The organism is Phenylobacterium sp. VNQ135, from assembly GCF_049445735.1.
GTDB lineage: Bacteria > Pseudomonadota > Alphaproteobacteria > Caulobacterales > Caulobacteraceae > Phenylobacterium.
The window spans coordinates 814,780-869,916 of record NZ_JBMSDS010000001.1; the positions used below are offsets into that span (position 1 = coordinate 814,780).

Annotated in this window: 52 protein-coding genes (1 of these 52 only partly in view); 29 read left to right on the top strand and 23 right to left on the bottom strand. The window is 69.5% G+C overall.

Features of this window, described 5'->3' with window-relative positions; genetic code table 11:
- Nucleotides 1-139 precede the first annotated feature (139 nt).
- From ACO2Q0_RS04185 to ACO2Q0_RS04245, 13 genes are all read left to right on the top strand, one after another.
- On the top strand, nt 140-628 hold the full coding sequence (locus tag ACO2Q0_RS04185; RefSeq protein ID WP_423350216.1) for a nuclear transport factor 2 family protein: 489 nt from the start codon (nt 140-142) through the stop codon (nt 626-628).
- A gap of 188 nt (nt 629-816) precedes the next feature.
- Nucleotides 817-3,039, top strand: a complete 2,223-nt coding sequence (locus tag ACO2Q0_RS04190; protein ID WP_423350217.1) for a TonB-dependent receptor — start codon at nt 817-819, stop codon at nt 3,037-3,039.
- Between the two features lie 66 nt (nt 3,040-3,105).
- Entirely contained in the window at nt 3,106-3,828 is a 723-nt protein-coding gene (locus ACO2Q0_RS04195; protein ID WP_423350218.1) for a glutathione S-transferase family protein, read from the top strand.
- Between the two features lie 54 nt (nt 3,829-3,882).
- Nucleotides 3,883-4,776, top strand: coding sequence for an SDR family NAD(P)-dependent oxidoreductase (locus ACO2Q0_RS04200; RefSeq protein ID WP_423350219.1), 894 nt, complete (start codon nt 3,883-3,885; stop codon nt 4,774-4,776).
- Nucleotides 4,777-4,804: 28 nt separating this feature from the next.
- Nucleotides 4,805-5,446 (top strand): carboxymuconolactone decarboxylase family protein, encoded by a 642-nt coding sequence (locus tag ACO2Q0_RS04205; protein WP_423350220.1) that lies wholly within the window; start codon nt 4,805-4,807, stop codon nt 5,444-5,446.
- A gap of 173 nt (nt 5,447-5,619) precedes the next feature.
- The gene (locus ACO2Q0_RS04210; protein WP_423350221.1) at nt 5,620-6,231 is read left to right on the top strand and encodes a VOC family protein; all 612 of its coding nucleotides are present in this window, start codon (nt 5,620-5,622) and stop codon (nt 6,229-6,231) included.
- A gap of 32 nt (nt 6,232-6,263) precedes the next feature.
- A complete protein-coding gene (locus ACO2Q0_RS04215) occupies nt 6,264-6,647 on the top strand; it encodes a nuclear transport factor 2 family protein (protein ID WP_423350222.1) in 384 nt (127 codons plus the stop codon).
- 9 nt (nt 6,648-6,656) lie between these two features.
- Nucleotides 6,657-7,661 carry a phosphotransferase gene (locus ACO2Q0_RS04220; RefSeq protein ID WP_423350223.1) on the top strand — a complete coding sequence of 335 codons (1,005 nt, stop codon included), beginning with the start codon at nt 6,657-6,659 and terminating at the stop codon, nt 7,659-7,661.
- Nucleotides 7,658-8,956 carry a phosphopyruvate hydratase gene (gene eno / locus ACO2Q0_RS04225; RefSeq protein WP_423350224.1) on the top strand — a complete coding sequence of 433 codons (1,299 nt, stop codon included), beginning with the start codon at nt 7,658-7,660 and terminating at the stop codon, nt 8,954-8,956. Before ACO2Q0_RS04220 ends, eno begins: the two co-directional genes overlap by 4 nt.
- Nucleotides 8,953-9,900, top strand: coding sequence for a 2-hydroxyacid dehydrogenase (locus ACO2Q0_RS04230; protein WP_423350225.1), 948 nt, complete (start codon nt 8,953-8,955; stop codon nt 9,898-9,900). Before eno ends, ACO2Q0_RS04230 begins: the two co-directional genes overlap by 4 nt.
- The gene (locus tag ACO2Q0_RS04235; RefSeq protein ID WP_423350226.1) at nt 9,900-10,592 is read left to right on the top strand and encodes an alpha/beta fold hydrolase; all 693 of its coding nucleotides are present in this window, start codon (nt 9,900-9,902) and stop codon (nt 10,590-10,592) included. The genes ACO2Q0_RS04230 and ACO2Q0_RS04235 overlap by 1 nt, the downstream gene beginning before the upstream one ends.
- Nucleotides 10,593-10,640: 48 nt before the next feature.
- Complete coding sequence (locus ACO2Q0_RS04240; RefSeq protein WP_423350227.1) at nt 10,641-11,126, top strand: MarR family winged helix-turn-helix transcriptional regulator; 486 nt, start codon at nt 10,641-10,643, stop codon at nt 11,124-11,126.
- A 61-nt stretch (nt 11,127-11,187) separates the two neighbouring features.
- Nucleotides 11,188-11,760, top strand: a complete 573-nt coding sequence (locus ACO2Q0_RS04245; protein WP_423350228.1) for an NADPH-dependent FMN reductase — start codon at nt 11,188-11,190, stop codon at nt 11,758-11,760.
- Here ACO2Q0_RS04245 and ACO2Q0_RS04250 read toward each other — a convergent pair.
- Nucleotides 11,757-13,358, bottom strand: coding sequence for a long-chain-fatty-acid--CoA ligase (locus tag ACO2Q0_RS04250; RefSeq protein ID WP_423350229.1), 1,602 nt, complete (start codon nt 13,356-13,358; stop codon nt 11,757-11,759). The genes ACO2Q0_RS04245 and ACO2Q0_RS04250 overlap by 4 nt on opposite strands.
- A gap of 57 nt (nt 13,359-13,415) precedes the next feature.
- Here ACO2Q0_RS04250 and ACO2Q0_RS04255 point away from each other — a divergent pair, with 57 nt between their 5' ends.
- Nucleotides 13,416-14,549, top strand: coding sequence for a hypothetical protein (locus ACO2Q0_RS04255; protein ID WP_423350230.1), 1,134 nt, complete (start codon nt 13,416-13,418; stop codon nt 14,547-14,549).
- A gap of 6 nt (nt 14,550-14,555) precedes the next feature.
- Here ACO2Q0_RS04255 and ACO2Q0_RS04260 read toward each other — a convergent pair whose 3' ends face one another.
- Genes ACO2Q0_RS04260 through pcaH form a run of 6 tightly spaced genes read right to left on the bottom strand, consistent with a single transcriptional unit; the run spans nt 14,556 to nt 18,673 of the window.
- Nucleotides 14,556-15,041, bottom strand: a complete 486-nt coding sequence (locus ACO2Q0_RS04260; protein ID WP_423350231.1) for a DUF3237 domain-containing protein — start codon at nt 15,039-15,041, stop codon at nt 14,556-14,558.
- 10 nt (nt 15,042-15,051) lie between these two features.
- Complete coding sequence (gene pcaC, locus ACO2Q0_RS04265) at nt 15,052-15,429, bottom strand: 4-carboxymuconolactone decarboxylase (protein WP_423350232.1); 378 nt, start codon at nt 15,427-15,429, stop codon at nt 15,052-15,054.
- Nucleotides 15,422-16,210 (bottom strand): 3-oxoadipate enol-lactonase, encoded by a 789-nt coding sequence (gene pcaD / locus ACO2Q0_RS04270; RefSeq protein ID WP_423350233.1) that lies wholly within the window; start codon nt 16,208-16,210, stop codon nt 15,422-15,424. The genes pcaC and pcaD overlap by 8 nt, the downstream gene beginning before the upstream one ends.
- On the bottom strand, nt 16,207-17,337 hold the full coding sequence (pcaB, locus tag ACO2Q0_RS04275; RefSeq protein ID WP_423350234.1) for a 3-carboxy-cis,cis-muconate cycloisomerase: 1,131 nt from the start codon (nt 17,335-17,337) through the stop codon (nt 16,207-16,209). Before pcaB ends, pcaD begins: the two co-directional genes overlap by 4 nt.
- Nucleotides 17,338-17,342: 5 nt before the next feature.
- Complete coding sequence (gene pcaG, locus ACO2Q0_RS04280; protein ID WP_423350235.1) at nt 17,343-17,951, bottom strand: protocatechuate 3,4-dioxygenase subunit alpha; 609 nt, start codon at nt 17,949-17,951, stop codon at nt 17,343-17,345.
- Nucleotides 17,948-18,673, bottom strand: a complete 726-nt coding sequence (gene pcaH, locus ACO2Q0_RS04285; RefSeq protein ID WP_423350236.1) for a protocatechuate 3,4-dioxygenase subunit beta — start codon at nt 18,671-18,673, stop codon at nt 17,948-17,950. The genes pcaG and pcaH overlap by 4 nt, the downstream gene beginning before the upstream one ends.
- 113 nt (nt 18,674-18,786) lie before the next feature.
- Here pcaH and ACO2Q0_RS04290 point away from each other — a divergent pair, with 113 nt between their 5' ends.
- Complete coding sequence (locus tag ACO2Q0_RS04290; protein WP_423350237.1) at nt 18,787-19,998, top strand: CaiB/BaiF CoA transferase family protein; 1,212 nt, start codon at nt 18,787-18,789, stop codon at nt 19,996-19,998.
- Here the strand turns inward: ACO2Q0_RS04290 and ACO2Q0_RS04295 are convergent.
- Nucleotides 19,995-20,333 (bottom strand): c-type cytochrome, encoded by a 339-nt coding sequence (locus ACO2Q0_RS04295; protein WP_423350238.1) that lies wholly within the window; start codon nt 20,331-20,333, stop codon nt 19,995-19,997. The two genes, ACO2Q0_RS04290 and ACO2Q0_RS04295, sit on opposite strands and share 4 nt — an antisense overlap.
- A gap of 407 nt (nt 20,334-20,740) precedes the next feature.
- Here ACO2Q0_RS04295 and ACO2Q0_RS04300 point away from each other — a divergent pair, with 407 nt between their 5' ends.
- The 4 genes from ACO2Q0_RS04300 (at nt 20,741) to ACO2Q0_RS04315 (ending at nt 25,543) form a co-directional block, all read left to right on the top strand.
- On the top strand, nt 20,741-22,579 hold the full coding sequence (locus tag ACO2Q0_RS04300) for an acyltransferase family protein (protein WP_423350239.1): 1,839 nt from the start codon (nt 20,741-20,743) through the stop codon (nt 22,577-22,579).
- A 150-nt stretch (nt 22,580-22,729) separates the two neighbouring features.
- On the top strand, nt 22,730-24,622 hold the full coding sequence (mdoH, locus tag ACO2Q0_RS04305) for a glucans biosynthesis glucosyltransferase MdoH (protein WP_423350240.1): 1,893 nt from the start codon (nt 22,730-22,732) through the stop codon (nt 24,620-24,622).
- Between the two features lie 117 nt (nt 24,623-24,739).
- Nucleotides 24,740-25,072: a response regulator gene (locus ACO2Q0_RS04310; RefSeq protein ID WP_423350241.1), complete on the top strand. Its 333-nt coding sequence runs from the start codon at nt 24,740-24,742 to the stop codon at nt 25,070-25,072.
- 81 nt (nt 25,073-25,153) lie between these two features.
- Nucleotides 25,154-25,543, top strand: a complete 390-nt coding sequence (locus ACO2Q0_RS04315; protein ID WP_423350242.1) for a YbaN family protein — start codon at nt 25,154-25,156, stop codon at nt 25,541-25,543.
- Between the two features lie 114 nt (nt 25,544-25,657).
- On the opposite strand, the gene ACO2Q0_RS04320 is transcribed toward ACO2Q0_RS04315, so the two are convergent.
- Complete coding sequence (locus tag ACO2Q0_RS04320) at nt 25,658-26,740, bottom strand: substrate-binding domain-containing protein (protein WP_423350243.1); 1,083 nt, start codon at nt 26,738-26,740, stop codon at nt 25,658-25,660.
- A gap of 67 nt (nt 26,741-26,807) precedes the next feature.
- Entirely contained in the window at nt 26,808-27,611 is an 804-nt protein-coding gene (locus ACO2Q0_RS04325; RefSeq protein ID WP_423350244.1) for a potassium channel family protein, read from the bottom strand.
- A 96-nt stretch (nt 27,612-27,707) separates the two neighbouring features.
- Between ACO2Q0_RS04325 and ACO2Q0_RS04330 the strand changes: the two genes are divergently transcribed.
- The gene (locus ACO2Q0_RS04330; RefSeq protein ID WP_423350245.1) at nt 27,708-27,896 is read left to right on the top strand and encodes a DUF3008 family protein; all 189 of its coding nucleotides are present in this window, start codon (nt 27,708-27,710) and stop codon (nt 27,894-27,896) included.
- Nucleotides 27,897-27,967: 71 nt separating this feature from the next.
- Nucleotides 27,968-29,452, top strand: a complete 1,485-nt coding sequence (locus ACO2Q0_RS04335) for an amidase (RefSeq protein ID WP_423350246.1) — start codon at nt 27,968-27,970, stop codon at nt 29,450-29,452.
- Here the strand turns inward: ACO2Q0_RS04335 and ACO2Q0_RS04340 are convergent.
- Nucleotides 29,449-30,522 carry an acyl-CoA dehydrogenase family protein gene (locus ACO2Q0_RS04340; RefSeq protein ID WP_423350247.1) on the bottom strand — a complete coding sequence of 358 codons (1,074 nt, stop codon included), beginning with the start codon at nt 30,520-30,522 and terminating at the stop codon, nt 29,449-29,451. The genes ACO2Q0_RS04335 and ACO2Q0_RS04340 overlap by 4 nt on opposite strands.
- A gap of 4 nt (nt 30,523-30,526) precedes the next feature.
- Nucleotides 30,527-31,693, bottom strand: coding sequence for an acyl-CoA dehydrogenase family protein (locus ACO2Q0_RS04345; protein ID WP_423350248.1), 1,167 nt, complete (start codon nt 31,691-31,693; stop codon nt 30,527-30,529).
- Nucleotides 31,694-31,786: 93 nt separating this feature from the next.
- On the opposite strand from ACO2Q0_RS04345, the gene ACO2Q0_RS04350 reads away from it, so the two are divergent.
- Nucleotides 31,787-33,133, top strand: a complete 1,347-nt coding sequence (locus ACO2Q0_RS04350; protein ID WP_423350249.1) for a PQQ-dependent sugar dehydrogenase — start codon at nt 31,787-31,789, stop codon at nt 33,131-33,133.
- 99 nt (nt 33,134-33,232) lie between these two features.
- On the opposite strand, the gene ACO2Q0_RS04355 is transcribed toward ACO2Q0_RS04350, so the two are convergent.
- The 4 genes from ACO2Q0_RS04355 to ACO2Q0_RS04370 form a co-directional block, all read right to left on the bottom strand.
- Nucleotides 33,233-35,782, bottom strand: coding sequence for a TonB-dependent receptor (locus tag ACO2Q0_RS04355; protein ID WP_423350250.1), 2,550 nt, complete (start codon nt 35,780-35,782; stop codon nt 33,233-33,235).
- A gap of 84 nt (nt 35,783-35,866) precedes the next feature.
- The gene (locus tag ACO2Q0_RS04360) at nt 35,867-36,547 is read right to left on the bottom strand and encodes an SDR family NAD(P)-dependent oxidoreductase (protein ID WP_423350251.1); all 681 of its coding nucleotides are present in this window, start codon (nt 36,545-36,547) and stop codon (nt 35,867-35,869) included.
- Nucleotides 36,548-36,568: 21 nt separating this feature from the next.
- Nucleotides 36,569-37,741 (bottom strand): acetyl-CoA C-acetyltransferase, encoded by a 1,173-nt coding sequence (locus ACO2Q0_RS04365; protein WP_423350252.1) that lies wholly within the window; start codon nt 37,739-37,741, stop codon nt 36,569-36,571.
- A gap of 83 nt (nt 37,742-37,824) precedes the next feature.
- Nucleotides 37,825-38,325 carry a GAF domain-containing protein gene (locus tag ACO2Q0_RS04370; RefSeq protein ID WP_423350253.1) on the bottom strand — a complete coding sequence of 167 codons (501 nt, stop codon included), beginning with the start codon at nt 38,323-38,325 and terminating at the stop codon, nt 37,825-37,827.
- Nucleotides 38,326-38,424: 99 nt separating this feature from the next.
- On the opposite strand from ACO2Q0_RS04370, the gene ACO2Q0_RS04375 reads away from it, so the two are divergent.
- A complete protein-coding gene (locus ACO2Q0_RS04375; protein WP_423350254.1) occupies nt 38,425-40,461 on the top strand; it encodes a prolyl oligopeptidase family serine peptidase in 2,037 nt (678 codons plus the stop codon).
- A 358-nt stretch (nt 40,462-40,819) separates the two neighbouring features.
- Nucleotides 40,820-41,236, top strand: a complete 417-nt coding sequence (locus ACO2Q0_RS04380; RefSeq protein WP_423350524.1) for a helix-turn-helix domain-containing protein — start codon at nt 40,820-40,822, stop codon at nt 41,234-41,236.
- A gap of 35 nt (nt 41,237-41,271) precedes the next feature.
- On the opposite strand, the gene ACO2Q0_RS04385 is transcribed toward ACO2Q0_RS04380, so the two are convergent.
- The 3 genes from ACO2Q0_RS04385 to ACO2Q0_RS04395 all read right to left on the bottom strand — a co-directional run bounded on the left by ACO2Q0_RS04385 (nt 41,272) and on the right by ACO2Q0_RS04395 (nt 45,613).
- Entirely contained in the window at nt 41,272-42,819 is a 1,548-nt protein-coding gene (locus tag ACO2Q0_RS04385) for a class I adenylate-forming enzyme family protein (RefSeq protein ID WP_423350255.1), read from the bottom strand.
- A 10-nt stretch (nt 42,820-42,829) separates the two neighbouring features.
- Nucleotides 42,830-44,290: an MFS transporter gene (locus ACO2Q0_RS04390; RefSeq protein ID WP_423350256.1), complete on the bottom strand. Its 1,461-nt coding sequence runs from the start codon at nt 44,288-44,290 to the stop codon at nt 42,830-42,832.
- Nucleotides 44,291-44,365: 75 nt separating this feature from the next.
- A complete protein-coding gene (locus tag ACO2Q0_RS04395; protein WP_423350257.1) occupies nt 44,366-45,613 on the bottom strand; it encodes a TetR/AcrR family transcriptional regulator in 1,248 nt (415 codons plus the stop codon).
- Nucleotides 45,614-45,856: 243 nt separating this feature from the next.
- On the opposite strand from ACO2Q0_RS04395, the gene ACO2Q0_RS04400 reads away from it, so the two are divergent.
- Nucleotides 45,857-46,807 (top strand): bifunctional enoyl-CoA hydratase/phosphate acetyltransferase, encoded by a 951-nt coding sequence (locus tag ACO2Q0_RS04400; RefSeq protein ID WP_423350258.1) that lies wholly within the window; start codon nt 45,857-45,859, stop codon nt 46,805-46,807.
- Nucleotides 46,804-47,979 (top strand): acetate/propionate family kinase, encoded by a 1,176-nt coding sequence (locus ACO2Q0_RS04405; protein WP_423350259.1) that lies wholly within the window; start codon nt 46,804-46,806, stop codon nt 47,977-47,979. Before ACO2Q0_RS04400 ends, ACO2Q0_RS04405 begins: the two co-directional genes overlap by 4 nt.
- Before the next feature lie 28 nt (nt 47,980-48,007).
- Here ACO2Q0_RS04405 and ACO2Q0_RS04410 read toward each other — a convergent pair whose 3' ends face one another.
- A complete protein-coding gene (locus ACO2Q0_RS04410; RefSeq protein WP_423350260.1) occupies nt 48,008-48,661 on the bottom strand; it encodes a class I SAM-dependent methyltransferase in 654 nt (217 codons plus the stop codon).
- Nucleotides 48,662-48,763: 102 nt separating this feature from the next.
- Here ACO2Q0_RS04410 and ACO2Q0_RS04415 point away from each other — a divergent pair, with 102 nt between their 5' ends.
- Nucleotides 48,764-49,276 carry a hypothetical protein gene (locus tag ACO2Q0_RS04415; RefSeq protein WP_423350261.1) on the top strand — a complete coding sequence of 171 codons (513 nt, stop codon included), beginning with the start codon at nt 48,764-48,766 and terminating at the stop codon, nt 49,274-49,276.
- 10 nt (nt 49,277-49,286) lie between these two features.
- Here ACO2Q0_RS04415 and ACO2Q0_RS04420 read toward each other — a convergent pair whose 3' ends face one another.
- Nucleotides 49,287-51,398 carry a GumC family protein gene (locus tag ACO2Q0_RS04420; RefSeq protein WP_423350262.1) on the bottom strand — a complete coding sequence of 704 codons (2,112 nt, stop codon included), beginning with the start codon at nt 51,396-51,398 and terminating at the stop codon, nt 49,287-49,289.
- A 168-nt stretch (nt 51,399-51,566) separates the two neighbouring features.
- On the opposite strand from ACO2Q0_RS04420, the gene ACO2Q0_RS04425 reads away from it, so the two are divergent.
- Both ACO2Q0_RS04425 and ACO2Q0_RS04430 read left to right on the top strand, forming a co-directional pair.
- Nucleotides 51,567-52,289, top strand: a complete 723-nt coding sequence (locus tag ACO2Q0_RS04425; RefSeq protein WP_423350263.1) for a polysaccharide biosynthesis/export family protein — start codon at nt 51,567-51,569, stop codon at nt 52,287-52,289.
- Between the two features lie 21 nt (nt 52,290-52,310).
- Nucleotides 52,311-53,543: a hypothetical protein gene (locus tag ACO2Q0_RS04430; protein ID WP_423350264.1), complete on the top strand. Its 1,233-nt coding sequence runs from the start codon at nt 52,311-52,313 to the stop codon at nt 53,541-53,543.
- Here the strand turns inward: ACO2Q0_RS04430 and ACO2Q0_RS04435 are convergent.
- Together ACO2Q0_RS04435 and ACO2Q0_RS04440 are read right to left on the bottom strand one after the other, a co-directional pair.
- Nucleotides 53,517-54,875 carry an O-antigen ligase family protein gene (locus tag ACO2Q0_RS04435; RefSeq protein ID WP_423350265.1) on the bottom strand — a complete coding sequence of 453 codons (1,359 nt, stop codon included), beginning with the start codon at nt 54,873-54,875 and terminating at the stop codon, nt 53,517-53,519. The two genes, ACO2Q0_RS04430 and ACO2Q0_RS04435, sit on opposite strands and share 27 nt — an antisense overlap.
- Nucleotides 54,876-54,906: 31 nt before the next feature.
- Nucleotides 54,907-55,137, bottom strand: partial view of a WecB/TagA/CpsF family glycosyltransferase gene (locus tag ACO2Q0_RS04440; RefSeq protein WP_423350266.1) — the 3' end only. The gene runs 567 nt beyond the window's last position; 231 of the gene's 798 nt are visible here — the last part of the coding sequence; its start codon lies off the right edge, out of view; its stop codon occupies nt 54,907-54,909.

Below are 55,137 nucleotides of genomic sequence, written 5' to 3' on the forward strand. Positions count from 1 at the left end.
ATCGTCCAGACGTTTGGCTCCCGCCTTCGCGCGCCCTCCCACGGCGAGCGATGCGCCTTACCGAAGGACCTCAACCGGTGGGCGCGGGCTCATCGTCAATCAAATTGACGAAACCGCACGTCCGGGCGAGGCTTGCCGCATGCCGAGCCCCGCCGCGGATTCCGTCACTCGAACCACTCTGACGGACATGGTGATCGCCTACGCGACCGCGCTCGACAGCCGTGACTGGCCACTGATGCGCAGCCTGCTGACCGATCCGGTGGAGATCGACTACAGCTCCATGGGTTCGATCCGCGAGACCCTCGCCGTCGAGGACTGGCTGCGCCGGCTGAACACGCTGAGTGGGTTCGACGCCACGCAGCACGTCGTGACCAACTTCCGCGTCGAGGTCGATGGCGAGCGGGCGACGTGCACGTCCTACGTCGACGCCCTGCACTTCCTCACGGACGGGGGCCGCAATCACGTGGCGCACGCCTGCGGCGTGTATGTCCATGAGTTCGTGCTGACGGCCGGCGGCTGGCGGATCCGGAAGGCGACGTTCCATCTGCGCGGCCATCAGAACGGCGCCCAGGCGTTCCAGGAGGCCTTCGCGCGAGCGCGGGAGATCGCCGGCGCCGGCCGCTCCTGAGCGAAGGCGGCCTCAGTTTTGCGACCTCGGGTTGTCATCCCGACGGCGCAGCCACGGCCCCTCACCCAAGGGCACAGTTCTTCGAGATCTAAGCGTCAAGTGAATTGACAGTTTAAGGCGTGCGGCGCCACTCTCCCCGCCAAAGCCCGGCCAACGGGCGAATGACCAGTTGATAGGGGGAGACGGCCATGGCCGCTCGGGTACTGCTCTGCACCACAATGCTCGTCAGCCTGGCCGCAGGCGCGGCCGCCGCCCAGACAGCGGACGCTGGAGGCTCCACGCTCGGCGAGGTCGTCGTCACCGCCCAGAAGCGTGAGCAGAACCTCCAGGACGTCCCGATCTCGATGGAGGTGGTGTCCGGCGAGAAGATCGAGGATTTCAACACCAACGACTTCAAGCAGCTGGTCTCGTTCGCGCCGAACGTCGCGGTGCAGACCACCGCCGGCAATGACACCATCTACATACGCGGCTTCGGCTCGCCGCCCGCCAACTTCTCCTTCGACCAGGCCGTCAGCCTCTACATGGACGGCGTCTATGCCGGCCGGAACCGGCAGGCCCAGTCGCCCTTCTTCGACCTCGCGCGCGTGGAAGTGCTGCGCGGTCCGCAGGGCGCGCTCTTCGGCAAGAACACCCCGGCCGGCGCCGTCAGCATCGTCTCCGCCGGACCGACCTCGGAGTTCGAGGGCGAGGTCAACGGCCTCTATAACTTCAGCCTCCGCGGCTACGACGTCTGGGGTCACGTCTCGGGCCCGATCAGCGACACCCTCGGCGCGCGCCTGGCGGTGAAGGTCACCGACAACAAGGGCTTCCTGCGCAACCTGGCGCTCGACCGGCGCGAGCCGCAGAACGAACAGGCGCTCGCGCGCCTGACCCTGCAGTGGCGGCCCACCGACACGATCGACTATACGCTGAAGGTCGAGTACGCGAACCGCGACGTGGCCGGCGGCGTCAACGTGTCGAGCCCGGTCAACACGGCCCAGAGCCCGAAGCGGACCCGCTACAGCACCCAGAACCCCATCGGCCCGGAAGGCACGAAGGCCACCTCCTGGCTGATCTCGGGCACCGGCAACTTCGAGCTCGGCGACTTCACCCTGACCTCGGTCACTGGCTACTCGTTCTTCCGGTCGAACATCGTCAACAACTTCGACCAGGAGCTGCCGACGGGCGGCTTCACGGCCAACAGCGTCTACAACAGCTATCCCGAGCACTTCCGCCAGTGGTCGCAGGAGGTCCGGCTGCTGTCCCCGACCGGGCGGCGCTTCGAGTACATCGTCGGCGCCTACTACGACACCTCGCTGTACCAGCTCACCCAGCTCGGCGGCTTCAACATCGCGTCGCTGAACTACTTCGGCCTGCTCAACACCGAGTTCCGCCAGCGCGCGGAGAGCTTCTCGGTGTTCGGCCAGGGCACGTTCAACGTGAATGACGACCTGCGCCTGATCGGCAGCCTGCGCTACACGACCATCGACAAGCGCGGCGCGTTTTGGGGCCGCCTGCGGTATGGGCCATTCGCCCTGCGGCCGGTCAACACCACGGCCAACGGCGAGATCAAGGGCGAGGACAACATCGATCCCTCGATCACCGCCCAGTATGACATCACGGACCAGATCATGGTCTACGCGACCTACGGGCGCGGCTCGAAGTCGGGCGGCTTCGTGTCGAACACGTACGGCACCACCGACGCGACCTTCGTCTATGCGCCGGAGAAGTCCGAAAACTACGAGATCGGCCTGAAGTCGACCCTGCTCGACGGACGAATGGTGCTGAACCTCGCGGCCTACGACACCAGCTTCAAGGACCTGCAGGTGTCGGTCTATAACCCGACGATCTCCACCTACCAGACGTCGAATGCGGCCAGCGCCAGCTCGAAGGGCGTGGAGGGTTCGATCTCCTTGTTCCCCGTCCGGAACTTCGACATCACGCTCGCGGCCGCCTACCAGAACGCCGAGTACGACGACTATCCGGGCGCGGCCTGCCTCGCCAGCCAGCCGATCACCGTGTGCAACCCGGCGGTCCCGGCGAGCATCGCGGCGAACAACATCGCCGGCGCCCCGCTCCAGCACGCCTCGAAGTGGAGCGGCACCCTCCAGGTCCACCAGAAGATCGAACTCGACAACGACATGATGATCGACTGGCGCGCCGCCGCGTCGGGCCGCTCCAAGTTCTTCAACGCCGACAATCAGGCGCCCACCTTCGGCGTCCAGAAGGGCTACACCAAGATCGACTTCCGGGTTCAATACGGCCCCGAGGACGAGCGTTGGCACGTCGCCTTCGTCGGCAAGAACCTGACCAACGAACTGACAAGCGGCTCCAGCTTCAACCTGCCGGCGCCGATCACGGCCGTGCCGCGCGCCATCCTGTACCTCGAGGAAGGCCGCACGGTGTCTCTCGAGGCGGGCCTGAAGTTCTAGCGACGCGTTGCGGACGGCGCGCGCCCCCGGCGGGGAGCGCGCCGCCTGCGTTTCCCGGAGGCGGGCATGATCGACGTCCACTTCGTTCCCACGCCGAACGGGAACAAGGTCAGCATCATGCTGGAGGAGATCGGCCTCCCCTATAGGCTGATCCCCTACGACATGCTGGCGGGCGACCACCTCAAGCCCGGGTTCCGGCGCATCAATCCGAACGGCCGGCTTCCGGGCATCGAGGACCACGATCCGATCGGAGGCGGCGAGCCGTTCTGCGTCTTCGAGTCGGGCGCGATCCTGCTCTACCTGTCGGACAAGGCCGACGGCGCGCTGATGCCGAAGGACCCTCGCGGTCGCTCGCGCGCGATCCAGTGGCTGATGTGGCAGATGGCCGGCTTCGGTCCGATGCAGGGCCAGGCGCACCACTTCGTCCGCTACGCGCCCGAGGGCCAGGACTATCCCGTCCAGCGGTACATGAACGAGACGCGCCGCATGCTGGCCGTTCTGGACCGCCGGCTGGGCGAGGCCGAGTACCTGGCGGGCGAGGCGTACTCCGTCGCCGACGTCTCCACCTGGCCCTGGACGCGGGCGATCCGCGCCATCGGCCTGGAGGTCGCCGAGTGGCCGAACGTGCACCGCTGGTTCGAAGCCATCGCCGAGCGGCCCGCCGTCCAGCGCGGCACCGAGGTGAAGAACGCGGCCAACCTCTCCAGCGCCCGGCCCGTGCTGACCCCGGAGCAGTGGTCCAACCTGTTCGGCGAGAACATGCTCAAGAGCGCCGGCGTCGAGGTCTAGCCCGTCCGAGGCGGCGGACACGGACACCCGTAACGTCCTGGAGGAGACCGGACGATGAAAGAGATCACCGGCGAGACCGCCTTCATCACGGGCGGCGCCAGCGGCATCGGCCTCGCCACCGCTCGCGCGCTCGCCCGCCGGGGCGCTCGGCTGATCCTGGCCGACCTCGACGCCGAGCGGGTCGAAGCCGCCGCCAAGGACCTTCGAGCCGAGGGCGCCGACGCCATCGCGGTTCGCCTGAATGTCGCCGAGGAGGCCGAATGGGCCGACGCCGGCGAGGCCGCGGCGAAGTTCGGCGACGTCCGCATCCTGTTCAGCAACGCCGGCGTCGGCGGTGGGTCAGGCGCCTTCGAGACCTACGACACCGACGTTTGGCGCTGGGCCTACGCCGTCAACGCCCATGCGCACCTCTACGCCTGCCGCACCTTCCTCGGCGCGATGAAGACCAGCGGCAAGCCCGCGCATGTGGCCATCACCTCGTCCATGGTGGGCATCGTCCCGCCGCCGATCTCCGTCGCCTACATCTCCTCGAAGTTCGCGACGCTGGGCATCGCGCTCGGCCTCCGCAACGAGCTCGCCGACACCAATGTGGGCCTTTCCGTCCTCTGCCCCGGGATGTCGGCCACCCGGATCGTCGAGACGACGCAGAAGCTGCGTCCCGGCGCCTCGGAGCAAGGTCAGGCAGCGCAGACCGCGCAGAACATGGGCTCCGTGCTGGCCTCGGGCATGTCTCCGGACAAGATCGGCGAGCGGGTGGTCCGCGCCATCGAGGCCGACGAGTTCTACATCTTCACTCACCCCGAGTGGAAACCCCTGGCCGAGGCGCAGTTCGCCGACCTGCTTTCCGCCTTCGGCGAGTCCGCCGACCCCAGCTACGCCGGCGACGACCTGGACGGCCTGGTGGCCGCGAACGGCGCCAAGCGGCTTACCGCCGGCGTCGCCTCCTGATCATCCGAACTCCAAGGAACCCAAACCCATGCCCGTCGTCCGCCAGGTCCCGCGCTCGGAAGTCACCGCCGAGGTGGTCCACGCCTACTACGACCGCCTGTTCGGACCCGGCCGCGACCCCGTCGCCGAGCCCGGCACCGCCACCGGGACGCCCGGCGACTGGTGGACGGTCTATGCGCTGGCGCCCGACATCTTCCAGCACGCAGTCGATGGTTTCGCCGTCTATCGGCATCCCAGCAGGAAGATCGACCCGATCCTGCGCGAGCTCGGCCAGACGCGCGCTGGCTGGGTGAAGGGCAGCCAGTTCGTCTTCTCCCAGCATTGCAAGGCCATGCGGGCCTTGGGCGCGCCCGAGGAGAAGATCGCCGCCATCCCGCACTGGACGGTCTCGGACGTGTACGACGAGAAGGAGCGCGCCGTCCTCGCCTACGCCGACTGCCTCACGCTGGGCGATGGCCGCACGCCCCTGGAAGTCTTCGAGAAGCTGCGCACCTTCTGGGGCGACGAGGAGATCTTCGAGTTCACCTACATCACCACGCTCTATTCCATGCACGCGGTGATCACCCGCGCCCTGCGGATGGAGTTCGACAACCGTGAGGACCCGATCGTCGAGGTCGCCGCGCCCGAAGGCTTCGCCGCCACCGACTTCCTGAGCGGCGCGAGGCGGTGATGTCGCGGAACTGTGATCGGCATTAACATCAACTAGATTGACGTTTCGGCTCTAATCCTTAGATTTCTTATCGATCAGAACCCATTTGCCGCTGCGCGGCGGGCGAGAGGCCGGTATTGTTCCTTCAGGGACCCCAGCCACGTCGCGCAGACGACGAGATCCGGAGGAAAACCATGGCTAAGGCGCAGAACACCGAGTTCGAAATCCGGGGCGTCAACCACCTCGCCCTCGTCTGCAAGGACATGGCCGAGACGGTGAAGTTCTACCGGGACATCCTGGGCATGCCGCTGACGAAGACCATCGACCTGCCGCGCGACCTGGGGCAGCACTTCTTCTTCGACATCGGCAACGGCGACAGCCTGGCCTTCTTCTGGTTCAAGGACGCCCCGCCGGCGCAGCCCGGCCATGCCTCGCCGAGCGCCCTGCCGACCCAGGGTTCGTTCGTCAGCGCCCACGGCTCGATGAACCACATCGCCTTCGACGTCCCGGAAGAGAAATTCGACGAGTACGTCCAGAAGCTGAAGGACAAGGGGATCGCGGTCTCCCAGATCCTCAATCACGACAACTCGCCGACGGGCTCCACCCCGGACCTGACCGACGACGTTTTCGTGCGCTCGGTCTATTTCTTCGATCCGGACGGTGTTTGCCTCGAGTTCGCCTCGTGGGTCGGCAAGCCGTTCACCGAAGACGACGTGGCCCATGCGCCCATGCGCGCCGACGGCGTGCGCGACGAAAGCGTGATCACGCCCCTGGCCAAGCGCCGCAAGCTGCAGCCCGCCGAATAGAGCGGACGACCAACGACATCGGGAGACCAGGGATGGATGAGGCCGCGATCCGCGCCTTCGCCAAGCGCTTCTTCGACGCCATCGAACAGGGCGACGTCGAGACCGTGAAGAGCAGCTACACGCCGGACGTCGAGATCTGGCACAACTTCGACGACCTCATCCAGACGCGCGAGCAGAACGTCGAGACCCTGAAGGGCATGGTCGGCCGCATCAGCGACCGCCTGTACGACAACCGTCGCCTGGAGGTGTTCGCCGACGGCTTCGTGCAGCAGCACGTGCTCCGCGGCACCCGCAAGGACGGCAAGCGGGTCAGCCTGCCGGCCGCCATCATCGTGAAGCTTCGCGACGGCAAGATCGCGCGGCTCGACGAGTACATCGACAGCGCTCACGTGGCGGTCTTCCGGCAGACCTTCTGACGCCCCGGGATGGGGGCGACGGCTGAAATCCTCGGCTGGCTGAAGGCCAGCGGCCTGGCGGCGCGCGACGAGGCGCCCGCGATCACGTCGCTGACCGGCGGCGTGTCCAGCGACGTGTTCCGCGTCGACCTGCGGACCGGGCCGATCTGCGTGAAGGCGGCGCTCGACAAGCTGCGCGTCGCCGCCGACTGGCGGGCGCCGGTCGAGCGCTCCGCCAACGAAGCCAACTACCTGCGCGCCGCCGCCGACCTCGGCGGCCTGATCGTGCCTTCGGTGCTGGCCGAAGATGCGGCGCGGCACATCTTCGCGATGAGCTGGTTCGAGCCGGCGCATCACCCGGTATGGAAGGCGGAGCTCGCCGCGGGCCGGGTGGATCCGACGGTCGCGCAGGCGGTCGGCGGAGGGCTCGCGCGGATCCACGGCGCGACCGCCGGACGCGACGAGATCGCCGCGCGGTTCGACACGACAGACATGTTCGAGGCGCTGCGGCTGGAGCCCTACCTCGCCCATACGGCCAAGGCGCACCCGTTGCTTGCGGGACGCATCGAGGCCATCGCCGAGACCACGCGGACCGCCCGCCTCGCCCTGGTCCATGGCGACGTCAGCCCCAAGAACATCCTCGTCGGGCCCGCGGGCCCGGTGCTGCTCGACGCCGAGTGCGCCTGGTATGGCGACCCGGCCTTCGACATCGCGTTCTGCGCCAATCACCTGCTTCTGAAGGCTGTCTGGAAACCCGCGCACGCGAAGGCATGCGGCGACGCCTTCGACGCCCTGGTCCAGGCCTACCTCTCCGGAACGACATGGGAGCCGGCCGAGGCGCTGGAAAGGCGCGCCGCCCCGTTGCTCGCCGCGCTGCTGCTGGCGCGGATCGACGGCAAGTCGCCTGTCGAATACCTGACGGCCGACGCCGACAAGACGCTGGTCCGGGACGTCGCGACCGGCGTCCTAACCAGAGACGTTGCGCGGTTCGCCGACGTGCGGCGCGCGCTGTTCGAGAGGCTGGGAGCCCGATGAAGTACGAGATCACCACCGTCCGCGGCCGCCAGCTTTGGGACAGCCGCGGCCGTCCGACGGTCGAGGCCGAGATCGAGCTCGCGGGCGGCGCGGTCGGTCGCGCCATGGCGCCGGCCGGGGCGTCACGCGGCGCGCACGAGGCGATCGATCTGCGTGACGGCGGCGAAGCCTTCGGCGGCTTCGGCGTCGGCAAGGCGACCGCAGCGGTGAACGGCCCGATCGCCTCGGCGTTGAGGGGCCGGGACGTGCGGGACCAGACCGGCCTCGACGCGGTGCTGGAGGAACTCGACGGCACGCCGGCCTTCTCGAAGCTCGGGGCCAACGCCGCCGTCGCCGTCTCGCTCGCCGCGATCCACGCCGCCGCCGCCGCCGAGGGCCTGCCGCTGTGGCGCTACCTTGCGGGCGGCCGGAAGGTCCGCGTGCCTTTGCCCGAGGTGCAGATCTTCGGCGGCGGCGCCCATGCCGGCCGTCGGACCGACGTGCAGGACTTCATGGTCATGTGCCCGCGCGCGCCCACCGTTCGTCGCGCCTTCGAGATCACCGCCGACGTCTATCGCGCGGCAGGAGCGATCATGGAGGAGACCGGGCGCCTGGCCGGCGTGGCCGACGAGGGCGGCTGGTGGCCGCTGTTCGCGTCCAACGAGGAAGCGCTCGAGACGCTGGCGCAGGCCATCGATCGTAGCGGCCACAAGGCTGGCGAAGAGGTCTTCATCTCGCTGGACGTCGCGGCCAACGAGCTCTCCCATGGCGACGGGTATCGCCTGCCGCTGGACGGCGCAGAACTCACCTCGGAGCAGATCGTTGAGCGCGTCGCCGGGTGGACGGCGCGGTATCCGATCCTGTCCATCGAGGATCCCGTCAGCCAGGACGACATGGCCGGCATGGCGCTCGCCACCGAACGGTTCGGCAGGACCGTGCAGCTCATCGGCGACGATTTCCTCGTGACCAACGCCGCGCGGGTGCGCCGCGCCGCCGCCGAGGGCGCCTGCAACGCCGTCCTGGTGAAGGTGAACCAGGCGGGAACCGTCACAAGCGCGAAGGCCGCCCTGGAGGCCGCGCGCGAGCTCGGCTGGAGCGCCATCGTCTCGGCCCGCTCGGGCGAGACCGAGGACGTCAGCATCTCGCACCTGTCCGTCGGCTGGGACGCCGGCCAGCTCAAGGTGGGCTCGTTCACCCGTTCCGAGCGGATGGCCAAGTGGAACGAGCTGCTGCGGATCGAGGAGCAGATGGGCGCCGAGGCGGTCTTCGCGGGCCTTGACGCCCTGCCCGCCTCCGTGGCCGCTTCCCATCGATGAAGGCGGTCCTGCAGTACCGGGCGAGCCCCGGGTTCATCGCCGAGCTGGAGCGCCGCGCCGCTGCGGACGGCTTCGACTGGGCGTCGGTCGACGAAACGGACGAGGCCGGCTTCGCGCGCGAGATCGCCGACGCTCAGGTGCTGCTCCACGTGCTGAAGCCCGTGACCGCGGCGATGATGGACCAGGCGCCCGGCCTCAAGCTGATCCAGAAGCTGGGCGTCGGCGTGAACACCATCGACCTGGAGGCCGCCCGCGCCCGGGGGATCGCGGTCTCCAACATGCCCGGGACCAACAGCCAGGCCGTCGCGGAAATGACGCTGGCGCTGCTGTTCGCCGTCCTGCGACGGATCAACTACTTCGACGCGCTCACGCGGGCCGGCGAAGGCTGGCGACCGGACCTCGCCGTCATCGACGCAACCGGCGAGATCGCCGGCCGCACGGTGGGCTTCCTCGGCTACGGCGGCGTTCCCGCGCGGCTGGCCCCGGTGTTCAAGGCGCTTGGCGCCGAGGTGATCTACACGGCACGCGCCCCGAAGCCCGACGCGCAGGGCCGCGCGGTGTCCCTCGACGAGCTGATCACGACGTCCGACATCCTCTCGCTGCATGCGCCGCTGACCGACGTGACCCGCGGGATCATCGGCGCTGAGGCGCTCGGGCGGATGAAGCCCGGCGCGATCCTCATCAACACCGCGCGCGGCGAGCTGGTCGACCAGGCCGCGTTGCATCGCGCGCTGGCGTCCGGCCGCCTCGGCGGCGCGGGCCTCGACGTCTTCGCCCGGGAACCCGTCGATCCGGCCGACCCGCTCTTCGCCCTGCCGAACGTGGTGGTCGCGCCGCACATGGCCTGGCTCACACCGGAAACGCTCTCACGCAGTCTGGACGCCGCGTTCGAGAACTGCCGGCGGCTGCGCGACGGCCGGCCGCTGAAGAACCAGGTGGTTTGATGACCGTCGTCCTCGTCACCGGCCAGCTCCTGACGCACGACGCCTGGGGCGACAGCCTGCCCGCCCTGCGCCAGCGCCATGACGTGGTGCTTGCCGACCACGCCCACGACGACACGATCGGCGGCATGGCCGAACGCCTGCTCGCCGCGGCGCCGGCCGAGTTCGACCTCGTCGGGCAGGCCATGGGCGGCTTCGTGGCGTTCGAAGTGCTGCGCCGCGCGCCGGAGCGGGTGCGCCGGCTTGCGCTGCTGTCCACCCTCGCGCCCAACGACGGCCCGGCCCAAACCGAGCGACGCATGGGCTACATCCGGCTCGTCGAGAGCGGCCGTTACGCCGATGTCGTCGAAGAGCGGATCCCCATCCTCGTCCATCCGGCCCGCCGGGAGGACCGGCCACTGCTGGGCGTGGTTCGTCGCATGGCCGAGGCTACGGGCGCCGAGACCTTCCTGACGCAGCAGCGGGCGATCATGGCCCGCGCCGACAGCCGCCCCGGCCTGACCGCGATCCGCTGCCCGACTCTCGTCCTGTGGGGGCGGCAGGACGGGATCACCACCGAACAGCACGCGACCGAGATCGCCGGCGGCATCCCCGGCGCGCGGCTGGAGGTCGTCGAGGACTGCGGCCACCTCACGACGCTCGAGAAGCCCGCGACCACCGCCCGCCTGCTCGCCGACTGGTTCAGCGATGCCTAAGCGCCACCTCCCGTTGCGAGAAGTCGGTTTGGATGCGAAGGAACGGGCATGAGCAAAGGCCGTCCGACGGACTTCTACGCCGATCCGAACAACAGCATCGGCTACCTCACCCGCATCGCTTTCCGCAGCTTTTCGCGCGCCTTGGAGAAGCGGACCCTGCCGCACGGCGTCACCGCCGGGCAGTGGCGCTTCCTGCGCGTGCTCTGGCGAGAGGACGGCCTGACCCAGCGCGAGCTGTCGCGCCGCGTCGGCATGCGCGAGCCCACGACCGTCACCGCGCTCAAGAGCCTCGAGCGAAGCGGCTTCGTCGTCCGCCGCCAGAGCGTCGAGGATCGTCGCAAGACGCACGTCTACCTCACGTCCGAGGCCAGGGCGTTGCAGTCCACCCTGGCGCCATGCGTGGCCGAGGTGAACGAGATCGCCCTGCAGGGCCTGAACGACGATGAGGTCGCCACCCTGCGCCGCCTGCTGCAGCACGTCGGCCGGAACCTCGCGCCGGAAGGCGATGATACGCCCCTCGATGCGCCCGTCTGAGCTTGGCTGCCCCAACGGGATTGCATAGATAGCTAAGCGATAGCGGTCCCTGGAGCGACACATGCCGAAACTGCTGGCCCTGGCCGGAAGCACCCGCAGCGGATCGTTCAACCAGCGCCTGCTCGACGTCGCCGTGGAGATCGCCCGCGGCGAGGGGGCCGAGGTCACCAGCATCAGCCTCCGCGACCTGCATCTGCCGCTGTACGACGGCGACCTGGAGGCGCAGGCCTTCCCAGAGGTCGCCGACCGTCTGCGCCAGCACTTCATCGACGCCGACGGCCTCCTGATCGCCTCTCCTGAGTACAACGGCTCGGTGTCGGGCGTGCTGAAGAACGCCATCGACTGGGCGTCACGGCCACGGGAGGGCGAGAGTCTCGTCGCCCTGCCCGCCTTCCGCGGCAAGGTCGCCGGCCTGATGTCGGCCTCGATCAGTCCGTTCGGCGGCCTTCGCGGACTGCTGGCCCTCCGTCAGATCCTGGCTACGGTCCAGACCATCGTCGCCACCGAGCAGGTGCTGGTGCCGTTCGCCGACAAGGCCTTCGACGGACCGGAGCTGACCGAGGCTATGCCCAAGCAGCTCCTGCCCATCATGGTGAAGCGGGTGATCTTCCTCGCCGAACGGCTGAAGGCCTAGCGGACCGGCTCGCCGAACGGCAGCTTGTAGTCGGTTAAGCGCTGGCGGATCAGCTTCTTGTCGATCTTGCCCGTCGCGCCGAGCGGGATGTCGTCGACGAACAGCACGTCGTCGGGCATCCACCACTTGGCGATCTTGCCGTCGAGGAACCGCAGCACGTCGTCCTTGGTGCAGGTCGCCCCCGGCTTCAGCTTGACCAGCAGGATCGGCCGCTCGTCCCACTTCGGATGCGAGACGCCGATGACCGCGCAGAGCTCGGCCTGGGGATGCCCCACGGCGACGTTCTCGACGTCGATGGAGCTGATCCATTCGCCGCCGGACTTGATGACGTCCTTCGCGCGGTCGGTGATCTGCATGTAGCCGTCGGGATCGATGGTCGAGACGTCGCCGGTGTCGAAGAAGCCTTCTTCGTCCAGCACCTGCCCGCCCTCGCCCTTGAAGTAGCCGGACGCGATGGTCGGCCCCTTGATCATCAACCGGCCGAAGGTCTTGCCGTCGTGCGGCAGGGTGCGGCCAGCGTCATCGGCGAGCTTGAGGTCCAGGCCGCAGAGCAGGCGGCCCTGCTTCAGCTTGTAGGGCACCTGGTCCTCGAAGCTCAGCTCGCCCACCTTCGCATCGGCCACGGAGATGGTCGCCAGGGGCGAGGTCTCGGTCATGCCCCAGCCCTGGATCACCTCGACGCCATAGTGGTCATGGAAGGTCCGGATCAGGCTCTCCGGCACGGCCGACCCGCCGATGGTGACCCGCTGCAGCGTGGTGAGCTTGCCGCCCGTCTCCTTCAGGTGGGTGAGCAGCATCTGCCAGACGGTGGGCACGGCCGCGGAATAGGTCACGCCCTCGGTCTCGATCAGCTCGTGGATGGAGGCGCCGTCCATCCGCTGCCCCGGCATCACCAGCTTCGCGCCGACCGCTGGCGCCGAGTAGATCACGCCCCAGGCGTTGGCGTGGTACATCGGGACCACCAGCAGCACGGTGTCGCGCGCCGACAGCGCCAGCGCATCCGTCTGCAGCGTCATCAAGGCATGCAGGTAGTTCGACCGGTGGCCGTAGAGCACGCCCTTCGGATTGCCCGTCGTGCCCGAGGTGTAGCAGAGGCCCGCCGCTGTCCGCTCGTCGAAGCCGCCCCAGCGGCACTCGGTGGAGTGCGGCGCGATCCAGGCGTCGAACTCCTCGTCCAGATAGATGACGCGCTCGATGCTCGGGCACTGCGGGAGCAGTTGCTCCACAAGCGGACGGCAGGCCGGATCGGCCAGCAGCAGGCGATCCTCGGCGTGATTGGCGACATAGGCGATCTGCTCGGGGAACAGCCGCGGGTTCAGCGTGTGCAGCACCGCCCCGATGCCGATCGTCCCGTACCAGGCCTCGAAATGGCGGTAGCCGTTCCAGCCGAGCGTGCCGACGCGGTCGCCAGGCGCGATGCCGGCCGCCTTCAAGGCGTTCGAGACCCGCTTGGCGCGAGCGTGGACTTGCGCGTAGGTGGTGCGGGAAATCCGGCCCTGTCCGTCGCGGCTGACGATCTCGCGGTCGCCATGCCAGCGGGCGGCATGGTCGATGAGCCGATCGAGCGTGAGCGGAATGTCCTGCATCAGGCCTTGCATCAGGGCCTCCCACCATTATTGCTTAGATACCGAACTATAAGATGAGGGGATGCGTCGATGGAAGGCTTGAGCGAACTGCTGGCGAAGGTGGACACCCAGTTCCTGGGGTTCCCATCTCCGACCGCGCCCCGGATCCAGGCCGGCGGCCATCCCTGCCAGGGCATCTACTGGACTCCCAAGGGCCAGAAGCCGAAGGCGGCCTTCATCGCCACCCACTATAACGTCGACTTTTCCGAGCACTACATCGCGCCCTACCTCGCCACCCGCGGCTTCGGCTTCCTGGGCTGGAACACCCGCTATCGCGGCTTCGAGGACCAGTTCCTGCTGGAGCACGCCATCCTCGACATCAGCGTCGGCATGCGCTGGCTGCGCGAGCAGGCCGGCGTCGAGACCATCATCATCCTGGGCAATTCCGGCGGCGGCTCACTGATGGGCGCCTACCAGGGCGAGGCGATCGCGCCGACCATGGCCAATCTGCTCACCGGAGCGGCGCAGGAGCAGTACCAGAACTTGCCAAAGGCCGATCTCTACGTCTCGTTGAACGCCCACCAGGGCCGCCCCGAAGTGCTTACCGACTGGATGGACGCCTCGGTCGTCGACGAATTCGATCCCATCGCCACCGACCCCGAACTGGATCCGTTCAGCGAGGCCAACAAGCCGCCCTACTCCCAGGAATTCATCGCCAAGTACCGGGCGGCGCAGCGTGCACGGAACCAGCGGATCACCGACTGGGCCAAGGCCGAGCTGAAGCGGCTCAACGAGGCCGGCATCCCCGACCGCCTGTTCCCCATGTTCCGCTGCTGGGGCGACCTGCGGATGATGGACGGCACCATCGACCCGTCCGATCGGGCGACCCCCATGTGCTACCGCGGCCACCCCGCAGTGGCGAACAAGACGCCCTCGATCGGCCGGGCCAACAACATCAAGACCTGGCTGTCGATGTGGAGCCTCGAGACGTCCAAGTGCCAGGGTCGTCCGCACCTGGAGAAGTTCACCCAGCCGGCGCTGGTGGTGCAGGGCACGGCCGACACCGGCGTCTTCCCGCAAGACGCCCGCGACATCCACAGCTTCCTGGGCTCGAAGGACAAGACCCTCGAGCTCATCCCCGGCGCCCACTACTTCGAGGACAGCCCGGAGGTGCGGAACGCTGCGGCCTCGCTGGTGGCCGACTGGGCCCGGGCAAGGCTCTAGGCGGTCCTAGCGCAGGCCGTAGATCCGGTAGCGCACGCCCGCTCCCGTGCGGTGGCCGAGCCCAACGGCCACCGTCCGGTTGAGCCAGCCGTAACGGGCGTCAGCGGTCTCGAAGAGCGGCTGAATGCGGAAGTAGTACCGGTCGGTCGAGAGCGCCTCGACCCGGGCCGGATCGCGGAAATCCTCAATCACGGCGGCGGGGATCACGAGCCGCCCCTGGTAGGTCACGTGGATCAGCGCCCCGTCTTCAGTTCGCCACGCCGAGCGCACGTCAACCAGCGTCAGCGCGTCCCCGTTCTCGTCAGCCCCGCCCTCCGACCAGTCGCCGCCGCCCGGAAGCACCTCGCCGGAGAGCCGTGGGCCTGACACGACGCCGCCCGAGATCACGCTGAGCCGGCGGTTCCGCCAGGGCGAACGGCCGAAGACCAGCGGGTGGCCCTCCTCCAGGCGGATGTCGACGTCGCACAGATGTTCGACGGGCAGGCTGTCCATGGGCTCTCCCTCAGGCGCGCTTGGCCAGGATGTCGGCGGCGGCGTGGAACGCGGCGTTGGCCGCCGGCACGCCGCAATAGACGGCGCTCTGCAGCAGCACTTCCTTGATCGTGTCGGGCGTCACGCCGCCGTCGAGGGCGGCCTCGATGTGCAGGCGCAGCTCCTGCTCGCGCCCCAGCGCCACCATCATGCCGATGGTGATCAGGCGCCGCGTCTGGTGATCGAGTCCGGGCCGGGTCCAGATCTCGCCCCAGGCGTAACGCGTGATCAGGTCCTGAAAATCCGCGGTGAACGGCGTGGCGCCGGCTTGCGCACGATCCACGTAGGCGTCGCCCAGCACCTTGCGGCGGGCTTCCATTCCGAGGCGGTGGCGTTCAGCCTCATCCATCGTGCGCCTCCAAGTGCGCGAGGAGCGCGGCGTTGAAGGCGCCCGGCTGCTCGAGGTTCGAAAGGTGGCCGGCGTCCAGCTCCACGAAGCGGGCGTTCGGCAGGGTCAGGGCGAACGCCCCCATGGCCTCGGCGGTGGTCGAGACGTCCCGGGCGCCCGCGACGACCAGTGTGGGCGCCGTGGGCCTAGCGTCGGTGAGGTCGGCATCGCGCAGGGCCGCACAGCAGCCGGCGTAGCCCTCCGGGTCGGCGGCGACGAGCGTCGCATGCGCCGCCGCGACCACACCGGGCGCGCAGATGCAGAAGCCGGGCGAGAAGAACCGGGCCATCGCCATGTCCGCAATCGCCGCCAACCCTTCGGCGCGCACCTTTGCGGCGCGGGTCCGCCACCCCTCCGCATCGCCGATCCGCGGCAAGGTGTTGGCCAGGGTCAAGGAGATCACCCGCTCGGGCGCCGCCTGCGCCAGGCGCTGGGCGATGACGCCGCCGAGGGACAGGCCGACCACATGGACGGCGCCGACGCGCAGCGCGTCCAGGACCTCGAGCGCGTCCTGCGCCAGCCGGTCCAGCGTGTAGTCGCCGGCCGGCGCGTGCGAGGCGCCGTGCCCCCGGATGTCCGGCCGGATCACCCGGTAGCGGCGGGCGATCAGCGCTGCCGCCTGGGAGTCCCACAGCCGATGGTCGCAGCCGATGGAATGGAGCAGCAGCACGGCGGGCGCCGCTTCCCGCCCCTCCACCCGCACCGCCAGCGCGCAGCCGTCTGACGCGACGATCCGCTTCATGCGAGGTCGTCCCGGAGCGCGCGCTCCACCAGCGCCTCCGCTTCGCCCAGGTCGCTGCCGACGGCGGCGGCCTCGAGGTTCCGGCGCATGGCCTCAACATCGATCTCCAGGCCTTCCAGCACCTGCGCCATCGCGGCCGCCGCGCCATGGGCGACCACGAACAGATCGGCGAGCACCGGCGCTTCCGCCTGCCACGCGCCCAGAGCGCGCTCGTGCTCGCCTGCGATCGCGGCCAGCAGCGTCGCCGCCAGATGCGGCGTGCGCACCGCGGCCGAGCGGGCCACCTGGCAGCCCGTCGGGTTCCGCTTGTGCGCCATGGCCGAGGAGCCGCCCCGGCCGGCCAGCTGCGGTTCGAAGGCCTCCGCAACCTCCGCCTGGCTCATGAGGGCGATGTCGGTCGCGATCTTGCCCAGGGCTCCCACCACGATGGCTAGGCCTGCGCCCAGGCCCGCCATGGTGTCGCGCCGGCCGTGCCACGGCGCCTGCGGAACCGCGAGGCCGAGCTCGGCGGCGACGGCTGCAACGACCTCCGTGGCCCGGCCATCCATGCCCGTCAGCGTCCCGGCGGGCCCGCCGAGCTGCAGCCGCAGGGCCAGGTCCGCCTCGCGCCGTAACCGTGCCCGGGCGTCCACAAGCAGCCGCCTCCACTGGGCCGCCTTCAACCCGAAGGTGGTTGGAAGCGCCGATTGCAGCAGGGTGCGGGCCAACATCGGCGTCCGGGCGTGGCGACGCGCCAGCTTGGCGAGAGCATCCTCGCTCCGGCCGAGGTCGCGTTCGAGTGCGGCGAGGCCTTCCCTCGCCTGGAGCATCAGCACCGTGTCGGCAACGTCCTGGCTGGTCGCGCCGAGGTGGACCCTGGCGGCGCCCCGGGCCTTCAGTTCGGCGACGAGCGGGATGGCGAAGGTCCCCGCATGCGCCGCCTGTTCGGCCAGCGCATCGATGTCGAGCGGCGCCGCGCAGGCTCCTACGACCGCGGCGGCCTCCTCTTCGGCGATCAGGCCGACGCCAGCCTGGGCGCGGGCGAGCGCGACCTCGAAGGCCAACGCGTGCCGGACCAGCGCCGCGTCGCCGAAGATCTCCAGCATCTCGGCCGTGCCGGCGGCCAGCTCGCGGATGCGGGAGACCATCGCCGTCAGAACTCGAAGAACACCGTCTCGTCCTGCCCCTGCAGGACGATGTCGAAACGGAAGCGCCCCGGTCCTTCGGCGCGCGCGATAAGGGTGGCGCGCCGCTCTGGCGGAACAAGCGCCAGCACCGGATCCTCGTCCAGGCCTTCGTCGCCCTCGAAATAGACGCGCGTCACCAGCCGCTTGAGCAGGCCGCGGCCCAGCACGCCCACGGCCAGGTGGGACGCCTGCAGGCTGTTGCCTGGGCCCGGCGTACGGCCGGGCTTCACAAGTCGAAGGCGGAAGCTCCCGTCGTCCGCCGTCGCCGCCCGCCCCAGCCCCTGGAACCCCGGCGCGTCGTAGCGGCCTTCAGGATCGGCTTGCCAAGTCTCGATCAGGACGTCAGGCGTGGGCTCGCCAGCGCCGTCGACGACGCGCCCGATCAGCTCGATGACCTCGCCCGCCGCCGCGGCGCACGGCTGCGGCGCGAACTGCCGGTGGTCTTCGGGGACCAGGTCCAGACGACCGCCGATCGGCTCGGCGCCCCCGCCGGCGACGTCGGCGCAGCCGGGCCACGGCAGGGCGTAGTGGAAGAACGGCCCCACGGTCTGCGACGGGGTCTGGCTCAGCTTCATGCCGGGTCCTCCATCGGCGTGGCGGCGGGGCCCCGCAGGACGATGTCGAAGAGATAGCCCAGGGCGAAGCTCGGCTGGGTGAGGCCCAGGTCGAAGCGGGCGGTCAACCGCTCGCGCGCCGCTTCGGGGACCGAGGCCGCGATGGGATCGATGGCGATCAGCGGATCACCCTCGAAGTAGCATTGCGTCACGAGCCGTGTGGCGAACGCTGGTCCGAACAGAGAGAAATGGATGTGCGCCTGACGCCAGGCATTGTCGTGGTTGCCCCACGGATAGGCGCCGGGGCGGATGGTCGTCAGCCGATAACGGCCCTCGTCGTCGGTGACGAGGCGGCCGGCGCCGGTGAAGTTCGGATCGAGCGGCGCGTCCCACTGATCGCGAGCGTGGGCGTAACGGCCGGCGGCGTTGGCCTGCCAGACCTCGATCAGCGTCCGCGGCTGCGGCCGGCCGGCTTCGTCCAGCACGCGCCCGGCCATGATGATACGCTGGCCCAGAGGCTCGCCGGCATGCTGGCGGGTCAGGTCGGCGGCGGCTGGTCCGCCCGCCGCCGTCCAGGCTTCGCCGGGCCCGGTGGTTTCGGTCAACGTCTGCGGAATCCGCACCGGGGGCATCTTCGGCGCCCGCAAGGCGGTGGAGCGATAGGGCGCGAAAAGAAGCGGCGGCTGCGCCTCCTCATCCTCCCGTGCGTATGCGTCCGCATCAATCATTTGAAATCTAAGCATGTCGCGCACGGGCACGATATGCAATGAGGACGAGGCCTGTTGCGCGGCCAAAGTTGTCAGTTTAGTTGACGCTTTCCATCCGCCGCCACGTTCCGCCCAGGCAAGGAGCGCACATGACCCAGCTTTCCGACTTCACCGGCAAGACCGGCCCGCTGGAGGGCCTCGTCGTCGTGGAAGCCGGGCAGCTCATCGCCGGCCCCTTCTGCGGCCAGCTTTTGGGCGACATGGGCGCGACGGTGATCAAGCTCGAGCCGCCGGGCGCCGGCGATCCCATGCGCCAGTGGGGCCAGGGCGCGCCGGTCTGGTGGGAGGTGATCGCCCGCAACAAGAAGTCGGTGTCGCTGAACCTGCGCAAGCCCGAGGGGCAGGACCTCGCACGCAGGCTGATCGCCACGGCCGACATCTTCGTCGAGAACTTCCGGCCCGGCACGATGGAAGGCTGGGGTCTGGGGCCGGAGCGGCTGCAGGAGACGAACCCCGGCCTGATTGTCGTCCGCATGTCCGGCTACGGCCAGAGCGGACCCTATGCCCAGCGGGCCGGTTTCGGCGGCATCGGCGAGGCGATGGGCGGCTGGCGGGCCATCGTGGGCGAACCCGACCGGCCGCCGTCGCGCATGGGCGTCTCGATCGGGGATTCGCTGTGCGCCACCTATGGCGCCATGGGCGCGCTCGCGGCGCTCAGGGCCCGCGACGCCACCGGCAAGGGCCAGGTGGTCGACTGCGCGCTCTATGAGTCGGTCCTGCAGGTCATGGAGGGCCTGATCCCCGAGTACGTCGCCACGGGTCATGCCCGGAAGCGCAGCGGCGCCATCCTGCCCGGCATCGCGCCGTCCAACGTCTATCCCTGCCGGGACGGCGAGTACCTGATCGGCGCCAACGGAGACGGCGTCTTCCGGCGGCTTTGCGAAGCGATGGGACGGCCGGAGCTGGCCGACGACGCGCGTTACGCCACCCATGCAGCCCGGGGGGAGCGGCAGACCGAGCTCGACGAGTTGATCGCCGACTGGACACGGACCCTGACGGTCGACCAGCTCGAGGCGCTGATGCTGGAGCACGGGGTCCCCGCCGGCCGCATCTACGGCCCCGCCGACATGCTGGACGACCCGCACTTCGCCGCGCGCGAGGCCATCGTCGAGATGACCGATCACCCCCGCTGGCCGGGCCTGAAGATGCAGGGCGCGTTCCCCAAGTTTTCGAAGACGCCGGGCGGCGTGCGCGCGATGGCCCCGCAGACGGTGGGCGAGCACAACGCCGAAGTGCTCGGCGGCCGGCTCGGCCTTGACGACGCCGCCCTGGAGAAGCTCGCCGCTGCGGGCGTGATCTAGCGGTCCAGCGTCCGGAAATAGGCGATGAGGTCTTCCGCCTCGGCGCGGCTGATCTCGATCGGCGGCATCTCGCCCGAACCGTGCTCGGACACCTCCGCAAAACGCTTCTGCAGCGACAGCGGATTGTAGCGCCGCTGCAGCTTCCAGAAAGGCGGACCGCTGGCCGCCGGGCTCGCGTCGAGCCCGATCGCATGGCAGCCGCCGCAGCGCCGCGCGGCGAACGCCTGACCGCGGTCGACCGCGGGGTCGCTCACGGCGACCGGCGTCGGGCCGGTGGAGGCGCAGCCGGACAGCAGGACCGAAGCAGCGATCAGGATTTGCAGCGGGCGCGGCATGGCTCTTCTCCCGTGAGGTCGGCCGATCATGCCTCGAACGGCGGCGCTCCGCGCTTCCGTACCGCTACTTAGGAGAGCAAGGAGGCCGCCGCCTTGGATAGGGAGCCTGGGCGGCGGCCTCCGCAGTCGTCGGCGCGCTCCGCAATGACCAACGTCGGCGACGCCTCCGACATGCCGCCCGCGCGGCATCCGCGCAGCCCTCAACGCGTCGGATCGGGCAAGGCCCCTTCCGGGCGCCCATGGCGCGGGCGCCGGGGCGCGCTCGTGACCGGATCTGAGGCGCCCGCTCCGGCCGCGGCAGCTGCCTGGACCAGCCGCGGCCCATTGGCCTGCAACCGGCCCTTCCTTCGGTTTCCCGTTGCACACGAACGCGTGATGAGGTTCCTGCCGCGGTGTCGGGAGTAGCCATGAGTCTGACAGCCACAGCGCCGGTTCCAGCTGCGATCACCGCCCCGGAGCGCGACGTGCGCTCCGCGGACGTGAATGCGCCTGCGCGGGTGCGGCGCGCAGACCTGGACTGGATCCGCGTCGGCGCCTTCGGCCTGCTGATCCTCTTCCATGTGGCGCTCGTCTACGCGCCCTACGACTGGCACATCCGCAGCGTCCATCGGTTCGAGTGGATCCGCGAGGCGATCCTGCTGACCGGCCCCTGGCGGCTGACCCTGCTGTTCCTGGTCGCCGGTTCGGCGCTGCGCCTCATGGCCGGGCGGCGCACGACGGCGGAGGTCGCCTCCGGCCGGCTCGCGCGCCTGATGCCGCCCCTGCTGTTCGGCATCGTCGCGCTGGTTCCGCTGCAGTCCTGGATCGAGGCGGTCGACAAGGGCTACTGGGAGGCAGGCCTGCTCCCCTGGATGGCCAGCGAGTTCAGCCCAGCCGGCCTCGCCAATGGCGTGCCGGTCAACCATCTCTGGTTCCTCGTCTATCTTACCGCCTACACGCTGGCGATCCTGCCGCTGATGGCGCGCCCCGATCTGATGGAGCGTGCGGGCGATGCGCTGGAGCGCGCCCTCTCCGGCTGGCGCGTCCTGTGGGTTCCCGCGGCCTATCTGGTCGTCATTCGCCTGGCGCTGTTCCCATTCTTCGGGGTGACCAACAAGCTCTCGCTGGATTGGTACAATCACGCGCTGTCCCTGGGCGCCTTCGCTTTCGGGTTCCTGGTCGTGAACCGCGAGGCGATCTGGCGCGAACTCGAGCTGCGCCGACGGCCGTTCCTGGCGCTGTCGGTCTGCAGCCTGTCTCTGGTGATGATCCAGGCGTGGCATCCGGGCGGCGGCGCCTTCTTCGATGTGCCGCGCAACGCGGTGTTCGGCGTCGCCCAGTGGATGACGATCGCCGCCATCCTGGGCTTCGGCAGCCGCTACCTGCGCCATGTCAATCCGCCGGTCCTGCGCTACCTCAACGACGGCATCTTCCCCTGCTACCTCGCCCATCAGACGATCCTGGTCGCCGCGGTCTTCCTGCTGAAACCGGCCGGCCTGCCCGCTGTGGCGGAAGCGCTGATCCTGACGAGCGTCACGTTCGGCGGCAGCCTGCTCGTCTATGAACTCGTCCGCCGCATTCCGGTCATGCGTCCTCTGTGGGGTCTCAAACCGCTCGACGGCGCGGCTCGGCGCGCGGACGCGGGGCAGGCGCTGCTGAAGGTGGGGATCGCGGCCCCGATCTTCGCGGCCTCGGCGGTGCTCGCCGCGACCCTGGCCTACCCCGGCTTCAACCACGCCCGGCAGTACCTGAGCGAGCTGGGCGGCGCGACCGCGCCGCAGCCGCTGATCTTCAACCTGGGCGTCCTCGCCGCCGGGCTCATGGCCGGCCTCGCTGGTATCGGCTTTGGTCTCGCGATCCAGCGGCTGACGGGAGCCCGCTATGCGGGGGCCTTGGTGGCCATCGTCTTCCTGCTCGCCGGCTACGGCCTCATGGCCGCAGCCATCTACCCGTGGCCCGACCCTCGGCACCTGGCGATCAATCTTGCGCTTGGAATCCAGCTCGCCCCACTGCTGCTCTTGTGGTCGCTCCGTTCGGAACGCGACATGCCGGGGCTCAAGTGGTTCCTGGGCGCCGCCTTCGTCGCCATGGGCCTGCTGACGGTGATCACCAAGCATCTGGTGATGCCGGGTCTGGTCAACGACGCCAACGTGGGCTGGTGGGAACGCACCTACGCCGTGATCCTCGTGGGCTGGGTCGCCGTCGCGGCATGGCTGCTCGATCGCCGGCTGAAGACCGCCTCGACGGCCCAGACCGCCGCCGCCTGAGGCAAATCGCGCCTAAAGTGCGATCACGCTCTCGTTAGACTGGCTTTCATCACGAGTCCGTGATTGAAGAGTGTCGAATCTAGCCGAGGCTAGGTCGGCGCAGTCCGCGAGGATCGCGCCGCCGGGTGCAGTTTCGGGGGCGAGCGGTACATGAACAGCGTTGCCAGTCTCTTCCAGCCCGTCGCGCCATGGCGTCCGGAAGAAACGCCGGGCGCGCCGTGGATGCCGGACGAGTCTCCGCTGGCGATGCCCCGCCAGCCGTTGGGCCGCGCCGAACCCGCGGAACTCGCGCCCGCTCCGGCCACATCGCCCGTGAACATCAACCAGCGCCGCGCCGTCCTGTTCGGCGGCGCGCTGATCCTCACCGCCCTCCTGCTGTGGGGGCCGTTCGTCCTGTACGCCCGCAAAGGCTGGCAGCCGCTCGAGGCCCTCGGGTTCGCGGTCTTCGTGCTGCTGGGCTCGGCGATGTGCGTGTGGTTCTGCAACGCCATCGCCGGTCTCTACGTCCTGGCGACGGGCCGCGAGCAGGATGACCTCGCCTTCTCGCCGCATCCCAGCGCGCCACGGACCCGGACGGCGCTGCTGATGCCGCTCTACCACGAAGACGCGCATGCCGCGCTCGCGCGCCTGAGCCAGCTCGACGGGGCGCTCGGCCGCCTCGGCGTCGCCGACGCCTTCGACATCTTCGTGCTCAGCGACTCGCGCCGCGAGGACATCGCCGCCGAGGAGCGGATGGCCTACGTCGCCCTGCGCAGCCACGCCCACTGCAACGTCTATCTGCGCCGTCGCGCCGAAAACACCGAGCGCAAGGCCGGCAACGTCGCCGATTGGGTCCGCCGCTACGGCGCCGCCTACGAGTGCATGATCGTCCTGGACGCCGACAGCACGATGGCGGGCGAGACCGTCCTGCGCCTGGTCGACGCGATGGAACGTAATCCAGGCGTGGGGCTCATCCAGACGACGCCGGCCATCGTCGGCGCGCAGACGCTGTTCGCCCGGCTTTCGCAGTTCGGCGTGCAGATGTACGGCCGCGTCGCCGCCGCCGGGCTCGCCTGGTGGACAGGCGCGGAGTCCAGCTACTGGGGCCACAACGCCATCGTGCGGGTGCGCGCGTTCGCCGAAGCGTCGGGCCTGCCCATCCTGCCGGGCGCCAAGCCGTTCGGCGGGCACATCCTCAGCCACGACGTCGTCGAGGGGGCCCTGCTCCGTCGCGCCGGCTGGGCGGTGCATCTGACCGCCGCGCTGGACGGCAGCTGCGAACAGACCCCGCCGACGATCTTCGACTTCATGCGCCGGGACCAGCGCTGGTGCCAGGGCAACCTGCAGCACCTCAACCTGCTGGACGCCCAAGGCCTCCATCCGATCAGCCGGCTGCAGCTCTTCTTCGGCTGCCTCAGCTATCTGGCCTCGCCGCTGTGGTTCGCGGCGCTGGTCATCGGGCTGGCCATGCAGCTCCAGTATCCGGTGGACTGGAACTCGTTCTGGTACCTGCTGAACCCCGAGTTCACGCCGTTCATGCTCACCACCGTGCTGTCGGCCGTGCTGCTCGTGAGCCCGAAGATCATGGGCGCCGCGCTTGTCCTGACCCGGCCGCGCGAACGGCGCGCCTTCGGTGGGACCGGTTCCATCCTGAAGAGCGTGGGCCTGGAGATGCTGCTGTCGGCCGTCCTGGCGCCGATCCAGATGGTGGCCAACACCCACTCGGTGATGCAATTCTTCCGGGGCCACGACGCCGGCTGGCTGCCGCAACAGCGGGACGCCGAGGAACTACCCTGGGATGTGGCTTTCAAGGCCATGCAGTGGCAGATGGTCGCCGGCCTTGTGTTCCTCGCCGGGCTTTGCTTCCGGCCGGACCTGTCGCTGTGCTTCGCCCCCGTCGTGCTGCCGCTTCTGTTCGCGGCTCCGATCGCGGTCTGGACGTCACGCCGCGCCGCCCGCCGTCGCAGCCGCCCCGCCCTGTTCGCCACGCCCGAGGAACAGCTCGTCAGCGCGACCCTGGCGGTGCTTGTCGCCTCGCCGCGGACCGCTCCGACGTCGCACTGAACGTCGGCGGGGACTCGCCCGGCGAGCCGGTTCGTATAACTACGGAGTTGGGCTGGGCCGGCGAATCCCGGAACCTTGGCCGTGCGCGCGTCATTCCACCTGTGGTTGGAGGTCTGCATGCATGCTCTGATCATTGAAGACGAGATGCTGATCGCACTCGAGATCGAGCAGCTGTTGCGCGACCTCGGCTACGACTCGTTCGACTGGGCCGACAGTCCGCCCAGCGCGCTGGCGTGCGCCCGCCATCGGCGTCCCGACCTGATCACAGCTGACCTCAGGATCATCGGCGGCACGGGCCTCGAAGCCGTGGACGCCATAACAGGGGAACTCGGCTCCCTCCCCGTGGTCTATGTGACCGCCAACGCCGACATGCTTCGTGGCTCGCCCGGCGCCAGGGTGGTCTCCAAACCTATCCAGCCCCGCCGCCTCGCCGAAGCCTGCGCGATCTGAGGCGGCGTCAACGCCGTTGCGTCGTCGAGCTTTTCCCCCGATCACTTGGGCGATGCAGCTTGCGCGGCGGAGCCCGACCCGATGACCACGCCGCCGCCCCGCGAACCTCCGCCGCGGCGGGTGCTGATCTATCGCGGCATCGGCCTCATCGCCCTGGGGTTGGCCGCCATAGGCGTCGCTCTGCCCGTGATGCCCACCACGGTGTTTCTGCTGATCGCGGTGTGGGCTTTCGCGCGCGGATCTCCGGAGTGGGCCGAGCGTCTGCGCCAGCACCCGACGTACGGCGAATTCATCCGCAACTGGGAAGAACGAGGCGCCATTCCGACCCGCGCCAAGATCCTCGCCGTGACCATGATGACGGCCAGCGTGGGTGTCGTCGCCCTCGCCACGCGCAACGCCTGGATCGTGGGCGGCGTGGCGATCGTGCTCGCCTGCGTCAGCGCCTACGTCGTCAGCCGCCCGGCGGCCTGACCGCGGCGGGCGTCCCGCCGAGGTGCGCGGTCGTGGCCGTCACTTCCCCTTGCCAGGCAGCAGAAAGGCCCGCCGGAAGTCCGACGGGCCTTCATCATAAACCGGCTGGCGCGCCTACTTGGTCGGCGCGGACATCGGGGTCAGGGCCTTGACCGCCTCACGCTGGGCGGCGAGTTCGGCGGCCGGCAGCGGGATCAGGCCCCGCTGAAGCAGATAGCCGCCGCGCCCGATGGCGGCTTCCGACACGAACGCGTTCACGAACTCCTTCAGGCCCGGCGTGACGCCGAGGTTCGCCTTCTTCACGTAGATGTAGAGCGAGCGCGACAGGGGATATTGCCCGCTGGAGATGGTTTCCAGGGTCGGAGCGACACCCTCCACCTGGGCGGCCTTCACCTTGTCCAGATTATTCTCGAGGAAGGAGTAGCCGAACACGCCGACGGCGCCGGGCGTCTTCTCCAGGGTCTGGACGATGACGTTGTCGTTCTCGCCCGCGTCGATCCAGGCTCCGTCCTTGCGCAGCGTGTGGGCGCGCTGCTTGAAGCTGTCCTCGTCGCTCTTCTTCAGCGCGGCCATGGCCGGCACCTTCTCGGCGCCCTTCTCCATGGCGAGTTCGACGAAGGCGTCGCGGGTGCCCGAGGTCGGCGGCGGCCCATAGGCGACGATACGCTCATTGGGCAGGGTCGGCGCGACGTTGTTCCAGTTCGCGTTGGCGTTGGTCGCGAAGCCCGAGCCCTGCGGCAGGTCGGCGGCCAGCGCCTTGTAGATCTGCTCGCGCGTAATGTGGAAGGTCGGCGCGGCCTTGGCGTTGGCGATGACGATGCCGTCATAGCCGATCTTGATCTCGATGATGTCGGTGACGCCGTTCGCCTGGCAGGCGTCCCACTCGGACTTCTTCATGGCGCGCGAGGCGTTGGCGACATCGGGGAAGTTCTTTCCGCCGCCGCCGCAGAACAGCTTGAATCCGCCGCCGGTGCCGAGGCTTTCCACCTTCGCGGGCGCGCCGCCGGTGGTGCGCGCCACCGTCTCCGCAACCCGGGTGGCGAAGGGGAAGACCGTGGAGGAGCCGGCCGCCCAGACCTGCCCCTGGGGCGCGGCCTTCGGCGGCGGCGCGGCCGCCTGCTCGTTGCGTCCGCAGGCGGACAGTGCGACGGCTGCGCCCAACAGTACGGCGGCGGCGGTGAAGGTTTGGAATCGCATGACGTGCTCCCGGTCTGCGGCGACCCGGGCGCTAACATCGCTCTGTGACACTTGTGCGAAGGTTCGATTACGACTCGTCGTTCGGGATGTTCAGCAGCTGCCCGCAGGCCTTGCAGTGAACGGCGTCCACGTCGTGCCGCATCAACCCGCACGTGGGGCACGTGAACCGCACCTTATACGGACGGATAAGGGTCTGCGCGAGGCGCACGAACAGGGTGATGCCGCTGACCATGATGACGATGGTGAGCAGCTTGCCCCAGGCGCCCGGCAGCGTGATGTCGCCGAAACCTGTGGTCGTGAGCGCCGTCAGCGTGAAATAGAGCGCGTCGAGATAGCCCTCGATGCCCGGGTGATTGCGGGCGAAGCTGGCGTACACGAACCCTGTCGAGACGAAGACGAAGGTGACGAGGGTCGCCACGCTCTTGGTCACGTCCTCCCACCGTGTCTCGTCGTACCGCCGGCCGACCGTCTCCCAGAAGAAGTCCGAGTGGAACAGCGACCACAGGCGCAGCACCCTTAGGAAGCCGAGGTTGAACAGCCACAGCGGGAACAGCAGCGTGACGAGCACGAAGATGTCGACCCAGACCGATGGTCGGCGCAGCCAGTCGCGCAAGCTGGAATGCGACAGGGCCCGGGCGGCCAGGTCGACCGCCAGCACGAAGGCCACGAAATAGTCGATCGCCAGGTAGACGGGGTACTCGCGCAGGAACGGCGCGGCGACGAAGAAGCCGATCAGCACGAAGTCGAGCGCGATCACGCTCAGGCGGAAGCGCACGGCCCTGGGCGACGAGCCGTGGTACAGCTCGCGCAGGCGCACGCGCAGCCGAGGCAATGCCCGCCGATGCGCCGTCGCCAGAGCTGGATCCGCCAAGCCGTCTCTCCTGTCCAGGTGATGAACCCCGCGCCGCGCCATGAGTTCATGGAGGCGGCCGCGCACGCTCGCGCGCCGCAGTCCTGGAGACAAGCCATGCCCGCCAAGTCCGCCGCCCAGCAGAAGGCCGCCGGCGCCGCTCTGTCGGCGAAACGCGGCGACACGCCCAAGAGCAAGCTGAAGGGGCCCTCCAAGCACATGGCCGAGTCCATGAGCGAGAAGGAGCTCGAGAAGATGGCCCACACGAAGCGCAAGGGTAAGCCCGAACACGCCGCGCGCAGCTGACGCCGGCGCAGCCTTTGCGCAACGAGACGCCTTAGGCCAAGCTCCCCTCAAACAGATCTTGGGGGGAGCCGATGATCCAGTTCACTCGACGCGCGCTTGCGGGAGCGCCGCTGGTTCTGGCCGCCTGTGCGACGGTTCCGAAGCCCGGCTCCGCCGCGCCCGGCTGGGCGGACGCCACCGAGACCGCCGCACGTATCCGCAGCGGCCAGCTCACGCCCGCCCAAGCCGTCGGCGCCGCCGTCGACCGGGCGCTCGCCTTGCAGCCCAAGCTGAACTTCCTCGTCGCGTCGGACTTCGACCGTGCGCTGGCCAGCGCGGCGCGGAGCCCGAGCTCCGGGCCCTTCCCCGGCGTGCCCTTCCTGATCAAGGACCTCGATGACTACGCGGGCCTGCCCACGCGGTCCGGCTCCCGCTCGCAGCTGCCGCTGCCGCCGGCCGCCCGGAACGCGGCGATCGTCGAAGCCTTCGTTCAGCGCGCCGGCGTCATCCCGATCGGGAAATCCTCCACGCCGGAGTTCGGCTTCCTGCCCACCACGGAGCCCGCCGCCTTCGGGCCGAGCCGCAACCCCTGGGATGCCACCCGCTCCAGCGGCGGCTCGTCGGGCGGGGCCGCGGTCGCGGTGGCGGCTGGCGTCGTCCCCTTCGCCCATGCCAGCGACGGCGGCGGGTCGATCCGCATCCCGGCCTCCTGCTGCGGCCTCTTCGGGCTGAAGCCATCGCGCGGCCGAATGATCGGCGCGCGCAACGACACCAAGATCACCGATCTTTCCGTCGACCACGTGCTCACGCGCAGCGTCCGCGACTCTGCGGCCATGTTCGCCTCCTGCGAAGACAATGGGGCGGGAGCCCAGCTTCCGGCGGTGGGCTTCGTCTCCACGCCCTTGCGCCGCAAGATCCGCATCGGCCTCGTCATGGAGGGCATGGCGGGCAACGCGCCGACGCCTGAGGTGCGGACGGCGACCTTGGCGACCGTCCGCCTGCTGGAGAGCCTGGGGCACACGGTGGACGAGACCCGCTGGCCGACCGGGCCGGAGTTCATCGACGACTTCCTGCTGCTCTGGGCCTCGGGCGCCGCTCAGCTCGCGGGCGCGATCGGACAGGCTGTCGGCCGCAGGCCCGACACGGCGCTTCTGGAGCCGTTCAGCCTCGGCATGGCCGAGATGTTCGCCAAGGCGCCGCCCGGCGCGCTCGACGCCACGCTCCAGCGCCTGCATGGGGCGGCGATGGCCTACGACCCCTGGTTCGTGGCCAACCGGTTCGACGTCATCCTCTCACCGGTGCTGGCCGCGCCGCCTCCGCCACTGGGCTTCGTGGGACCCGACGTGCCGTTCGACACCCTGGTCGCCCGTCTGACCGAGTACGTGGGCTACACCACCTATCACAACGTCGTGGGCGCGCCGGCCATGAGCGTGCCGCTGAACTGGACGCCGTCAGGCCTCCCGGTCGGCAGCCAGTTCGCGGCTCGCGTGGGCTACGAGCACCTGCTGTTCCAGCTCGCCTATCAACTCGAAGCGGCGCAGCCCTGGGCCGGCCGCATTCCGCCCATCCACGCCTAGGCGGCGAGCCCCTGCAACCGCGCGGCCGTGTCGCGGACGCGTTCGGGGCCGCCCAGCAGCTGCCGGTTCAGGCCGATACGCTTGAACCAGTAGTGCAGGCCCAAGAGGTCGGTGATCCCGATGCCGCCGTGCACCTCGGTCGCGGTGCGGGCGACGAACCGGCCGATCTCGCTGGTGTGAGCCTTGGCGTGCGCGGCCATCAGCGAGGCCTCCTCAGGCGCGTGGTCGAAGGCGTAGGCCGCATACCAGACGAGCGCGCGCGCCGGCTCGATCTCGGCGGCCATCTCGGCGCACAGGTGCTTCACCGCCTGGAACGAGCCGATCACCCGCCCGAACTGGCGCCGCTCCTTGGCATAGGCGACCGCCTTCTCCAGCATCGCGTCGCAGGCGCCGAGGGTGTCGGCGGCGATCATCGTCCAGGCGGCGTCCCGCAGCCGCTCCAGCGCTCCATTGGAGATCAACGGCTCGGCCGGCGTGTCTCGGAAGCTAATCTCCGTCACCTGCTGCGTGGCGTCGATCGTGGTCATCGCCTCGATCACATGGGCCTGCCGCGCCAGGTGCAAGGCGCCTGTCCGGTCGGCCACGATCAGCAGGTCTGCGCCGCCGGCTCCGATGGCGAATAGCGCCCGCCCGGTGAGCTTGCCGTCTTTGGCCGTCACGCCGGCGCCGTCACGCGCGCCGGCGACCGGTTCGTGGATCGCGACTGCAGCCGTCAGCTCTCCGGCCGCCAGCTTCGGCAGCAAATCGGCCTGCTGCGCTTCCGTCCCGGCCGTCGTCAACGCCAGGGGCGCCAGCACCGTCGAGCCGAGGAAGGGCGTCGGCGCCGCCGCCCGGCCAAGCGCTTGGGCCGCAAGCGCCGCTTCCACGAGCGTCAGCCCCAAGCCGCCATAAGCCTCGGGGATCAACAGTCCCGGCAGGCCGAGTTCGGTCAGCCCTGCCCAGATGTCAGGCGCAGAAGGCTCGGCCTCGTCCGCGAACCGGCGCACGCGCTCCAGCGGCGCAAGTTCGGCCAGCGCCTTCGTCAGGCTGTCCTGCAGCAGCACCTGGTCTTCCGACAGTGCGAACCGCATGGCCTTACGCCTCCACCGTCTTGGGCTCGCGAGGCAATCCCAGGCCCCGCTCCGCGATGATGTTCTTCTGGATCTGGGCCGTGCCGCCGCCGATGATCAGGCCGAGGTCGAACATGTAGTTCCGCTGCCAGCCGCCCTTGGCCCGCAGGTGCGGCCCGTCGTGGTAGAGCACGCCCAACTCGCCCAGGGCGTCGATGGCCAGCGCCGCCACCTGGTGATTCAGTTCGCAGCCCTGCAGCTTCACGACCAGCCGCGCCAAGCCCGCGCCGTCGTCGGTCATCACGCGCAGGCCGTTGAACTTCATCGCGAAGACCCGCGCCTGGAGCTGCATCAGCCGGTCCCGCAGCACGGGGTTGTCGATCACCCGCTGACCACCGACCGACTCGGTCTTCATCAGTTCGATCAGCGCCTGCAGCCGGGCCTCCGTGGCGTTGGGATCGCCCAGCATGCCGCGCTCGTGCTTCAGGGTGGTGTTGGCCACGATCCAGCCGCGTCCGCGCCCGCCCACCACGTTGGCCTGCGGCACGCGCACGTCCGTGAAGAAGACCTGGTTGAACTCGGCGTGCCCCGTCATCGTCTTCAGCGGCCGCACCTCGATGCCGGGCGTGTCCATCGGGATCAGCACATAGGAGATGCCCTCATGCTTGGGCTTCTCCGGCTCGGTGCGCACGAGACAGAACATCATGTCTGCGAGGTGGGCGGTCGACGTCCAGATCTTGCTGCCCGAGATGACGAAGTCCTCGCCGTCCTCGACAGCGCGCGTCTGCAACGCTGCGAGGTCCGAGCCTGCCCCCGGCTCGGAATAGCCCTGGCACCAGATCACCTCGCCCCGCAGCGTGGGCGCGATCCAGCGGCGCTTCTGGTCCTCCGAGCCCACCTCCAACAGCGTCGGGACCAGCATGGAGACGCCCTGATTGGCGATGCCACGTGGCGCGCCGGCGGCGATGAAGGCCTCGGCGATGATCCGGCTCTTCAGGATGTCGGGCGCCGCGCCATAGCCGCCGTACTCGCGCGGGATCGTTCGCGCAGCGAAACCGTTTTCGATCAGCAACCTTTGCCAGGCCAGCGCATCTTTCGGCTGCCCGGCCTCGTAGTCGGACCGATGCGCCTCAAGAAACGCCCGCACCTCGTCTCTGAAGGCCTCCAGTTCCGGGGTAAGCGTCAGATCCATGGGTCTCCTCCCGCCGGGATCGGACCCTCATTCTCGGCCGCGCGCAACGGCGCCCCGACGTCAGCTATGGTGCGCCCAAACGGAGGATCGCCGATGACACGCCCTTGGCCCGCCCTCGCCGTCGGCATGCTGCTGGCCGGCTGCTCCACCGGATCGTCGGACCCCTGGGTCGGCTTCGGACCCGATCCGGAACTGCCCGCGCCACGCAAGAGCCTGTTGCCGACCGTCGGCGTTCCGGACGTCGTCGGCTGGCCGGCGGGCGCGGCGCCCAAGGCGCCGGCCGGCTTCGTCGTCACGCGCTTCGCCGAAGGCCTCGACCATCCGCGCTGGCTGCTGGCGCTGCCGAATGGCGACGTGCTGGCCGCGGAATCCGCTTCCGAGCCCAGCAAGGCCGACAAGACCAATCAGGGGATCAAGGGCTTCTTCCAGAAGCTGCTGATGAAGAAGGTGGGCTCCGCCAGGCCAAGTCCGAACAAGATCATCCTGCTGCGCGATGCGAACGGCGATGGGATCGCCGAAACCCGCACCACCTTCGCCCAGGGGCTCAAGCAGCCCTTCGGCATGACCCTCGTCGGCGGTCTGCTCTACGTGGCCAATTCCGACGGCGTGGTGGCCTTCCCGTATCAGCCCGGCGCCACGGCCGTGCCCGGAACCGGGACCAAGGTCTTCGACCTCCCGGGCCCGCCGATCAACCATCACTGGACCAAGAACGTGGTGGCGAGCCCCGACGGCGCGAAGCTGTACGCCACCGTCGGCTCCAATTCGAACGTCGGCGAGAACGGCATCGAGAACGAGCAGGGCCGCGCCGCGATCTGGGAGTACGACATCATGACCGCCCGGGCGCGGGTGTTCGCCAGCGGCATCCGCAACCCGAACGGCCTCGATTTCGAGCCCACCACCGGGGTGATGTGGACCGTCTCCAACGAGCGGGACGAGATCGGCGACGACCTGCCGCCCGATTACCTCACCAGCGTAAAGGACGGCGGCTTCTACGGCTGGCCCTACAGCTACTGGGGCCAGAACGTGGACAAGCGGGTGAAGCCGCAGAACCCCGCCCTCGTCGCCTCGGCCATCAAGCCCGACTACGGGCTCGGCCCGCACACGGCCTCCCTGGGCCTGACGTTCTACCGCGGCGGCGCCTTCCCGGCCCGCTATCACGGCGGCGCGTTCGTCGGTCAGCACGGCTCCTGGAACCGCAAGCCGCTCAACGGCTATCAGGTGGTGTTCGTGCCGTTCGCGAGCGGACGGCCGCAGATGCCGCCTGAGGCTTTCCTCACGGGCTTCCTGAACAAGGACGACAAGATCCAGGGCCGGCCGGTGGGCGTCACGGTGGATATGCGCGGCGCCCTCCTGGTGGCGGACGACGTGGGCGGCGTCGTCTGGCGGGTCGCGCCCGCCGGAGCCGTCGCCCCGCCGCCTGCGCCCGGCGCCCCGTCTTGAAGACGCAGATCCTGTCGCCGTCCGGTCGGGGGAAACAGGCGCCGGGGAGCATGGCGCCAAGGCCGGCGGCGGGTTGGCCCCGCCGCCGCTCGCTGCGCGTCAGTAGCGCCAGGTGATCCCGGCGCCCACCATGCGCGGCGCGCCGGCGATGAACGTCGGCAGGCCCAGGTTGTCGCCGGTGTTGCCGGCGTCGATGATGTAGTCCTCGTCGGTGAGGTTTGTGGCGAAGGCTTCCACCGTCAGCGGCGCCCTGTCGGACGTCCAGGCGACTCGCAGGTTGAGCAGGCCGTAGGCCTTCTGGAACTCGTCCTGCAGGTTGTCGGCCACGAAGGCGTTCGGCGGCTGCTGGAAGATCGCCCGGTCGTTGCTGTTGTCGAAATAGACCTTGGACTGCCAGGTGTAGCTCGGGCGCATTTCGAGCTCGCCGTCGCCGAGCGGCAGGCGCAACGACGCCGCCAGCGAGACCGAGTGGTCGGGGGACAGGCGGAACCGGTTTCCGTCGTAGGCGCCGGTCTCGAACCGTGCGTGGCTGTAGGCGTAGGTGGCCAGCAGGTCGAAGTTCGAGGCGACCGCGAAGTCCGCCTGGCCTTCGATGCCGTACGCCTTGGCCTTCCCCGCATTGGTGGTCACGAACAGCGTGCCGCGCTGCTCGACCGTCTGGAAGTTGTCGTAGTCGTAGCGATAGGCCGACGCGTCCAGGCGCAGACGGCGGTCCATCAAGGCCGCCTTCGCCCCGATCTCGTAGCTGTCCACGGTCTCGGCCTCGACAGCGGCGAAGCGGCCGGCCGTTCCGGGGCTGGCCGGACCGGACGCCGCCAGCACCTCGGGCCGTCGGCCTCGGGCGTACGATGCATAGACGTTGGCGTCGTCCGAAACCTCGTAGCGGGCCACTAGGCGCCAGGTGACGCCGTCGTCCTTGAGGTCCTGCTCGGTGACCTGGCCATTGCCGGTCGTCGGCTGGAAGGTCAGGCCGAACAGGGGAAGCTGGCTTTCCGGGATCTGCTGCACGATCGGGAGCGAAAGCGCGCCGATGATCGCCTGGGCCTGGGCCATGCCTTGGGGCGTGCCGCTGGCGGCCAGCTGCGCCGCGCCGATGGCGCCGCCCAGCACGCTGCGTCCGCCCACCACGCGCGAGCCGAAACCGGTCGTCTTCTCGTCGCGCGTGAAGCGTACGCCGGCCGAGACTTCCAGGCGGTCGGTGACGTCGTAGCTCACGTCCGCGAAGACGTCGAAGGCGTCGAGATCCGATGTGGCCAGCGTTTCTTCCACGTGGTTCGCACGCAGGTTCGCCGCGATGGCCGCGGCCTGGGCCGGCGTCAGGATCAGCCGGTTGCCGCTCTGAGCCGCCACGAGGCCGCGCAGAAGCGCGCCGGTGAAGGCCGTGTTGCCGAACACTGCGGCCGGAGCGGGCGTGGTCGCCGGCAGGCCGAGGCCGGCCGCGCCGGCGTTCAGCTGTCCTGTGACGACGGCGAGCGCGATCCGCTCGTCGAACTGGATCGGCGTGCGCTGGCTGTCGTCCGACTTGAAGAGGCCGCCGCCAATGAAGCCGCGGAGCCGGCCCCCGGCGTCGTAGTTCAGGCGCAGCTCCTGGCTCCACTGTTCGCCGTCGCCGTCGTTCAGCCCGGTCAGGATCGGCAGCGACAGGCCGTCGGGATCGAACACCTCGTCGCTGTGGTACTCGCGATAGGCGGTGATCGAATTCAGGGTCAGGGCGTCGGTCAGCTCGAAGCTGGCGAGGCCGGTGACGCCCCAGACTTCGCGGTCGATGCCGAGGCTCCTGCCGCCCTGGAACCCGGCCGGCGTGACCAGCGCCGCGGCGCTCTGCGGCCGGCGGTCGCCGAGCACCGCGCCCGTCGTCGGATTGGTGGGCGAGAAGCCGCCCGACTTGAACGCGGTGCCGGTAGGGTCGTCCTTCTGGTAATTGCCGATCACGTCCACGCTGATCCGGTCGCTCGGCTCGAACCTGACGCTGGCGCGGAAAGCCTTGGTGTCCACCGACTGGAAGGCGTCGCCGCCCAGCGCATTGTCCACATAGCCGTCGCGATAACGGACGCGGCCCGCCAGGCGCACGGCCAGCTGCTCGGTGAGCGGCACGTTCAGCGCCGCCTCTCCCAGACGGTACGCATAATCGCCGACCTCCAGCTTGGCATAGCCGTCCAGCTCAGCCGTGGACGCCTTCGCCTGGATCAGGTTGACGGCTCCGATCAGCGCCCCTCGCCCGAACAGCGTCGACTGCGGCCCCTTGGCCACCTCGACCCGCTCCAGGTCGAACAGCTCGACGTAGCTGCCTTGGGCCTTCGAGATGGAGACGCCGTCCTGGAACACCGATACGCGGGCTTCGGCGAACGCGTCGGTGGAGTCCGAGGTGATGCCGCGCATGACGAAGCCCGGATTGTTCGGCGACTGGTCCTGGACCTCGAAGCCAGGCGTGAACAGGGACAGGTCGGCGAAATCCTGGACGCCGAGGGCTTCCAGCCGCTCGCTTCCATAGGCGGTCAGGGCGATCGGAACGTCGATCGCCTGCTGCTGCTGCTTCTGGGCGGTGACGACGATCTCCTCGACCGCGACCGACTCCTGCGCCTGGGCCGCGCCGCCCGACAGCACGACGAGGCTCGCCGCGGCCAGCAGCCGCGCACGTGAGATGTACATGGAACTATCCCCTACGCTTGATGCGTAAGCGGGGCCGTAAGCCGGATTTGATAAGGACTTGTGACACGGCCCCCGACGCGGGGCTCAGACGCGCCCGGTGACCGGAACGAGGGCGCCGGTGACCGGTGTCGCCGCCTCCGAGGCTAGGAACAGGATCACCGCAGCCAGGTCCTTCGGCGCCACCCAGGCGGAGAAGTCGGCGTCGGGCATGTCGGCGCGGTTGGTCGGCGTATCGATGATCGAGGGCAGCACGGCGTTCACGGTCACGCCATCGGCCTTCAGCTCCTCGGCCAGCGACTGGGTGAGCGCATGCACGCCCGCTTTCGAGGCGGCGTAGGCGCCCATGCCGAGCCCGGCCTTAAGGGCCGCGGCCGAGCCCACGTTGACGATCCGCCCCGCGGCGCTGCGCTTCAGGTGCGGGATGGCGGCGCGGCTGGCGTTCGTCGCCGTCAGCACGTTCAGCCGGTACAGCTGCGGCCAGGTGTCGGAGGAACCGCCCTCGATCGTCTCCCAGCGGAAACCCCCGGCGATGTTCAGCAGCACGTCGAGACCGCCCAGCTTGTCCGCGACGGCGTCGATCGCCGCGCCGGCCTGGCCGGCGTCGGTCAGGTCCACGCCGGTTTGGATGAAGGCGCCGTTCGGCCCGGGGCACGCCTTCGCGTGGTCGATGAGCGCGAGCTTGCACGGAAGCTCCGCCGCAGCCTGCGCCACGGCGGAGCCCAGGACGCCGGCGGCGCCCGTGATTGCGATGATGCGGTCGGCCATGATGCCGCCGCTATAGCGCGACTAGAGCGCCTCGACGATGGTGACGTTGGCCATGCCGCCGCCTTCGCACATCGTCTGAAGACCCCACTTCTTGTTCCGCGACTTCAGCGCATAGAGCAGCGTCGTCATCAGCTTGGTGCCCGACGCGCCCAGCGGGTGGCCCAGCGCGATGGCCCCGCCGTTGACGTTCAGCTTGTCGGGGTTCGCGCCCGTCTTCTGCAGCCACGCCACCGGCACGGAGGCGAACGCCTCGTTCACTTCGAAGAGATCGATGTCGTCGATCGACATGCCGGCCTTCTTCAGCGCCCGCTCCGTCGCCGGGATCGGGGCTTCCAGCATGATCACCGGATCGTGGCCCAGCAGCGACAGGTGGTGGATACGGGCCATCGGCGTGAGGTTGTGCTCCTTCAGCGCCTTCTCCGAGACGATCATCACGCCCGAGGCGCCGTCGCAGATCTGGCTCGAGGTCGCCGCCGTGATCCGGCCGCCCTCGCGCAGGAGCTTCACGCCCCGCATGCCGTCCAGGCTGACGTCGAAGCGGATGCCTTCGTCGCTGTCGTGGCGGACGCTGTTGCCCTCGGCGTCCAGGCCGTCGATGGCCAGGATCTCGTCCTTGAAGGCCCCGCCTTGCGTGGCCGCGATGGCGCGCTGGTGCGAGTGGTAGCCGTACTCGTCGAGCTGATCCTTCGTCAGGCCATACTTCTCGGCGACCATTTCGGCGCCCATGAACTGGCTGAACTGGATGTTCGGATAGCGCTCTTCCTGGCGGGGGCTCTTCGGATGACCGAAGCCTTCCTTGAAGGGCAGCGACACCGAAAGGCCCATCGGCACGCGGGTCATGCTCTCGACGCCCGAGGCGATGACGATGTCCTGGGTGCCGCTCATCACCGCCTGGGCGGCGAAGTGCAGGGCCTGTTGCGAGGAGCCGCACTGACGGTCGACGGAGGTGCCCGGCACGCTCTCCGGCAGCTTGGACGCCAGGACCGCATTGCGCGCGATGTTGGTGGATTGCTCGCCCACCTGCATGACGCAGCCCATGACCACGTCCTCGACGGCGTCGGGCGCGACGCCCGAGCGGTCGACCAGCTCGTTCAGCACCACTGCGCCCAGGTCGGCAGGATGCCAGCCGCGCACGCGGCCGCCCTTGCGCCCGCCGGCAGTCCGCGTCGCGGCAACGATATAGGCCTCGCCCATCTCAACAGCTCCGTTCGTTCAGCTGCGCCCTCGAGAGCGGGCGCGTCGAAATAGATGTATGGGGGCGACGCAGCGTAAGACAATCACCCTCGCGAGAAGGTGTCCCCGAGGATCTTCTCCAGCCATTCCCGATCGGTCTCGTCGAACGCCGCCGGCCGCTCCGAATCCACGTCGAACACCGCAATCAGCGCGCCGCTCGCGTCCAGCACCGGGACCACGATCTCGCTCGCCGAGCGGCTGTCGCAGGCGATGTGCCCTGGGAAGGCGTGCACGTCCGGGACGAGCTGCGTCTCCCGCGTCGCAGCCGCCGTCCCACAGACACCCCGGCCGAACGCGATCCTCAGGCAACCCAGCGTGCCCTGATAGGGGCCGACGACCAGCTCGCCCTCCTTGGCCGGATCGACCAGGTAGAAGCCGGTCCAGAAGTAGTCCTCGAAACTGTTGGCCAGCATCGAGGCCACGGTCGCCATTCGAGCCGTAAGGTTCGGCTCCCCCGCCAGCACCGAGGCGATCTCCTCCGCCACCGCCGCATAGCGGGCGGCCTTCGCGGCTGGGAGGGCAAGATCGTTGAACGCTTCGGCCATGGCCACGCATGTAGCGAGCCCGCGCGGCTGGACAAAGCCCCGGCGGCGGCTTTCTCTGCCCGCCTCGTTCAGCGTTCCGGTTTTGGGGGACTTAACTAGATGCGTGCAGCGGTTCTGGCGTCGATCCTGGCGCTTGCGGCGACGACTGTCTCGGCCCAGGTGGCGGAAGGGCCCTCCCGCACCTTCTCCGCCCGCGATCTCTTCGGTCTTCAACAGGTCTCGGACCCCCAGGTGCGCCCCGATGGCGGGGCAGTGGCCTATGTCCGCGGCCGCAACGACATCATGACGGACCGCACCCAGCGGTCGATCTGGCTGGCGGACCTTTCGACCGGCGCGCAGTCGCCGCTGGTCGTGGACGAGGGGACGAGCTTCGCGCCGCGCTGGTCACCGGACGGGACGCGGCTCGCCTATGTGGCCGCCCAGCCGGGCACGCAGCCGCAACTGTTCGTCCGCTGGGTGGCGACCGGCCGCTCGGCCAAGGTCGCGACCCTGGAGCAGGCGCCCGACGACATCGCCTGGTCCCCCGATGGGAAGACGCTGGCCTTCACCATGATCGAACTCGACGAGGGCAAGCCGCTGGGCGCGCCGCTCAAGAGGCCCGAGGGCGCGAAGTGGGCCGAACCGCTGAAGGTGATCGACCGCGTCACCTACCGTTTCGACGGCCAGGGCTACCTCAAGCCGGGCTTCCGGCAGGTGTTCGTCGTCTCGGCCGACGGCGGTCAGCCGCGGCAGGTGACCTTCGGCAAGTTCGACAGTGCGGGCCCGATCAACTTCACGGCCGACGGGCGGGCGATCCTCTTCACCTCCAACCGCAACCCGACCTGGGAGCGCGAGCCGAACGAGAGCGACATCTGGCGCGTCGACGTCGTGGGGGGGCAGATGACGAAGCTCACGACCCGCGTCGGCCCCGACGCCGCGCCGGTCCCTTCGCCCGACGGCTCGAAGATCGCCTACATCGGCAGCGACGACCGGGGTCTGAGCAACGAGGACAACAAGCTCTACGTCATGGACGCGAACGGCGGGAACATCCGCCAACTCGCCGTCAACCTGGACCGTAGCGTGGGCGTGCCCCAATGGTCGGCGGACGGCCGCTCCATCTACTTTGACTACGTCGACAAGGGCGTCACCAAGGTGGGCCGCGTCGGCCTCGACGGCCGGATGGAGACCGTGGTGACGGGCCTGAACGGCGGCGGTCTCGACCGCCCCTACGCCGGCGGCGAGTTCTCGGTCGGTCGCGGCGGAGTGATCGCCTACACCCTCGGCACGCCTGAGCACCCGGCCGACCTGGCCGTCATGCGCGGTGGCAAGACCACCCGGCTGACCCGCCTGAACGACGGCCTGTTCGCCGGCAAGACGCTGGCCAAGGTCGAGCACCTGCCGGTCACCTCGTCCTACGACAAGAAGCCGATCGACGCCTGGATCGCCACCCCGCCGAACTTCGACCCGTCCAGGAAGTACCCGCTGATCCTGGAGATCCACGGCGGGCCGCACCAGGCCTACGGCCCGGCGTTCGCGACCGACGTCCAGCTCTACGCCCAGGCCGGCTACGTGGTCGTCTATTCCAACCCGCGGGGTTCGACGTCCTACGGCAACGCCTTCGCCAACGAGATCGACAAGAAGTACCCCGGCAACGACTACGACGACCTGATGAGCGTCGTGGATGCCGCCATCGCCAAGGGCTACGTGGATCCCGGCCACCTGTATGTGACGGGCGGTTCGGGCGGCGGCGTGCTGACCTCGTGGATCGTCGGCAAGACCAACCGGTTCAAGGCGGCCGCCACCCAGAAGCCGGTCATCAACTGGACCAGCCAGATGCTCACCGCGGACGGCTACGTGGGCATGACCAAGAACTGGTTCGGCAAAATGCCGTGGGAAGATCCGCAGGGCTATTGGGCCCGCTCGCCGCTGTCGCTGGTGGGGAACGTGACCACGCCGACGCTGGTCGTCGTCGGGGAAGAGGATCTGCGCACGCCCGTCTCCGAGGCCGAGCAGTATTACCAGGCCCTGCAGCTCAAGGGCGTGCCGACGGCGCTCGTGCGGGTGCCGGGCGCGGGCCATGGCGGCCTGGCGGCTCGGCCTTCCCAATCGGCCGCCAAGGCCGCCGCGATCCTGGCCTGGTTCGACCGTTACAAGTGACGCCAGCCCCTGGCGCGGGCGCGCCCGGGCCAGGGGCCCTATCCGCGGTTGCATCTCGCTTGCAGCCGCCGCCGCGCTCCGGCGCAGTTCCTAGGCGAGACAATCGGACGCACCCGCCGTCGGCGCTTCCACCCGCGGCCGCGGTTCTCCGCAGGACTTCCTCCGAGAGCGGCCCCGCTTCCTCGGCGGCGGACGATCAAAACAGGAACTCGCACCCACCCCAAAATGGGTAGGGCTGCGCTTTCGCAGCGCAGCATCTTCTCGCAACCTCTGGACGTACCTCGGGGGAGGTCGTCGCGGCTGCATCAGGTCCGCCGCAGGAGTTCGGACGATGAACAAGCCGGTGCAACAGGGCATCATGGGGGCGTTGGTGTCGGTGGAGGACGTGCTGGACAACCGGGGCGACGGGCCCCATCCCGTCGATCGTCATGTCGGCCTGCGTATCCGCATGCGGCGCAAGGAGATCGGCGTCAGCCAGGAGCGCCTGGCGGAGTCGCTGGGGATCACCTTCCAGCAGGTCCAGAAGTACGAACGCGGCGCCAATCGCGTCAGCGCCTCGAAGCTGTGGGAGATCGCCCGCGCGTTGCAGACGCAGGTCACCTACTTCTACGAGGGCCTAGGCGATGAAGCGGCTGCGCCGTCCGCCCAGGACGCTCAGGACTTCATGCTCACGACCGAGGGGCTCGAGCTGATGGCCGCGTTTCCGCGGATCGGTCAGCCGGCGCTTCGCCGCAAGCTGCTCGAACTGGTTCGCACCGTCTCGGAAGGGGCCTGAGAATTGCGGCGGCCTGCCGGCCGCCGCGGTCACCCTCAGACGTTCGCGGGCGCCTTGTAGCTGTCCCGCAGCTCCCGCTTCAGCACCTTGCCGATGTGGCTCCGCGGCAGACTGTCGACGATCTTGAGGTCCGCCAGGCGCTGGGTCTTGCCGAGCCGCGCGTTCGCCCACGTCTTGAGCTCCTCGGCGGTCGCCGCCGCGCCTGGCTTCAGCGCGATGAACGCCACCGGCGTCTCGCCCCACTGATCGGACGGCACGCCCACCACCGCGACTTCCAGGACCGCGGGGTGCTGCACGATCTCCGCCTCCAGATCGCTCGGATAGATGTTGAACCCGCCCGAGATGATCATGTCCTTCTTGCGGTCCATGAGCGTGAGGAAGCCGTCCTCGTCGAAACGGCCCACGTCGCCGGTGCGGATGTAGCGCAGGCCTTCCGGGCTCCACCATTCCGCTTCGGACGTCTTGCCGGGCTGGTTGTGGTAGCCGACCATCATCGCGCCTGAGCGGCCGACCACCTCGCCGATCTCGCCCTGCGGCACTTCCTGACCGTCCTCGCCGATGAGGCGGATGTCATGGCCGGGCAGCGGCTTGCCCACCGTGTGCAGCTTGTCCGGGAACTCGTGGCACAGCAGCCCGCACGAGCCGCCGCCCTCCGTCATGCCGTAGTATTCGACCAGCCCGCCCGGCCAGCGACGCAGCACCTCCGCCTTCAGCTCGGCCGGGAACGGAGCCGAGGTGGAGAACTTCATCTGGAACGACGACAGGTCGTACTTGTCGAAGTCCGGATAGGCCATGAGCCGACGATACTGCACCGGCACCAGCATCGCGTGTGTGACCCGGTGCTTCTCCGAGAGCTTCAGGAACTGCTCCACGTCGAACTTGGGCAGCAGCACCACCGTCCCGCCGTTGGAGATGGTCGGCAGGAATGAGACCAGCGTCGTGTTCGAGTAGAGCGGGGTCGAGATCAGGCTCACCGCGTCTTCCGGATAGACGCCGCGCCGGATCTGGCCCCATCGCATCCGATGCGGCTGGACGATGCCCTTGGGCGCGCCCGTGGTGCCCGACGAGTAGATGATGTTGAAGCCCTGGTCGGGGTCGATCTCGTGAAGCTCGGGCTTCGCCCCCTCAGGCGCCAGCCACTGCTCGAAGGGGACGCCCACGTCCGAACCGTCCAGCGACACACGCTTGGCCGTAACCTCGCCCATCACGCCGGCCATGGCGTCAGCCACGCCCTTGTCCAGGAAGAACACCTTGGCGCCGCTGTCCTTGAGCTGCAGGGCCAGGCTCTCAGGGGTCGAGGACGGCGCCAGCGGCGCGACGATGGCTCCCGCGCGGAGGATCCCGAAGAAGGCGGCGCCGTACTCCGCCGAGGTCGTGGCGCAGATCGCCGCCACTTCGGCCTTGCCGACGCCGTCGCGCTGCAGGGCCGCCGCGATGCGGTCCATAAGGCTGTCCAGCTCGGCGTATGGGATCGTCCGCTTGGCGTCGATGATCGCCGGCTTGTCCCCGAGCGCCTGCGCCTGGGCGGGGATCACGTCGGCGATTGTCCCGAAATCCTGCGACAGCAGTTCCTCGACGGTCACGGTCTACTCCTCAGCCAGTCGGCGCGCCCTCCCGGACAAGCTCCGCCCGGGCGGCGAGCTGGCGCAACGTCTCGGCATGGCTCGCCCGGGTGATCCCGTACCCCAGGAGGAACAGGGTGGCGAGCCCGTAGAGCAGGACCTGCACCGGCACATACACCAGCGCGAGGTCGCGCAGGATTTCGGGATCGACCCGCCCCGGCGCCGCATCGCGGGGGAAGCGGATGGCGCCCACGATGAGCGACGCGCCGAAGATGCCCAGGCCCGAGACCGCCTTGTTCACGAACGCGGCGGCGGCGAAGAACAGGCCCTCCTGGCGCCGGCCCGTCTTCAGCTCGGCGTCTTCCACCACATCGGCGATCATCGACGTGAACAGGATGCCCGCCGTCGTCGCCGCCGACATGCCGATCACGTTGGCGGCGAACACCGTCGCATACAACGTCCCGCTGCCGTTCGGCGGCATCAGGCCGAGCAGCCTCAGGACCACCGGCCCCAGCACGAACACCGCCGCGACCGGGACCAGGGCCAGCGACGCCGGACGCTTGTCGAAGCGCGACGCCACGTGCGGCGTGATGGTGAAGGCGATCACCGCCGCCAGCAGGCTGGAGCCGGTGAAGCCCGCGATCTGCCAGGCGCTGAACTCCCAATAAAACGTCGCGAAGTAGAGGCTGATGGCGAAGCCCAGGCCGACGGCCATGGCCAGGAAGAACGCCGCCCCCAGCACCATCAGGAACGACCGGTTGGCGAGCGTGCCGCCCATCTCGGCCCAGAAGCGGCCGAGGCTGATCTTCTCGTGCGGCGCGCTGGGCAGGCGCTTGATCTCCCGGTGGGTGCCGATCGCCGAGATCAGGATGGTGATGAACATCACGGCTGCCGCGAACAGGCCGTAGTTGGCGTAGCCGTCGGGATTGAGTTGCCCGACCGGATGCTCGGCCGTCGGACGGAGGAAGAACGTCAGGGCCGCCGCATAGGTTGCCAAGCCGCCGAGCCACGCGAAGAGGAAGCGGTACGACAGGAGCCGCGTCCGTTCGTCGTAGTCAGCGGTCAGCTCCGGCGCGAGCGCCGCCGACGGGATCTCGTAGGCGCTGATGAAGGTGCGGATCAGGATCGCGGCGACGATGAGATAGGCGATCAGCGCGTTCTCGCTCCATCCGACCGGCGGATTCCACAGGAACAGGTACGACACGGCCACCGGCAGGGCCGCGGCGTACATGAACGGATGGCGCCTGCCCCACCGCGAGCGGGTGTTGTCCGAGAGCTGGCCCAGCACAGGATCGATGAAGGCGTCGATGAGCAGGGCGACCATGATCGCTAATCCGACCTTCGCCGGCGGGAGGCCCACCACCTGTGCATAGAAGAAGGCCAGGAAGTACGAGAAGCCGTTGTCCTTCACCCCGAAAGCCGCCGAGCCGACGCCGTAGAAGATGCGCGTCGCGAAGCTGAGGCGCGCGGGGGCCTGGGGATGCGTGGCCAAATCTTCCTCCGCCGAGCGAGGCGTCTGTCGGCCCCTTTTGAAGCGTGGGGGCCTGCCGCCGGGGAACGTCAAGCCTCAGCTCACAGGGGAGACCAGTCCCTCGAACAGCGAACGCACGTAGAGCTCCGCGACCGCCTCTGGCGGGCCAGGGACCCACGAGCGCAATTCCGCCGCGGCGTTGATGGCCGCCGTCAAGGTCTGGGCGGCGACGTTCACGTCCAGGGGCCGGATCGAGCCGTCCGCGACACCGTCGCAGATGATGGAGGCGAAGCGGTAGGACACGCGGTCGAAGGCCTCGAGGAGCCCTTCCCGAAGCCCTTCGGGCACGGTGGTGAGCGCCGAGCTGCGCAGCAGCGGCGCGCCCAGGACCTGCCGTTCGATCAGCGTGGCGGCGAGGGTCGCCAGAACCTCAAGCCCCGTGCCGCCGACTTCGTCCGCCGCCTGGATGGCCCGCCACATGATGTCGAACGTCCGTTGGAAACACGCCGCGACCAGTTCGTCCTTGTTGGTGATGTGGTGGTAGAAGGCGCCCTTGCTGACGTGCAGCCGGGCCGAGATGCGCTCGACCGAGGCGCCGTGATAGCCCTCCTCGTTGATCAGCTCCGTCGCCGCCCTCAGGAACAGCTCGGACGAGGCCTGGGCGCTGGGATCGCCGGCGCGCTCCAGGTTCAGCGACCGCACCTTCGGCCACGCCGCGCCGTCGCCCAGGAAGCCGTTGGCCAGGATGTCGATCGTCCGCTCGGCGGTGCGGGGATAGTCCGTCGGCTCCACGCGCCGCAGCCAGGCCGGCGCCCAGAGCATCTGCGACAGCAGGAGGTGGGCGCGCGTGTTGGCGTGCGGCCGCAGCAGCCGCCCGCCAGGCGAGAATAGCGTCCGCACGTGGCGGAAGACCTGTACGTAGGCCTCGTTCACCGGCGCGCAGTTCAGGGCGCGGATGTCGTTGAAGACCGGGATCTCGTCGGCCTCGCCCGCGCTGACGCGGCGGCGGTAGTCGAACCAGGCGCGCACAAAGGCCGCCAAGCCCGTCGATGCGTCGCGCGCGCCGTCACCGGCCGCCACCAGGGCGTCGAAGGACTCCAGCCCCTGCAGCAGGGCCGCCGAGGCCAGCTCCTCCTTGTTCTTGAAGTAGTAGATCACCCCGGTCGGCACGAGGTCGAGCCGGGCGGCGACCTCGCCCAGCGTCATGCCGCGGACGCCCTTGCGGTTCATCTCGACCACGGCGGACCGGATGATCGCGTGGCGGCGCGCCTCGAAACGACGGGTCGGTCCCCGCCGCCTCGAGGCGGCGTCCTGTACGTCGATATCGTCCGCCCGCTCGCCCATCGGCCCAGCCTACTGAAAGAGAAAGCGCCGCGCCAACGCGACGCCACGTAACGTCGCGCGCGCCCGGGCTCGACGAGATGCGAGACGCTGAGCGCCGCCGTCTTGAGAGGCGCCGTCCTGGACTGCTACGTGCGTCATGCGCCCGAACGTTGGATCCAGGCGGTCCGGCCCGGGCCATCGGGCCCGAACCGACGTGACGCCATGAGCCTCAACACCTAGCCCCGAGCCTGCGAGGATCCGCACATGAATGGCCCGCCTGCCGCGCAAGAGGATGGAGCTCAACTCCAGCGTCTCCTGGGGCTGGTGCGGGGGCAGCCGCCCTTGAGGACGGCCGTCGTCCATCCGGTGGACGCGCTCTCGCTGGGCGCGGCGGTGCAGGCCGCCGAACGCGGACTGATCGAGCCCATCCTCCTGGGCCCCGCTCCGCGCGTGCGCGACGCGGCCGCGGCGGCGGCCATAGACATCGCGCCCTTCCGGCTGATCGATGTCGAACACAGCCACGAAGCGGCGACACGCGCCTGCGCCCTCGCCGCCGCCGGCGAGACGGCCGCGATCATGAAGGGCGCCCTGCACACCGACGAGCTGATGGAAGCTGTCGTCGCGCCCGCGTCGGGTCTCCGGACCGATCGACGGATGAGCCATGTCTTCGTCCTCGACGTTCCGGACTTCCCGCGTCCGCTCCTGATCACCGACGCTGCGCTCAACATCGCACCCGACCTGATGGTGCTGCGGGACATCGTCCAGAACGCCATCGACTGCGCACTGGCGATGGGGATATCCGAACCGAAGGTGGCGCTGCTCTCGGCCGTCGAGACGGTTCATCCCAAGATGCCGTCCACCATCCACGCCGCCGCGCTGTGCAAGATGTCCGACCGGGGCCAAATCGTCGGAGGGGTCCTCGAAGGACCTCTCGCCTTCGACAACGCCATCTCGGAGGCCGCCGCGCGGACCAAGGGCATTGCATCGCCGGTCGCCGGCCGGGCCGACATCCTCGTGGTTCCGGACATCGAGTCCGGCAACATGCTGGCGAAGCAGCTCTCCTACCTCTCCCACGCGCAATCGGCAGGTATCGTCATGGGCGGCAGGGTGCCGATCATGCTGACCAGCCGCTCGGATCCCGAGGCCTCGCGCCTCGCCTCCTGCGCCCTGGCGATGCTGGTGGCGCAGCACCGTCCGAGCAAGTACGCACGATGAGCCCAGGGCGCCTGCTGACCCTGAACGCCGGCTCTTCCAGTCTGAAGTTCGGCGTCTACGGCAGCGCCGCGGAGCTCCCGCTCCTGCTGGCCGGACAGGTTTCCGGGCTCGGCGGAGCGGCCAGGTTCCGCGCCCGCGCCGGCGCCACGGTGCTCGCCGACGAACCCTGGTCCGACGTCAGTGCGTTCGACGCGGCGCTCGAACGGCTCTTCGAATGGCTGACGGCGAGCGGCTGGGACCATGACCTGCAAGCGGTCGGCCACCGGATCGTGCATGGCGGCCTGGCGTTCCGACGCCCCATCGTCCTGACGCCCGAGGTGGTGGACGAGCTCGCCCGGCTCTCGGCGCTTGCGCCGCTTCATCAGCCCTTCAATCTGCGGGCGTGCTCACGCGCTGCGGCGCGCTATCCTGCCGCGATCCAGGTCGGGGTCTTTGACACCGCCTTCCATGCCGACCAGCCGCGCACGGCCCGGCTGTACGGCCTGCCTCGCAGCCTCGCAGAGGAAGGCGTCCTGGCCTATGGCTTCCACGGGCTGTCCTACGCCTACATCGCCGACCAGCTCCGATCAGCGATGGGCGCTGCCGCGGGCGGGCGAGCCATCGTCCTGCATCTGGGAAGCGGCGTGTCGCTCTGCGCGCTGCAGAACGGGCGAAGCGTCGCGACCACCATGGGGTTCTCCGCACTCGACGGGCCGCCGATGAGCACGCGGAGCGGCGCATTGGACCCCGGCGTCGTGCTGCATCTGCTGCAGGCCAAGGGCCTGAGCGTCGACCAGGTCACAGACCTGCTTTACCACCGCTCGGGTCTCCTCGGCCTCTCCGGCCTCACCGGCGACATGGTCGCCCTCCTGGCGAGCGACCACCCGCACGCCCGCGAGGCGCTGGACGTCTACACGTATCGGCTGGCGCGGGAGATCGGCTCGCTGACGGCCGCGCTGGGCGGGCTCGATACCCTCGTCTTCACGGCCGGCGTCGGCGAGAACGCCCCCGCGATCCGCCGCCGTGTGGCGGAGTTGAGCGGGTGGCTTGGGGTGCGGCTCGACGACGCCGCAAACGAGGCCGGCGCCCGGTCCATCAGCAGGCCGGACAGCGGCGTGCAGGTCCTGGTGATCCCGACCGACGAACAGGTGGTGATCGCGCGCGGGGTCCTTGAGCGGCTTTCGCCCGCCTGACGACCCTCACGAAACCCAGGCAGCCGCCCTAGCCGCCGCGCACCGCGATGAGCGACTTCACCAGGCCCAGGACGCGCTCGTCCTCGTGGTCGGCGTCGGGGAAGAGTGACCGGAAGGCGGTCTTGTCCAGCAAACGCGCCGAGCGAACGGCGGCCACCGCCCCGGCGACCGTCGTCTCGCGGGGATGATGGCCGTGCCCCCGCCGCAGCATCGCACGGATGCGCATCGGCTCCGGCAGCCAGTGGAAGATCGGCGCGAGGAAATGCGGCTCGATAGGAAACCAGAAGTACGGCGTCTGCACGTAGTAGAACGGCGCAAGCCGCCGCAGCTCGCCTGCGAAGGCCTCCATGTTCGACCATTCGCCGACATGCTCGATTACCGAGTTCGAATGCGCCAGGTCGAAAGCGCCGTCCTCGAACTGCGGAAGCCGACAGGCGTCCCCCTGCAGGACATCGATGAACGGATCCTCCGAAACCTGGGCCTGCAGGTTGACGCAGAGGATCGAGACGCCCGGAAGCCTCAGCTTCGCCTGATCGAAGGCCTGCCAGTAGCGGACCTCGCCACCGAGATCGATGATGCGGCAGCGGCCGCGCGCGGCGACGATCTCAGCGATGAGGTCCAGGAGCCGGCCCGCCCGGCGCTTTCGGGCGGCGGCGGACAGGCGTGTGGCGATCGGGTGCATGGACTTCAGCGGCGAACTTCCGGATGTTCGGCCGCAACAGGCTGAGCCGAGGCGTCTTCTTGGCTCACGCGCCGCCCGCACGGAAGCCCGGAGTTACCCAAGATGCCCACGCTCGTGGGGGTCGCCGCCGCCATCGTCGCCGCCGGAGGGCAACTCCAGGCCGCCGCCCCGCCCATCGGTTCGCTCCGCTATGGCGGCCTCGTCTACGATGTGCGGGCGGTCTATCGCGGCGCCGGCCTGAGCGGGCAGCCGCCCTACTGCGCCGAGCGCGGCGACGAGCTGGTGATGGTCGTCTACACCGTGCGCAACGGCGGGCCGGACGGCCTCTCCGGCCCGGCGGTGCCGCGGGTGACCCTGTTCGACCCACGAGGGCGCCCCACCGAACCCGACCGCCGCCGGACGGAGGCGCTCGCCTTCAAGATCTCTCCGCCCATGACGCTGCGCCACGGCCGGCTCGAACGCGGCGAGATCCGCGTGCTGGCCGACATCTTCAGCGTGCCGCGCGGCGACATCGACGACGGAACCTGGAAGATCCGGCCGGGCCGTTCGGGCGCCGACACGGGCATCATCATCCCGCAGCCGCGGACGTCCCAGAGCGCCGAATGCGACCGGTGAGGCCGCGCCTCTAGAGCCGCCGGTAGAGCGGCTCCGGCAGATGGTAGCGGCGCTTGTTCAGGATCGCGGCGAGCACCGGCCCGCCGGCGGCCTGGATCCGCTCGATCAGGTTGCGGGCGACCGAGGCGCGGGTCTTCTCGGCGGCGATCACCGCGACGATGCTCTCGACAACCGGGGCTGCGAACAGCGACATGTAGGATCGCGACAGGGGCGGGCCGTCGACCAGCACCAGGTCGTACTCCTTGCGCGCCTGGTCCATCAGCATCCGCCACTCGGCCTCGGTGAGGTTGGGCCTCGGCCCGGGATAGGGCAGCAGAACATCGAGCCCGGACGCGCCAACTTGGGCGAAGCTGCCTCCGGTCTCCACATGCAGCAGCGCGCCGCGTTCGCGCAGGAGATCGGCGGCGGCTCGGCCTTCGAGCGGCTCCAGGTCGAGCAGGAGGGTGCGCACCCCTTCGCGCGCCCTCGCCAGTCCCAGGTCGATGAGCAGGTTGGTGACGCCCACGCCATCGTCGGGGCCGATGAACATCATGCTACGCCGCGGGCGGCCCTCTTCCTCCAGCAGCAGCACGAGCGCCTGCATGTCGTCGGCGTCGGCGAAGCGCGCCTGGGGCACGCCAGCCACCGCCGGCTCCAGCGGCCGGCCGGGCTGCAGCAGCGGCGAGAGGAGCACCGGCACCAGGAGCTTCTCCTCGGCCTCGCGCGGCGTCAGCATGCCCTCGAAGACGGCGATGGAGAACAGGAGGACGGCGCCGGCGCTGACCAGCCCGACCACGAAGCCCCCCACGACGAGCAGCATGCGCCCGGAATGGCTTTCCAGCGGCGCCTGGGCCGCCTCGAGCACGCGGACGTTGGCCTGGGACGGAGAGACAGCCTGGGTGAGCTGCAGGTCCTGGGCCCGTTTCGTGAGCTCCGACATCGCGCTCTCCAGCAGGGTGCGCGTGCGGACGAGGTCCCTGTACTCCGGCCCGATCTGCACCAGGCGGTCGAGCGCCTCGTTGGTGCGCCGGAGCGCCTCGAGCGTGTTTGCCCGCCCGCGCCGGAACCCGCCGGCGTCGGCACGGGCGTCCTCCAGCTGCGAGAGAAGCTGCTGATAGACCGGGTTCACCGCCCGCCGGACGTTGGTGACCTGCTCCTTCGGCGCCGCCGCGATCTCGGCCTCCACATTGCGGATTCGCCTGTCGAGGTCGGCCACGAGGGCGTTGCCCTCCACGTAGGCGGCAGCGGCTTCCCGTCGCTGCGCCCTCAGCGTCATCAGCGACTGGGTCAGCGCGTCCAGGCTCTGAGAGCGGCCGAGGTCCGTGCTCTGTTCGAGCTCGGGCGCCGTGACCGCCTTGCGCGCCTCGAGGGCTGCGACCCGGCCCTCGCGCACCGCGACCTCCTGATTGAGACTCTCCAGCTGGGCGAGGAGCGCCGCCTGCTGGGTCTGCACGGACCGGACCTCGAGATCGTAGTCGGCGAAGGCGTTACGCGTTGAGAACGCCGCGATCTGGCCCTCGACCTCGGCCAGCTGACGCTTCACGCCGTCGGTCTGCTGCTGGATGGACGATTGGTCCGCCTGCTCGAAGACCGAACGGCGGCGTTCAAGGTAGATTTCCGTCAGCTTCGCCAGGGCGCGGACCGCGATGTCGCGGTTGCCGTTTCGATAGGACAGTTTCACGACGTTGGATTGGCCGATGTCCTCGATCGTGAGGTCCGCCTGGAACCGCTTCACGGCGGCGTCCACGCCCGCGGCGTCGGCGAACGTCCCGGGGTACATCCGTCCGGGGCCGAGCGCCTCGACCACCTGCTGGGCCACCTCGCGCGAGCGCAGGATTTCGGTCTCGGCGTTGACGATCTGGCTGCGGTCGAAGCTCAGTCCCGGCACGGCTCCGCCGAGCGGACTGCGGAACACGTAGTCGTCGCCGAGCAGGATCAGCAGTCTGGACTGCGCCACGTAGACGGGCGGCGTCACCAGCGCCACCGCCAGCGCGAACAGGAAGGGGATGAGGAAGGCGGCAAGCACCCGGCGGCGGAAGAAGAAGACAGGCCGCAGGAGATCGCGCAGGGTGAAGGCGCCGACCGGACGTGCGGGCGGCGTGCCGGTCAACCGGCGATCAACGGTGCCGCTCTCAGGACTCACGAACTGGCCTTGCTGGCGGTCCGGGCCGCGGCGGCCCAAACCCTCCAGGAGTGAGGGCAGATTCGCTTAACAAAATTTGAGTAGCGGTCGGCAGACGTAAATCCATAGACTCGGCCGTCGACTCAGCGCCCGCCCAAGGGAAGCGGCCATCGGGAACGTGTCCACAGTATGGCCTCAGGCAAGTTGAAGCGGGTCGTCGCCGTCGTGCTGGGCGCGGCCATCGTGTCGTCGGGATGCGCGACCCCGCCGCAGACCGGGGACAATCCGCCCCTCTCCGCCCTCGTCGACGAGACCTGGCGCGCCGAGGACTTCGAATACCGGATCGGCGCCGGCGACGAACTCGGCGTGCGCTTCCTGGTGAACCCTGACCTCAACGCGCAGGTGACCGTTGGGCCGGACGGCAGCGCGGTGTTCCCGCTGATCTCGAGCGTCAAGCTCTCCGGGCTCACCGTGCGCCAGGCCGACGCCAAGCTGTCGCAGATCTATGCCGGGGTGCTGCGCAATCCTCAGGTGAACACCCTCATCTACAACTATGCGGCCGGACAGGTGTACGTGGGCGGCGAGGTCCGCGAGCCCGGGGCGCGCAACATCCGCGGCGAGATGACGGCGATCCAGGCCATCATGGAATCCGGCGGCTTCCTCGACACGGCCCGGACGCGCAAGATCGTGGTCCTGCGCAAGCGCACCGGCGACACCCGCGTCCTGATGCGCACCTTCGACGCCAATGCGGCCCTGCGCGGGGCCGACGGCTCCGACCTGCGGCTCCTGCCCGGCGACGTCGTGTTCGTGCCGCGCAGCGCGGTGGCCGAGGTCAACCGCATCGTCCGGCAGTACATCACCAACAGCCTGCCGTTCTCGATGAACTACGAGCTCAGCCGCGATGTGCCCTGAGGCCGCGGGCCGCCACGCCGCATGAGGCGCTACGCCGCCTCGGCCGTCGAGCAGGCGCTGTGGTCTCTGACCAACCTCGGGGTCAGCCTGCTGCTCGCGCGCGTGGCGGCGCCGGAGGTCTTCGGCGCATTCGTCTTCTGGGCGAGCTGCGCCTTCGTGCTGTCGAGCGTGCAGAACGCCGTGAGCGTGTGCCACCTGCAGGTGCTCGCCCCCGGTCCGGGCCAGGCTCCGCACCGGCGCGACACCGAGCGGCTGATGCATCTGGCGACCGCCGCGCTCCTCGTCCTCACGGCGCTGGGCGCCCTCGCCGCCGTCGCCCTGCTGCCCGCCACATCAGCCCTCCGGTCGCCCGCGGCGGCGTTCTACCTGCCCGCCTTCCTGCTGCAGCAGTACGTTCGCGCTCTGACCTTCTCGCGCGGACATCCGCTCGCCGCCGCCCTGCAGACGGGCCTGGTGCTTGTCGCCGCCGTGCTGTGCGGACTGGTCCTGTGGGCGAGCGGCGCCTCCCCCGATCTGGACGCCTTCCTTTGGCTGCTCGGGGCCGCTTACGGGATCGTGGGCCTGGGCGGCGCCCTGGTGCTTTGCCGCGGCCAGCTGCGAGGCGAACTGCCTCCCCTCTCCGCCTACGCGGGCTACGCCCGGCGCACCGGCTGGGTGCTGTTGGGGGTCTCCGCGGCAGAACTCCTGACCCGCTTCTACGCCTTCGTCGTGGCCGCCCGCTTCGGCGCGGAGACGCTGGCTGGGCTCGCGGCGGCCCAGCTCCTCCTGCGCCCCGTCCCTTTGATGGGCCTGGCGTGGGGCATGGTGGGCCGCGCCGATCTCGCCGCGCGGCGTGACGCTGCGGACTGGTCCGGTTTCCGGCGTCTCATCCTGATCGCCATGGTCGGCGGACTGACCATCGCCGCGGTCTGGACCGCCGTGGTCGCCGGCGCTTGGCCGGTGCTTGCCCAGGCGGCGTTCGGCGGCCGCTACATGGACCTCGGAGGGGTGGCCTTGCTGTGGGGCGTAAGCTCCGCGCTCAGCCTGGCGCAGTCGGTGCTCAATCCGGCGCTGCAGGCTTTGAAGGCCTTTCGACCGCTGGCCCTCGCCAACGCCGCCGCCGCCGCGATCGCGGCGACCGCCGTGCTTGGTCTCAGCCATGCCCTCGGCCCCACCGGCGCGATCTGGGGCATGGCGGCCGGTCAGGTCGTGGACCTCGCCGCCATGGGGGCGGTGCTGGCCTCCGCCCTAGCGGCGCGGCGACGCGCGGCCTGAGCGGGCGGCGCCCGTTACAGACAGGCCCTCCAGTTCCAGCTGCACCGCCACCAGCAGGATGATCGTGCCGAACATGGCGTTGGCGGTGAAGTAGCTGCTCTCCATCCAATTGTGGCCGAACAGGACCAGCGGGAAGAGGCCAAGCGCGGCGGCCGCGGCGAAATGCGCGCGGTCCGCGCGTGCATCGGCTCGTCCGAGGTCGCCGCGGATGAGGCCGAGGCCGCGCACCACCCAGCGGATCAGGAGGATCAGCCCGCCCGTCAGGCCCACCAGTCCGGTAGTCGCGAGCAGATCGAGGTAGCCGTTATGGGCCTGGTTGGTGAAGGCGTCGGACTGCGCGAACCAGAGGTTCGACTGCAGGCTGGGCTGCAGCCGGGGATCGATGTCCCAGAACGACCCGAAGCCGGAGCCGATGATCGGGTGCTTGACGATCTGGCTGAACACGAAGGCCCAGACCTCCGTCCGGCGGGTGAAGGTGATGCCCTGGAGCGGCGCCATCGGGTCGCGCGCCATGTAGGTGCACCAGGCGAGCCACCCCAGCAGCGCGGCCAGCACGGCCAGGCCGAGACCCGCCAGGACGGCGTAGAAGACGACCACCCGCGCACGGAGCAGCACCAGAAGCACCGGCGCGGTCGCGACGGTGACGGCGAGCAGCGCGATGCTGGTCTTGGACTGGCTGGCGATCAGCAGGCCGACCGCGCCCAGGAAGAGAGCGCCCCATCCCAGACGCTGGCCCCAGGTTTCGCGGGCCAGGGCGAAGGGCCCTAGCACGATGCACGAGAACAGCATGGCCGCGCCCAGCGTGTTCTTGTGGTTGTGTATCGCCGCCAGCCCGAAGGGGGTCATCGAGAGGCCGGGCGCCGCGGCCGTGCTCACGAGGTCGATCGCGACCATGATCCCACACGCCAGAGCCAGCACTGCGTGCATGCGGCGCAGCCCGCCTAGTCCCAGGGCGACCGCCAGGCTGACCCCGAGCGCGACGACATAGAGGATGAAGCGACGGCTCGCGACGCCGGGATCGATGGCCCACAACGTGGTCAGCCAGAACCAGCCGAACAGCAGGATCAGCGGCGCGAGCCGCCCAAGCGCCGCAGGAAACTCCGCCCGCCTGATCCAAAGGAGCGGCGCGGCCAGGGCGAGCAGCCCGATCCAGATGAAGCGGTTGACGGGCGAGACCGTTGCGGCGCCGGTCGCGGCGTCCAGCGCGATCTCGCGGGAGAAGGGCGTTGGGCCGATGAAGATGTAGAGCAGCGTCAGCACCAGCACGGCCGCGGACCAGCGCTGGGTGAGCCGCTCCAGCTGCACGGCGCGCGCGGCCTGGGCGGCCTCCAACGAGGCCTGCCAGGCGCGAAGGCGGAGGTCCTCAGCCGCGGACAGCGGACCGCCTCCCCTTCAGTCGCGTCGCGGCCGCTTCGGCGAGACAGAACGCCAGCGTTGGCAAGTTCTGCACGAGATAGCGCCGCCAGAGCCGCCGCGGCTCCTGCGTCAGGCGGTAGAGCCAGACGAGGCCCGAGGCTTCGGCCCACTGCGGCGCCGCCCGGTAGGCGCCGCTCAGCACCATGATCGAGCTGCCGATGCAAAGGCCCAGTCCCGT

Bases quoted from the DNA above. Each gene is read 5' to 3' on its own strand.
- ACO2Q0_RS04330 (WP_423350245.1), top strand. From the start codon at position 27,708: ATGCCCGCCAAGTCCGCCGCCCAGCAGAAGGCCGCCGGCGCCGCTCTG.
- ACO2Q0_RS04335 (WP_423350246.1), top strand. From the start codon at position 27,968: ATGATCCAGTTCACTCGACGCGCGCTTGCGGGAGCGCCGCTGGTTCTG.
- ACO2Q0_RS04250 (WP_423350229.1), bottom strand. From the start codon at position 13,358: ATGCAAGGCCTGATGCAGGACATTCCGCTCACGCTCGATCGGCTCATC.
- ACO2Q0_RS04405 (WP_423350259.1), top strand. From the start codon at position 46,804: ATGAGCCCAGGGCGCCTGCTGACCCTGAACGCCGGCTCTTCCAGTCTG.
- ACO2Q0_RS04185 (WP_423350216.1), top strand. From the start codon at position 140: ATGCCGAGCCCCGCCGCGGATTCCGTCACTCGAACCACTCTGACGGAC.
- ACO2Q0_RS04300 (WP_423350239.1), top strand. From the start codon at position 20,741: ATGAGTCTGACAGCCACAGCGCCGGTTCCAGCTGCGATCACCGCCCCG.
- ACO2Q0_RS04235 (WP_423350226.1), top strand. From the start codon at position 9,900: ATGACCGTCGTCCTCGTCACCGGCCAGCTCCTGACGCACGACGCCTGG.
- ACO2Q0_RS04355 (WP_423350250.1), bottom strand. From the start codon at position 35,782: ATGTACATCTCACGTGCGCGGCTGCTGGCCGCGGCGAGCCTCGTCGTG.
- ACO2Q0_RS04315 (WP_423350242.1), top strand. From the start codon at position 25,154: ATGACCACGCCGCCGCCCCGCGAACCTCCGCCGCGGCGGGTGCTGATC.
- ACO2Q0_RS04215 (WP_423350222.1), top strand. From the start codon at position 6,264: ATGGATGAGGCCGCGATCCGCGCCTTCGCCAAGCGCTTCTTCGACGCC.
- ACO2Q0_RS04200 (WP_423350219.1), top strand. From the start codon at position 3,883: ATGAAAGAGATCACCGGCGAGACCGCCTTCATCACGGGCGGCGCCAGC.
- ACO2Q0_RS04205 (WP_423350220.1), top strand. From the start codon at position 4,805: ATGCCCGTCGTCCGCCAGGTCCCGCGCTCGGAAGTCACCGCCGAGGTG.
- eno (WP_423350224.1), top strand. From the start codon at position 7,658: ATGAAGTACGAGATCACCACCGTCCGCGGCCGCCAGCTTTGGGACAGC.
- ACO2Q0_RS04365 (WP_423350252.1), bottom strand. From the start codon at position 37,741: ATGGGCGAGGCCTATATCGTTGCCGCGACGCGGACTGCCGGCGGGCGC.
- ACO2Q0_RS04370 (WP_423350253.1), bottom strand. From the start codon at position 38,325: ATGGCCGAAGCGTTCAACGATCTTGCCCTCCCAGCCGCGAAGGCCGCC.
- ACO2Q0_RS04295 (WP_423350238.1), bottom strand. From the start codon at position 20,333: ATGCCGCGCCCGCTGCAAATCCTGATCGCTGCTTCGGTCCTGCTGTCC.
- ACO2Q0_RS04380 (WP_423350524.1), top strand. From the start codon at position 40,820: ATGGGGGCGTTGGTGTCGGTGGAGGACGTGCTGGACAACCGGGGCGAC.
- pcaD (WP_423350233.1), bottom strand. From the start codon at position 16,210: ATGAAGCGGATCGTCGCGTCAGACGGCTGCGCGCTGGCGGTGCGGGTG.
- ACO2Q0_RS04255 (WP_423350230.1), top strand. From the start codon at position 13,416: ATGGAAGGCTTGAGCGAACTGCTGGCGAAGGTGGACACCCAGTTCCTG.
- pcaH (WP_423350236.1), bottom strand. From the start codon at position 18,673: ATGCTTAGATTTCAAATGATTGATGCGGACGCATACGCACGGGAGGAT.
- pcaC (WP_423350232.1), bottom strand. From the start codon at position 15,429: ATGGATGAGGCTGAACGCCACCGCCTCGGAATGGAAGCCCGCCGCAAG.
- ACO2Q0_RS04375 (WP_423350254.1), top strand. From the start codon at position 38,425: ATGCGTGCAGCGGTTCTGGCGTCGATCCTGGCGCTTGCGGCGACGACT.
- ACO2Q0_RS04340 (WP_423350247.1), bottom strand. From the start codon at position 30,522: ATGCGGTTCGCACTGTCGGAAGACCAGGTGCTGCTGCAGGACAGCCTG.
- ACO2Q0_RS04310 (WP_423350241.1), top strand. From the start codon at position 24,740: ATGCATGCTCTGATCATTGAAGACGAGATGCTGATCGCACTCGAGATC.
- ACO2Q0_RS04240 (WP_423350227.1), top strand. From the start codon at position 10,641: ATGAGCAAAGGCCGTCCGACGGACTTCTACGCCGATCCGAACAACAGC.
- ACO2Q0_RS04395 (WP_423350257.1), bottom strand. From the start codon at position 45,613: ATGGGCGAGCGGGCGGACGATATCGACGTACAGGACGCCGCCTCGAGG.
- ACO2Q0_RS04350 (WP_423350249.1), top strand. From the start codon at position 31,787: ATGACACGCCCTTGGCCCGCCCTCGCCGTCGGCATGCTGCTGGCCGGC.
- ACO2Q0_RS04345 (WP_423350248.1), bottom strand. From the start codon at position 31,693: ATGGATCTGACGCTTACCCCGGAACTGGAGGCCTTCAGAGACGAGGTG.
- ACO2Q0_RS04425 (WP_423350263.1), top strand. From the start codon at position 51,567: ATGGCCTCAGGCAAGTTGAAGCGGGTCGTCGCCGTCGTGCTGGGCGCG.
- mdoH (WP_423350240.1), top strand. From the start codon at position 22,730: ATGAACAGCGTTGCCAGTCTCTTCCAGCCCGTCGCGCCATGGCGTCCG.
- ACO2Q0_RS04360 (WP_423350251.1), bottom strand. From the start codon at position 36,547: ATGGCCGACCGCATCATCGCAATCACGGGCGCCGCCGGCGTCCTGGGC.
- ACO2Q0_RS04260 (WP_423350231.1), bottom strand. From the start codon at position 15,041: ATGGACAGCCTGCCCGTCGAACATCTGTGCGACGTCGACATCCGCCTG.
- ACO2Q0_RS04190 (WP_423350217.1), top strand. From the start codon at position 817: ATGGCCGCTCGGGTACTGCTCTGCACCACAATGCTCGTCAGCCTGGCC.
- ACO2Q0_RS04415 (WP_423350261.1), top strand. From the start codon at position 48,764: ATGCCCACGCTCGTGGGGGTCGCCGCCGCCATCGTCGCCGCCGGAGGG.
- ACO2Q0_RS04400 (WP_423350258.1), top strand. From the start codon at position 45,857: ATGAATGGCCCGCCTGCCGCGCAAGAGGATGGAGCTCAACTCCAGCGT.
- pcaG (WP_423350235.1), bottom strand. From the start codon at position 17,951: ATGAAGCTGAGCCAGACCCCGTCGCAGACCGTGGGGCCGTTCTTCCAC.
- ACO2Q0_RS04290 (WP_423350237.1), top strand. From the start codon at position 18,787: ATGACCCAGCTTTCCGACTTCACCGGCAAGACCGGCCCGCTGGAGGGC.
- ACO2Q0_RS04210 (WP_423350221.1), top strand. From the start codon at position 5,620: ATGGCTAAGGCGCAGAACACCGAGTTCGAAATCCGGGGCGTCAACCAC.
- ACO2Q0_RS04410 (WP_423350260.1), bottom strand. From the start codon at position 48,661: ATGCACCCGATCGCCACACGCCTGTCCGCCGCCGCCCGAAAGCGCCGG.
- ACO2Q0_RS04220 (WP_423350223.1), top strand. From the start codon at position 6,657: ATGGGGGCGACGGCTGAAATCCTCGGCTGGCTGAAGGCCAGCGGCCTG.
- ACO2Q0_RS04320 (WP_423350243.1), bottom strand. From the start codon at position 26,740: ATGCGATTCCAAACCTTCACCGCCGCCGCCGTACTGTTGGGCGCAGCC.
- ACO2Q0_RS04430 (WP_423350264.1), top strand. From the start codon at position 52,311: ATGAGGCGCTACGCCGCCTCGGCCGTCGAGCAGGCGCTGTGGTCTCTG.
- ACO2Q0_RS04230 (WP_423350225.1), top strand. From the start codon at position 8,953: ATGAAGGCGGTCCTGCAGTACCGGGCGAGCCCCGGGTTCATCGCCGAG.
- ACO2Q0_RS04195 (WP_423350218.1), top strand. From the start codon at position 3,106: ATGATCGACGTCCACTTCGTTCCCACGCCGAACGGGAACAAGGTCAGC.
- pcaB (WP_423350234.1), bottom strand. From the start codon at position 17,337: ATGGTCTCCCGCATCCGCGAGCTGGCCGCCGGCACGGCCGAGATGCTG.
- ACO2Q0_RS04245 (WP_423350228.1), top strand. From the start codon at position 11,188: ATGCCGAAACTGCTGGCCCTGGCCGGAAGCACCCGCAGCGGATCGTTC.